This window comes from Microbacterium sp. M28, from assembly GCF_025836995.1.
Taxonomy (GTDB): Bacteria; Actinomycetota; Actinomycetes; order Actinomycetales; family Microbacteriaceae; genus Microbacterium.
Genome location: NZ_CP107546.1, coordinates 2946716 through 3003807, shown reverse-complemented (window position 1 = coordinate 3003807; position 57092 = coordinate 2946716). Strand labels below are relative to the sequence as shown.

At 68.7% G+C, this 57092-nt stretch carries 54 protein-coding genes (2 of these 54 running past the window's edge); 28 read left to right on the top strand and 26 right to left on the bottom strand.

Annotation, left to right across the window (positions count from 1 at the left end):
- The 9 genes from OED01_RS14510 to OED01_RS14470 form a co-directional block, all read right to left on the bottom strand.
- Positions 1–267: the 5' end (the start) of an ABC transporter permease gene (locus tag OED01_RS14510; RefSeq protein WP_264155990.1), read on the bottom strand. The gene continues 1284 nt to the left of window position 1, outside the view; only the first 267 of its 1551 coding nucleotides appear in the window; it begins with the start codon at positions 265–267; its stop codon lies off the left edge, out of view.
- A 104-nt stretch (positions 268–371) separates the two neighbouring features.
- Positions 372–1298, bottom strand: coding sequence for an ABC transporter ATP-binding protein (locus tag OED01_RS14505; RefSeq protein WP_264155989.1), 927 nt, complete (start codon positions 1296–1298; stop codon positions 372–374).
- Between the two features lie 128 nt (positions 1299–1426).
- Positions 1427–2728 carry a Na+/H+ antiporter NhaA gene (gene nhaA, locus OED01_RS14500; protein ID WP_264155988.1) on the bottom strand — a complete coding sequence of 434 codons (1302 nt, stop codon included), beginning with the start codon at positions 2726–2728 and terminating at the stop codon, positions 1427–1429.
- A 97-nt stretch (positions 2729–2825) separates the two neighbouring features.
- On the bottom strand, positions 2826–3521 hold the full coding sequence (locus OED01_RS14495; protein WP_264155987.1) for a potassium channel family protein: 696 nt from the start codon (positions 3519–3521) through the stop codon (positions 2826–2828).
- A gap of 31 nt (positions 3522–3552) precedes the next feature.
- Positions 3553–4920 carry a TrkH family potassium uptake protein gene (locus OED01_RS14490; protein ID WP_264155986.1) on the bottom strand — a complete coding sequence of 456 codons (1368 nt, stop codon included), beginning with the start codon at positions 4918–4920 and terminating at the stop codon, positions 3553–3555.
- 105 nt (positions 4921–5025) lie between these two features.
- The gene (locus OED01_RS14485) at positions 5026–5433 is read right to left on the bottom strand and encodes an arsenate reductase ArsC (RefSeq protein ID WP_264155985.1); all 408 of its coding nucleotides are present in this window, start codon (positions 5431–5433) and stop codon (positions 5026–5028) included.
- Between the two features lie 26 nt (positions 5434–5459).
- Positions 5460–6446 carry a metalloregulator ArsR/SmtB family transcription factor gene (locus OED01_RS14480; protein ID WP_264155984.1) on the bottom strand — a complete coding sequence of 329 codons (987 nt, stop codon included), beginning with the start codon at positions 6444–6446 and terminating at the stop codon, positions 5460–5462.
- Entirely contained in the window at positions 6443–7531 is a 1089-nt protein-coding gene (gene arsB / locus OED01_RS14475; protein WP_264155983.1) for an ACR3 family arsenite efflux transporter, read from the bottom strand. The genes OED01_RS14480 and arsB overlap by 4 nt, the downstream gene beginning before the upstream one ends.
- Before the next feature lie 67 nt (positions 7532–7598).
- Positions 7599–8909 carry a lysine N(6)-hydroxylase/L-ornithine N(5)-oxygenase family protein gene (locus OED01_RS14470; RefSeq protein ID WP_264155982.1) on the bottom strand — a complete coding sequence of 437 codons (1311 nt, stop codon included), beginning with the start codon at positions 8907–8909 and terminating at the stop codon, positions 7599–7601.
- An 83-nt stretch (positions 8910–8992) separates the two neighbouring features.
- On the opposite strand from OED01_RS14470, the gene OED01_RS14465 reads away from it, so the two are divergent.
- On the top strand, positions 8993–9331 hold the full coding sequence (locus OED01_RS14465; protein ID WP_264155981.1) for an ArsR/SmtB family transcription factor: 339 nt from the start codon (positions 8993–8995) through the stop codon (positions 9329–9331).
- Between the two features lie 9 nt (positions 9332–9340).
- On the opposite strand, the gene OED01_RS14460 is transcribed toward OED01_RS14465, so the two are convergent.
- The 4 genes from OED01_RS14460 to OED01_RS14445 form a co-directional block, all read right to left on the bottom strand.
- Positions 9341–10801, bottom strand: a complete 1461-nt coding sequence (locus OED01_RS14460) for an alanine/glycine:cation symporter family protein (protein ID WP_264155980.1) — start codon at positions 10799–10801, stop codon at positions 9341–9343.
- 67 nt (positions 10802–10868) lie between these two features.
- Entirely contained in the window at positions 10869–11873 is a 1005-nt protein-coding gene (locus OED01_RS14455) for a LacI family DNA-binding transcriptional regulator (RefSeq protein WP_264155979.1), read from the bottom strand.
- Positions 11874–11962: 89 nt separating this feature from the next.
- A complete protein-coding gene (locus tag OED01_RS14450; protein WP_264155978.1) occupies positions 11963–13624 on the bottom strand; it encodes a glycoside hydrolase family 13 protein in 1662 nt (553 codons plus the stop codon).
- Between the two features lie 56 nt (positions 13625–13680).
- Positions 13681–14613: a 2-hydroxyacid dehydrogenase gene (locus OED01_RS14445; RefSeq protein WP_264155977.1), complete on the bottom strand. Its 933-nt coding sequence runs from the start codon at positions 14611–14613 to the stop codon at positions 13681–13683.
- Positions 14614–14685: 72 nt separating this feature from the next.
- Here OED01_RS14445 and OED01_RS14440 point away from each other — a divergent pair, with 72 nt between their 5' ends.
- Positions 14686–15114: a DUF1761 domain-containing protein gene (locus OED01_RS14440; RefSeq protein WP_264155976.1), complete on the top strand. Its 429-nt coding sequence runs from the start codon at positions 14686–14688 to the stop codon at positions 15112–15114.
- A 56-nt stretch (positions 15115–15170) separates the two neighbouring features.
- On the opposite strand, the gene purQ is transcribed toward OED01_RS14440, so the two are convergent.
- The 4 genes from purQ to OED01_RS14420 form a co-directional block, all read right to left on the bottom strand.
- The gene (gene purQ / locus OED01_RS14435) at positions 15171–15872 is read right to left on the bottom strand and encodes a phosphoribosylformylglycinamidine synthase subunit PurQ (protein ID WP_264157981.1); all 702 of its coding nucleotides are present in this window, start codon (positions 15870–15872) and stop codon (positions 15171–15173) included.
- A 2-nt stretch (positions 15873–15874) separates the two neighbouring features.
- A complete protein-coding gene (purS, locus tag OED01_RS14430) occupies positions 15875–16123 on the bottom strand; it encodes a phosphoribosylformylglycinamidine synthase subunit PurS (RefSeq protein ID WP_264155975.1) in 249 nt (82 codons plus the stop codon).
- An 84-nt stretch (positions 16124–16207) separates the two neighbouring features.
- Positions 16208–17200: an aldo/keto reductase gene (locus OED01_RS14425; protein WP_264155974.1), complete on the bottom strand. Its 993-nt coding sequence runs from the start codon at positions 17198–17200 to the stop codon at positions 16208–16210.
- Positions 17201–17233: 33 nt separating this feature from the next.
- Positions 17234–17767 carry an adenine phosphoribosyltransferase gene (locus tag OED01_RS14420; RefSeq protein WP_264155973.1) on the bottom strand — a complete coding sequence of 178 codons (534 nt, stop codon included), beginning with the start codon at positions 17765–17767 and terminating at the stop codon, positions 17234–17236.
- A gap of 183 nt (positions 17768–17950) precedes the next feature.
- On the opposite strand from OED01_RS14420, the gene OED01_RS14415 reads away from it, so the two are divergent.
- The 8 genes from OED01_RS14415 to OED01_RS14380 all read left to right on the top strand — a co-directional run bounded on the left by OED01_RS14415 (position 17951) and on the right by OED01_RS14380 (position 26997).
- A complete protein-coding gene (locus OED01_RS14415) occupies positions 17951–19258 on the top strand; it encodes an ABC transporter substrate-binding protein (RefSeq protein WP_264155972.1) in 1308 nt (435 codons plus the stop codon).
- A 103-nt stretch (positions 19259–19361) separates the two neighbouring features.
- A complete protein-coding gene (locus OED01_RS14410; protein WP_264155971.1) occupies positions 19362–20405 on the top strand; it encodes a carbohydrate ABC transporter permease in 1044 nt (347 codons plus the stop codon).
- Positions 20402–21292 carry a carbohydrate ABC transporter permease gene (locus OED01_RS14405; protein ID WP_413231589.1) on the top strand — a complete coding sequence of 297 codons (891 nt, stop codon included), beginning with the start codon at positions 20402–20404 and terminating at the stop codon, positions 21290–21292. The genes OED01_RS14410 and OED01_RS14405 overlap by 4 nt, the downstream gene beginning before the upstream one ends.
- 5 nt (positions 21293–21297) lie before the next feature.
- Positions 21298–22731, top strand: a complete 1434-nt coding sequence (locus tag OED01_RS14400) for a GH1 family beta-glucosidase (RefSeq protein WP_264155970.1) — start codon at positions 21298–21300, stop codon at positions 22729–22731.
- Between the two features lie 54 nt (positions 22732–22785).
- Positions 22786–23784 (top strand): LacI family DNA-binding transcriptional regulator, encoded by a 999-nt coding sequence (locus OED01_RS14395; RefSeq protein ID WP_264155969.1) that lies wholly within the window; start codon positions 22786–22788, stop codon positions 23782–23784.
- Between the two features lie 291 nt (positions 23785–24075).
- Positions 24076–24666, top strand: a complete 591-nt coding sequence (locus OED01_RS14390; protein WP_264155968.1) for a TetR/AcrR family transcriptional regulator — start codon at positions 24076–24078, stop codon at positions 24664–24666.
- Positions 24663–25430 (top strand): LamB/YcsF family protein, encoded by a 768-nt coding sequence (locus tag OED01_RS14385; RefSeq protein ID WP_264155967.1) that lies wholly within the window; start codon positions 24663–24665, stop codon positions 25428–25430. Before OED01_RS14390 ends, OED01_RS14385 begins: the two co-directional genes overlap by 4 nt.
- Positions 25420–26997 (top strand): 5-oxoprolinase subunit B/C family protein, encoded by a 1578-nt coding sequence (locus OED01_RS14380; protein ID WP_264155966.1) that lies wholly within the window; start codon positions 25420–25422, stop codon positions 26995–26997. Before OED01_RS14385 ends, OED01_RS14380 begins: the two co-directional genes overlap by 11 nt.
- 138 nt (positions 26998–27135) lie before the next feature.
- On the opposite strand, the gene OED01_RS14375 is transcribed toward OED01_RS14380, so the two are convergent.
- From OED01_RS14375 to OED01_RS14360, 4 genes are all read right to left on the bottom strand, one after another.
- Positions 27136–28476, bottom strand: coding sequence for a uracil-xanthine permease family protein (locus OED01_RS14375; RefSeq protein WP_264155965.1), 1341 nt, complete (start codon positions 28474–28476; stop codon positions 27136–27138).
- A 99-nt stretch (positions 28477–28575) separates the two neighbouring features.
- A complete protein-coding gene (locus OED01_RS14370; RefSeq protein WP_264157979.1) occupies positions 28576–29427 on the bottom strand; it encodes a phosphoribosylaminoimidazolesuccinocarboxamide synthase in 852 nt (283 codons plus the stop codon).
- A 33-nt stretch (positions 29428–29460) separates the two neighbouring features.
- Entirely contained in the window at positions 29461–29832 is a 372-nt protein-coding gene (locus OED01_RS14365; protein WP_264155964.1) for a PH domain-containing protein, read from the bottom strand.
- 53 nt (positions 29833–29885) lie between these two features.
- A complete protein-coding gene (locus OED01_RS14360) occupies positions 29886–30749 on the bottom strand; it encodes an Ltp family lipoprotein (protein WP_264155963.1) in 864 nt (287 codons plus the stop codon).
- A gap of 172 nt (positions 30750–30921) precedes the next feature.
- On the opposite strand from OED01_RS14360, the gene OED01_RS14355 reads away from it, so the two are divergent.
- The 6 genes from OED01_RS14355 (at position 30922) to OED01_RS14330 (ending at position 38808) form a co-directional block, all read left to right on the top strand.
- Complete coding sequence (locus tag OED01_RS14355; RefSeq protein ID WP_264155962.1) at positions 30922–32160, top strand: sensor histidine kinase; 1239 nt, start codon at positions 30922–30924, stop codon at positions 32158–32160.
- A gap of 21 nt (positions 32161–32181) precedes the next feature.
- Positions 32182–32859 carry a response regulator gene (locus tag OED01_RS14350; protein ID WP_264155961.1) on the top strand — a complete coding sequence of 226 codons (678 nt, stop codon included), beginning with the start codon at positions 32182–32184 and terminating at the stop codon, positions 32857–32859.
- A gap of 124 nt (positions 32860–32983) precedes the next feature.
- Complete coding sequence (locus tag OED01_RS14345) at positions 32984–34402, top strand: DHA2 family efflux MFS transporter permease subunit (RefSeq protein ID WP_264157978.1); 1419 nt, start codon at positions 32984–32986, stop codon at positions 34400–34402.
- Between the two features lie 49 nt (positions 34403–34451).
- Complete coding sequence (locus OED01_RS14340) at positions 34452–34982, top strand: GNAT family N-acetyltransferase (protein WP_264155960.1); 531 nt, start codon at positions 34452–34454, stop codon at positions 34980–34982.
- 360 nt (positions 34983–35342) lie between these two features.
- A complete protein-coding gene (locus tag OED01_RS14335; protein WP_264155959.1) occupies positions 35343–37250 on the top strand; it encodes an alkyl/aryl-sulfatase in 1908 nt (635 codons plus the stop codon).
- A 229-nt stretch (positions 37251–37479) separates the two neighbouring features.
- On the top strand, positions 37480–38808 hold the full coding sequence (locus OED01_RS14330; protein ID WP_264155958.1) for a DUF1254 domain-containing protein: 1329 nt from the start codon (positions 37480–37482) through the stop codon (positions 38806–38808).
- Between the two features lie 352 nt (positions 38809–39160).
- Here OED01_RS14330 and OED01_RS14325 read toward each other — a convergent pair whose 3' ends face one another.
- Together OED01_RS14325 and OED01_RS14320 are read right to left on the bottom strand one after the other, a co-directional pair.
- Entirely contained in the window at positions 39161–40300 is a 1140-nt protein-coding gene (locus OED01_RS14325; protein WP_413231633.1) for a Gfo/Idh/MocA family protein, read from the bottom strand.
- Between the two features lie 79 nt (positions 40301–40379).
- Complete coding sequence (locus OED01_RS14320) at positions 40380–41423, bottom strand: substrate-binding domain-containing protein (protein WP_413231632.1); 1044 nt, start codon at positions 41421–41423, stop codon at positions 40380–40382.
- 303 nt (positions 41424–41726) lie between these two features.
- On the opposite strand from OED01_RS14320, the gene OED01_RS14315 reads away from it, so the two are divergent.
- From OED01_RS14315 to OED01_RS14305, 3 genes are all read left to right on the top strand, one after another.
- The gene (locus OED01_RS14315; protein WP_264157977.1) at positions 41727–43211 is read left to right on the top strand and encodes a sugar ABC transporter ATP-binding protein; all 1485 of its coding nucleotides are present in this window, start codon (positions 41727–41729) and stop codon (positions 43209–43211) included.
- 2 nt (positions 43212–43213) lie between these two features.
- Complete coding sequence (locus tag OED01_RS14310; RefSeq protein WP_413231631.1) at positions 43214–44266, top strand: ABC transporter permease; 1053 nt, start codon at positions 43214–43216, stop codon at positions 44264–44266.
- A gap of 95 nt (positions 44267–44361) precedes the next feature.
- Positions 44362–45540, top strand: a complete 1179-nt coding sequence (locus OED01_RS14305; protein WP_264155954.1) for an ROK family transcriptional regulator — start codon at positions 44362–44364, stop codon at positions 45538–45540.
- A gap of 18 nt (positions 45541–45558) precedes the next feature.
- On the opposite strand, the gene purD is transcribed toward OED01_RS14305, so the two are convergent.
- Together purD and OED01_RS14295 are read right to left on the bottom strand one after the other, a co-directional pair.
- Entirely contained in the window at positions 45559–46836 is a 1278-nt protein-coding gene (gene purD / locus OED01_RS14300; protein ID WP_264155953.1) for a phosphoribosylamine--glycine ligase, read from the bottom strand.
- 36 nt (positions 46837–46872) lie between these two features.
- The gene (locus OED01_RS14295; RefSeq protein WP_264155952.1) at positions 46873–47544 is read right to left on the bottom strand and encodes an NUDIX hydrolase; all 672 of its coding nucleotides are present in this window, start codon (positions 47542–47544) and stop codon (positions 46873–46875) included.
- Positions 47545–47650: 106 nt separating this feature from the next.
- On the opposite strand from OED01_RS14295, the gene OED01_RS14290 reads away from it, so the two are divergent.
- On the top strand, positions 47651–48019 hold the full coding sequence (locus tag OED01_RS14290; RefSeq protein WP_264155951.1) for a sterol carrier family protein: 369 nt from the start codon (positions 47651–47653) through the stop codon (positions 48017–48019).
- Positions 48020–48064: 45 nt separating this feature from the next.
- Positions 48065–48388, top strand: coding sequence for a potassium transporter Trk (locus OED01_RS14285; RefSeq protein ID WP_264155950.1), 324 nt, complete (start codon positions 48065–48067; stop codon positions 48386–48388).
- Position 48389: 1 nt separating this feature from the next.
- On the opposite strand, the gene OED01_RS14280 is transcribed toward OED01_RS14285, so the two are convergent.
- Positions 48390–48995, bottom strand: a complete 606-nt coding sequence (locus tag OED01_RS14280; RefSeq protein ID WP_264155949.1) for a zinc-binding alcohol dehydrogenase — start codon at positions 48993–48995, stop codon at positions 48390–48392.
- Between the two features lie 76 nt (positions 48996–49071).
- Between OED01_RS14280 and purM the strand changes: the two genes are divergently transcribed.
- The 7 genes from purM to OED01_RS14245 form a co-directional block, all read left to right on the top strand.
- Positions 49072–50187, top strand: a complete 1116-nt coding sequence (gene purM, locus OED01_RS14275) for a phosphoribosylformylglycinamidine cyclo-ligase (protein ID WP_264155948.1) — start codon at positions 49072–49074, stop codon at positions 50185–50187.
- 6 nt (positions 50188–50193) lie between these two features.
- Positions 50194–51666, top strand: coding sequence for an amidophosphoribosyltransferase (purF, locus tag OED01_RS14270; protein ID WP_264155947.1), 1473 nt, complete (start codon positions 50194–50196; stop codon positions 51664–51666).
- An 8-nt stretch (positions 51667–51674) separates the two neighbouring features.
- Entirely contained in the window at positions 51675–52967 is a 1293-nt protein-coding gene (locus OED01_RS14265) for an MFS transporter (protein ID WP_264155946.1), read from the top strand.
- Positions 52968–53037: 70 nt separating this feature from the next.
- On the top strand, positions 53038–53955 hold the full coding sequence (locus OED01_RS14260; RefSeq protein ID WP_264155945.1) for an aldo/keto reductase: 918 nt from the start codon (positions 53038–53040) through the stop codon (positions 53953–53955).
- A gap of 209 nt (positions 53956–54164) precedes the next feature.
- Positions 54165–55466 carry an ABC transporter substrate-binding protein gene (locus OED01_RS14255; RefSeq protein ID WP_264155944.1) on the top strand — a complete coding sequence of 434 codons (1302 nt, stop codon included), beginning with the start codon at positions 54165–54167 and terminating at the stop codon, positions 55464–55466.
- Between the two features lie 55 nt (positions 55467–55521).
- A complete protein-coding gene (locus OED01_RS14250; protein WP_264155943.1) occupies positions 55522–56463 on the top strand; it encodes a carbohydrate ABC transporter permease in 942 nt (313 codons plus the stop codon).
- Positions 56460–57092: the 5' portion of a carbohydrate ABC transporter permease gene (locus OED01_RS14245; protein ID WP_264155942.1), read on the top strand. 288 nt of this gene lie beyond the right edge of the window; the window shows 633 of its 921 coding nt (coding positions 1–633); its start codon is at positions 56460–56462; its stop codon lies off the right edge, out of view. Before OED01_RS14250 ends, OED01_RS14245 begins: the two co-directional genes overlap by 4 nt.

Sequence of the window (57092 nt, the reverse complement as noted above, 5' to 3'; positions counted from 1 at the left end):
GTTCTCCTCGTCGGCTCTCGTGTGGCGCACGACGTGCAGGATGCTCATGATCGCGAGCGCGAGGATGAGCCAGGTGACCCCCTCGTTCGCCATCGCCACGGGCGGCGTGTAGTCGTCCAGGCCGTAGCCCGGGCCGCCCATGACGATGCCGCTCGGGGCCGACATGACGGCGGCGCGGGCGGCCAGGGCGGCCTCGTCGAACACGGTCGTGAGCGCGAACGTGAAGTACACCGCGAACAGCGTCATGGAACCGGCCCACACGCTCATGCGGACGCGGTCTTGGCGGACAATGTGCCGGCACAGCTGCCAGAGGCCGGCGAGGGGAGGTTCCGAGACCCGGCGGAGTGAGCGCCGGGTCGCCACGGCGGTGGTCATCGCGACGCCTCGGCTGCTGTGGCGGCGATCTCGTCGCCGTAGTGCCGCAGGAACAGGTCCTCGAGTGACGGTGGCGTGGAGACGAGCGATGCGACTCCGAGCCGAGCGAGGAGGCCGAGGACATCGCCGGTCGCGGCATCGTCGAGATCGAACGACAGGCGGATGCCGCCGCCCTCCACGTTCTCGGCGCTGAGGTCGTGCACGCCGTCGACCGCCGCGAGTGATCCGTCGTCGTGGGCGACGATGGCGACGACGCGCGAGCGGGTGAGACGGCGCAGGCTGGTCAGCGAGCCCGATTCCACGGCGCGGCCGGCGCGGATGATCGTCACGGTGTCGCACACCTTCTCGACCTCGCTGAGGATGTGACTGCTCAACAGGATCGACGTGCCCTGCGCCTTCACCTCGCGCACGTGCTCGGTGAAGACCGCCTCCATGAGCGGGTCGAGTCCGCTCGTCGGTTCGTCGAGGATGAACAGCTCGGCGTCGCTGGCGAACGCGGCGACCAGCGCGACCTTCTGGCGGTTGCCCTTCGAGTAGGTGCGCGCCTTCTTGGTGGGGTCGAGTTCGAAGCGCTCGAGGAGCTCCTTCTTGCGCCGCGGATTCGCGGTGCCTCGGAGGCGGGACAGGTAGTCGATCGCCTCGCCTCCGGTGAGGTTCGGCCAGAGCGCGACATCGCCGGGCACGTACGCCAGCCGGCGGTGCAGCGTGACAGGCGCCCTCCACGGGTCGCCGCCGAAAAGGCGTGCGGTTCCGGCATCCGAGCGCAGCAGACCCAGCAGGACGCGGATCGTGGTGGACTTGCCTGCCCCGTTGGGGCCGAGGAAGCCACGGACTTCGCCCGGTGCGACGGTGAGGTCGAGGCCGTCGAGCGCCTTGACCGACCCGAACGACTTGTCGAGTCCCTGGACATCGATGGGATTCATGAGATGCACTCCTGATTCAACGGACGACGATGCGTCGCCGACCAGGCTTCCCGGCACTCCGTTGGTCAAGATACTCCCGCCGGGCGCGCGGCACCAGTACCGCTCGGCGCGGCGTGTGCACCGCGCGGTCAGCTCTCGGACGCCTCCGGCGCCGCGGTCTCCTCCGCCTTGCGGTACCGGCGGTTGCGCAGGCCGAGGACGATCGCGGCCAGCACGGCGGCGAGGACGGATGCCGAGAGCACCGCCACCTTGCCGTGGTCGTAGTGCGCACTGCCCTCGCCGAAGCTGAGCTCCACGACGAGCAGCGAGACCGTGAACCCGATTCCGGCGAGCACTCCCACGCCCGCGATGTCGATCCACCGCAGCGACGGATCGAGGTTGATGCGCCGGATGCGGGTGATGAGCCACGTGGCAGCGGTGATGCCGATGGGCTTGCCCAGGACGAGTCCGATCACGACCCCGATCAGCACAGGATCCGTGAGCGCCGACGCGAACCCTTCCGGCCCGCCGATCGCGACGCCGGCCGAGAAGAACGCGAACACGGGCACCGCGAAGCCGGCGGACAGCGGGCGGAAGCGGTGCTCGAAGATCTCAGCCAGTCCTGGTCCGGCGTCCTCGGTCCGGTCTGCCTTCTTGTGCAGGACAGGGATCGTGAAGCCGAGCAGGACGCCGGCGATCGTCGCATGGATGCCGGAGGCGTGCATCAGTGCCCACGCGACGAATCCGATGGGCAGCAGGATCAGCCAGGCGGCGGCCGGCTTCGCATGGAAGACGCGGCGAGAGACCTGGGCGATCACGCCGTAGACGGCGATCGTCACGAGCGCCAGCAGCAGGGGGACGAGATCGATCGACTCGGTGTAGAAGATCGCGATGATGCCGATCGCGATCAGGTCGTCGACCACGGCCAACGTCAGCAGGAAGATCCGAAGGGCGCTGGGCAGATGCGAGCCGATGATGGCGAGCACGGCCACGGCGAACGCGATGTCGGTCGCCGTCGGGATGGCCCAGCCGTGCGCTTCCGTGCTGGAGACGCCGACCACCGAGACATACAGGAGCGCGGGGACGGCCACGCCGCCGACGGCCGCGACGATCGGCACGATCGCCGTGCTGGGGGAGCGCAGGTCACCGGCGACGAACTCGCGCTTGAGTTCGAGGCCGACGAGGAAGAAGAAGATCGCGAGCAGGCCGTCGGCCGCCCATGCGCCGAGGGAGAGCTTCAGATGCCACGGCTCGTAGCCGACCTCGAAGTCGCGCATCGCGAAGTACGAATCCGCCCACGGCGAATTCGCCCAGATCAGGGCGAGCGCCGCGAACGCGACGAGCAGGATGCCGCCGACGGTCTCCTTGCGGAGGATCTCGGTGATGCGGATCGACTCCGCGCGGGATGCCGTGGGGAAGATGTTGCGGAGATGGGAGGGAGTGCGCGACATGGGCGCCTTTCGGGTCGAGGACGGGGCCGTCGACCAGACTTCCCGACTCTCCGCCACCCATTCTAGCCGAGCGCGCTGTCCCAGCCGAGGGCCGGCGTCAGCGCAGCTGTGCGAAGCGTTCGACCTCTCGCGTCGGACCGACGACCAGGACGACATCGCCGTCGCCGAGGACGGTGTCTGCTTGGGCGTTGCGCCACTCGCCGTCGACGCCGCGATACGCGGCGATCGTCACGTTGTGCGTGCGGCGCACGGCCCCCTCGGTGAGCGTGATGCCGTGCAGGAACTGCGGTGCGATGGTCTTGACGACGGCATAGCCCTTGTCGATCTCGAGGTAATCGGCTGCGGCGCCGCGGACGAGGTGTGCGACGCGGCGTCCCATGTCCTTCTCCGGGTAGACGACCTTGTGCACGCCGAGCTGCTCGAGAACCGCGCCGTGCTGCTCGTCGACGGCCTTCGCCCAGATGACGGGGACGTTCAGCTGCAGCAGCAGGGATGCCGTGAGGATCGATGCCGTGATGTCGCTGCCGATCGCCACGACGACCCGGTCGAAGTCACCGATCGCGAGCTGCTGAAGCACGTCCATCCGCGTCGAGTCCGCGCGCACGACCTGCGTCAGCGCGCCGTTGAGCGCCTGGACGACCGCCTCGTCCGCGTCGACGCCGAGCACATCCGTGCCGGAGTCCATCAGCTCGAGAGCGAGCGAGGTGCCGAATCTGCCGAGCCCGATCACGGCGACCGAGTCGGCCTCCGCGATCCTGCGGGCGTCCTGTCCGAAGGAGAGGAATCTGGTCATGTGGGGTCCTTTCGCATTCCGTTCGTCGGCGTCAGCCGATCGCCGGACGTTCCTTGGGGAGTTCGTATCCGGTCGTGCGCTCTCGCAGGGCGAGCGCGGAGCCGAGGGTCAGTGGGCCCAGGCGACCGAGGAACATGAGCAGCACGAGGATGAGCTGCGCAGCCTCGGGGAGGCCGGCGGTGATGCCGGTCGACATCCCGACCGTGCCGAACGCGGAGACGACCTCGAACAGGACCTGATCGAGATCGAGGTCGGTGATGGCGAGGATCGCGATGACCGCGGCCATGACGGCGCCGAGCGCGACGATGACGACGGTGATCGCCTCGCGGTGCACCGCGCGGGACAGACGCTTGCCGAACACGTTCACGGCCGTGCCGCCGCGCAGCTCGGTGAGCATGATGAAGAACAGTACGGCGAACGTCGTGACCTTGATGCCGCCTGCGGTGCCGGCAGGGCCTCCACCGATGAACATCAGCACGTCGGTGCCGAGCCAGGTCTCGTCGTGCATCTGGGCGATGTCGACGGAGTTGAACCCCGCGGTGCGGGCCTGCACGGCGTGGAAGAAGCCGGCGAGGATCCGGGATGCCGGGTCCAGCCCGCCGAGGGTTCCGGGGTTGTCCCACTCGATGACCACCACGTATGCCGTGCCGAGCACGAGCAGCGTGGCGGTCGCCCACAGCACGATGCGGGTGTTCATCGTCCAGTGCAGCGGGCGGCGCAGCTCCTTGCGCAGCTGACGCAGCACAGGGAAGCCGAGTCCGCCGAGGATGATCGCCGCGCAGATGGGCAGGCAGATCCACGGATCCGACACGAAGCCCATCAGGCTGTCGGTGTACAGCGCGAACCCGGCGTTGTTGAACGACGACACGGAGTGGAAGACGGCGTGCCAGATCGCCTTCCCGAGGTCGTAGTCGTAGGCGGTGACGAAGCGGACGAACAGCAGGACGGCGACGGAGGCTTCGATCACGAGCGTGGTCAGCAGGATGCCGGTGGCGACGCGTTTCACATCACCGCTGCTGGTCGTCTTCGTCTCGGTGCCGGCGATCACGCGCGACCGCACCGACAGCTTCCGAGCCAGGGCCAGGCCGAGCAGCGAAGCGAACAGCATGATGCCGAGACCCCCGAGCTGGATCAGCAGCAGGATCACGACCTTGCCGAACCCGCTCCAGTGCGTCGCGGTATCCACGGTGATCAACCCGGTCACGCAGACCGCGGAGGTCGACGTGAACAGCGCGTCGACGAAGCCGGTCCAGCTGCTCTTCGCCGAGGAGATCGGCAGCATCAGCAGCAGGGTGCCGATCAGGATCGTCGCTCCGAACCCGGTCGCGATCGCCTGCGCCGGAGCGAGGTGTCGCGACCTCCGCTGGGGCGGGCGCTGAGGGGTGACGGAATGAACCACAAGAGGGCACACTACGCGTGCGTCGACACGCGCAACGCGATCCTAACGGGATCCATGCGGGCGGATCCTCACGGCTCCCTCACGCCATCGAAACGGCGACCAGGGTCAGATGAGCTCGGCGACCAGTGCTTCGATGCGTCCGCGGATCTCGTCGCGGATCGGACGAACGGCGTCGATGCCCTGACCGGCCGGGTCATCGAGCTTCCAGTCCTCGTAGCGCTTGCCGGGGAAGAACGGGCACGCGTCGCCGCATCCCATCGTGATCACGACGTCCGACGCCTGCACGGCCTCGGTCGTGAGGACCTTGGGCGTCTCGGCGGTGATGTCGATGCCGAGCTCGGCCATCGCCTCGACCGCGATGGGGTTGATCCGGTCGGCGGGCACGGATCCGGCCGAGCGCACCTCGATGCGATCGCCGGCGATGTCGCGGAGGAAGCCCGCGGCCATCTGCGAGCGTCCGGCGTTGTGCACGCAGACGAACAGGACGGAGGGCTTGGTGGTCGTGTCGGTCATTGTTTCTCCTGGTCGAAGGGGATGGGTCAATCTGTGAGGTCGTCGACGAGTGTGCGCACCCGGTCGGCGATGTCGTCGCGGATCGCTGCGACGCCTTCTGCGGAGGCAAGCGCCGGATCGCCGACAGCCCAGTCGTCGTACCGGACGCCGGGGATGATCGGGCAGACGTCGCCGCATCCCATGGTGATCACCACGTCCGCTGCGCGGACGGCATCGTCGGTGAGGGGTTTGGGGAAGCGCTCCGCGGCGCTCTCGCCCTCGATCTCCGCGAGGATCGAGCGCACGTGCGGGTGGATGACGTCCGCAGGGCTGGACCCTGCGGAACGCGCGACCACCTTTCCGCCGGCCATCTGATTCACCAGCGCAGCGGCGAGCTGCGATCGCCCCGCGTTCGCGACGCAGACGAACAGCACCTGTGGCACCGATGCGTCGCGGTCGCGGGTGAGGTCGTCCAGACGTTGACGGGCGAAGCGCTCGGTCAGCGGGACGAGTGCGGAATGCACTCGGGCCGTGCGAGCGAGTGACGTGTACGACTCGCGCACGATGGTGAGGACGGCGTTCGGATCGAGGTCCGGGACCTCGGCGGAGAGTTCCTCCGCAAGATGCGTGATCCGTGCGTCGAAATCGGGACGGCCGGAATCCTCGGAGGTAGCGCTCCACGGCGCCACGGTCGCGGGAGCGAACGAATCCAGAAGAGCGGTGACCGCACCTCGGCGGTTCGGGTTGATCCGGTACCAGACCCAGGTCCCTCGGCGCTCTGACGTCAGCACCTCGACGTCCTTGAGCACCTTGAGATGATGCGAGACGGTCGGCTGCGAGACCGCGGCGAGTTCGGCGAGATCGCACACGCACGACTCGCCTCGGGGATCGGAGGCGATGGCCGACAGCATCCGCAGACGTAACGGATCCGAGAGAGCCTTCAGTGCGGAGGCGACGGACGCCGCGGCATCCGCACCGATGGCGTGGGTGGCGACCGGGCTGCATGTTTCCTCGACGGTCAGCGCGGCGTTCATCTCGGCATCCTCTCTGTGGCGTACGGATCGGTGTGGAACCAGCGCTTCGCCGTCCAGAGCGAGACGTAGACGAGCCCGACGAGCACGGGCACCTCGATGAGCGGGCCGACGACGCCGGCCAGCGCCTCGCCGGATGTCGCGCCGAACGTGCCGATCGCGACGGCGATCGCGAGCTCGAAGTTGTTACCCGCGGCAGTGAACGCCAGTGTGGTGGAACGCGCGTAGCCGATCCCGAGCGCCTTGCCGGTCAGCAGCCCGGCGAACCACATGATCGCGAAGTAAGCCAGCAACGGCATGGCGATGCGGGCGACATCCCACGGGTGCTGTGCGATCTGGTCGCCTTGCAGTGCGAACAGCAGCACGATCGTGAACAGCAGGCCGTACAGCGCCCACGGGCCGACGCGGGGGAGGAAGCTCTCCTCGTACCATTCGCGGCCCTTGCTGCGCTCGCCGAGGTAGCGCGAGGCGAAACCCGCGACCAGCGGGATGCCGAGGAAGATCAGCACGTTCAGCGCGATCTGCCAGACCGAGATCTCGAGCCCCTGCGTATCAAGTCCGAGCCAGCCGGGAAGGACCGTGAGGTAGAACCAGCCGAGCAGCGAGAACGCGATCACCTGGAAGACGGAGTTGATCGCGACGAGCACCGCTGCGGCCTCCCGGTCGCCGCACGCGAGATCGTTCCAGATGACGACCATGGCGATGCAGCGGGCGAGCCCGACGATGATGAGCCCGGTGCGGTACTCGGGGAGGTCCGGCAGGAACGTCCACGCGAGCGTGAACATCAGCGCGGGCCCGACGAGCCAGTTCAGCACCAGCGAGGAGATCAGGAGCTTCTTGTCGCCGGTGACGGCGGCGACCTTGTCGTAGCGGACCTTCGCGAGCACCGGATACATCATCACGAGCAGCCCGATCGCGATCGGGATCGAGATCCCACCGACCTCGAGGGCGGCGAGCAGACCGGAGAGCCCAGGGACGAAACGGGCCAGCAGGAGGCCGGCGACCATCGCCAGGCCGATCCAGAGCGGCAGCCAACGGTCCAGCGTCGAGAGGCGCCGAGTGGTGGCTGCGGGGGCGGTGGTGGTCACTCGAGCCTCCTGTATTGATCGTTGTCTATATTGACAGAAATCAATACAGTGGGCAACCGAGCGGCGATCAGGACAGGATGCCCAGCAGCGGTCGCCCATCGGTCTGCAGCGAGACCGTGGCGGGTGCGGCACAGCATCCGCCGTCGTCGCCGAAGTCGCCCGAACCGCCGCAGACGCCGGTCTCCGGCAGGGCGAGCTCATTGCGTGCCGCCGCTTCGAGGTCGCCCGCGAGGTGGGCGGCCACACTGCGCACCTGCTCGTAACCGGTGAGGGCGAGGAACGTGGGAGCGCGGCCGTAGCTCTTTGAGCCCACGATGAACACGCCTGGTTCGGGCTGGGTCAGCTGGGCTGCACCGGTGGCCGCGACTGTCCCACAGGAGTGGATGTTGGGATCGATCTCGGCGGCGATTCCGGCGACGGCCTCCAGCGCGGGGTCGAGAGCGATCCGCAGTTCCCGCAGCATCTGCGTGTCGGGGCGGAATCCGGTGAGCGCGAACACCTGCGACACCTCTGCGACGTCCCGCCCGTCCTCGGCGACGATCGTCAGATCGTCGCGGTCCGCACGGAACTCCGCAACGCGGAATCCCGTCACCAGGTTCCCCAAACCCTCGTCGATCATCTTGCGGGCGCGGGATCCGAGTGCCGCACGCTCCGGAAGCTCATCAGCGGCCCCACCGCCGAAGACGTTCATCGCGCTGCCGCGACGCAGCAGCCACGTGACCTGCGTGTCCGGCGACCGCCTGGCCAGTTCGCCCAGCCGAAGCGCGGTGTGGGCCGCGGAGTGTCCGGCGCCGACGACGACCACGTGCGAACCGGCGAGCTCGGACACGTCGTCGGGGATGCGGTACGAGATCCGCTCGGATGCCGCGGCCTCGCCGAGTGCGGGGATGCCATCTGCGCCGGCGGGATTCGGGAGGCTCCACGTGCCGCTCGCGTCGATCACGGCGCGGGCGCTCAATCGGCTCTCGCTGCCCTCGGCGTCACGGATGTGCAACACGAACGGCTGGCTCCGGCGACCGCCGTCGACGACCTTGTCGCGGCCCTGGCGCGAAATGCCGGTCACGGTCGCGCCGTAGGTGATGCGATCGCCGAGAGCCTCCGCGAGCGGGGCGAGGTACTCGTTCACCCACTCCGCGCCGGTCGGATAGCCCGACGTTGGTGCGCTCCAGCCCATCGGCTCGAGCAGGCGCCGTGCCGCGGCATCCGTCAGCTCCGGCCATGCCGAGAACAGGCGGACATGACCCCACTCGGAGACAGCGGCGCCCGGTCCGTCGCCGCGTTCGACGACGACGACGGGCAGCCCGCGTTCGGTCAGGTGCGCTGCGGCGGCGAGACCCTGCGGGCCTGCTCCGATGATGGCGACGGGCAGCTCGGTCATCACAACTCCTCGCATTGAGAATCTTCAATATGGAGACTGTCGCGCACCTATCGAAGTATGTCAATACGTGAAAGACTGGAGATATGACCCTCCCCGCGACGATCGACGCCGGCACCTGCTGCATCCCGCGCGTCGCTGATGCGCTGTCGGCCGACGAGGCCGAGGACGTCGCCCGCGTCTTCAAGGCGCTGGGCGACCCGACCCGCGTGCGTCTGCTGTCGCTGATCGCGACGAGCGCAGGCGGCGAGGCCTGCATCTGCGACCTGATCGAACCGGTCGGACTGACGCAGGGAACCGTCTCGCACCATATGAAGCTGCTCGCGGACGCCGGGCTCGTCACGCGCGAACAGCGCGGGCGCTGGGCCTACTTCCGCATCGTCGCGCCCGCGCTGGAGGCCGCGGCCGACGCGCTGCGCGCCTGATCGACGCCGTCAGCGCCGCTTCGCGGGCAGATCGATCGGCCCGGTCACCGACAGCTCGTCCTCCCAGCACTGGATGCCGGTCAGCTCCGGCATCCTGGCGCGGGTGAAGACCGGATCCAGACCCGCCTTGCGCTGCTGCGAATAGTCGCGCAGCAGCTTGAACGCCACCCCGGAGAGCAGTGCGATGGCGACGAGGTTCACGAGCGCCATGAGGCCCATGATCCCGTCGGCCGTGTTCCAGATCAGGTCGGCGGAGGCGATCGAGCCGACGAAGATCACGACGACGACGAGCGAGCGGTACGTGGTCAGCGCGACCCGGCTCGTGGTGATGAACTCGATGTTCGACTCGCCGTAGTAGTAGTTGCCGAGGATCGAGCTGAACGCGAGAAGGAAGATGATCACGCTCAACAGGACGTTCGACCAGGAGCCCAGGTTGCTCACGATCGCCCCCTGCGTCAGTTCGATGCCCTTGCCGGCGCCCGCGAGATCGGGCGTGGAGACGAGGATGATGAAGGCCGTGATCGAGCACACCAGGAACGTGTCGAAGTAGACGCCGAGCGTCTGCACCAGACCCTGCTTGACCGGGTGCGTCACCGCCGCCGTCGCGCCGGCGTTCGGGGCTGATCCGAGTCCGGCCTCGTTCGAGAACATGCCGCGCTTGACGCCGGTCATGATGATCGTGCCGAGCGTCGCCCCGAGGATCTCGTTGAAGCCGAACGCCTGCGTGTAGATCGAGGCGAACACCTCCGGCAGGCGTTCGATGTTCATGCCCACGATGACGAGCCCCACGAGCAGGTACAGCAGCGCCATCGCCGGGACGACGGCCTGCGTGACGCTCGCGATGCGGCGGACGCCGCCGAAGACGACGAGGGCGGTCAGTACGGCGAGTGCGATGCCGACGACCCAGGGGATCCAGCCGATCTCGCCGCCGAAGCTCGACGAGACGGTCGCGCTGATGGTGTTGGCCTGCAGCGAGCTGAACGCGAACGGGAAGCAGACGATGAGGATCACGGCGAACAGGATGCCCATCCAGCGCGCCTTCAGGCCGTGCTGCATGTAGTACGCCGGTCCGCCGCGGAAGCCGTCCTTGTCGCGCACCTTGTACGCCTGGCCGAGCGTCGACTCGATGAAGCTGGATGCGCCGCCGACGAACGCCATCGTCCACATCCAGAAGATCGCCCCAGGGCCGCCGATCGCGATCGCGGTGCCGACACCGGCGATGTTACCGACGCCGACGCGGGACGCCGCGGAGATCGTGAACGCCTGGAAAGCCGAGACCGATTGCGGCTCGCCGTCCGCATCGCGCGGTGTGCGGTCGGTCAGCGTCCGGAACATCTCGGGGATCATCCGGAACTGCACGACGCCGGAGCGCAGCGTGAAGTAGATCCCGAGGACCACCAGCACCGGAAGCACGATCCAGGTCCAGAGGGTGTCGCCCGCGGAGAGCACGAAGTCGTTCAGAGCGTCCATCGGGCCAGTATGGCGGTCTCACGGGTCCCAGTGCCAGCGGCGGGCCGGGATGCCGATATCCCGCTGATCAGATCCGGGCGGTCGTTCCGCGCACGATCAGTTCGTACGGCAGTGCTCCGTGGGAGGCGGCGGGCGCGGCATCCTCGAGCTTCGCGAGCACCGCAGCCGCGGCGAGTTCGCCCTGCCCGATCGGGAACTGGTCGACGGTCGACAGACGGAAGAACTCTCCGAGTTCGTGGCCGTCGATGCCGACGATCGACAGATCCTCCGGGACGCGGAAGCCCAGGTCGCGCGCGGCGAGGATCGCCCCGATCGCCATCTCGTCGGATGCCGCGAACACCGCGGTCGGTCGAGGGCCTGGGCGTCCGAGCAGCTGCTTCGCCGCGCGGTAGCCGCCCTCGACGGTGAAGTCGGCCGGCTCCAGATACGCGGGGTTCAGCGGGATGCCGGCATCCGCCAGTGCCTTCTCGAATCCCTGACGACGCTGGGTGGGGATGTGGAAGTCGAGGTCGAACTCGGGGTTCGCGCCGATGTGCGCGATGTCGCGGTGTCCGAGGCTCAGCAGGTGCCGCGTGGCGAGCTCGGCCACCGCGACATCATCGACCGTGAGGGTGTCGAGCCGCGGGTTGGGGCCGCCGATCGCGATGACGGGCAGGCCGAGACTGAGCAGCTGGCTCGTCTCGTCCTCGTCGAGCTCGATCGAGACGGCGATGATCGCGTCGACCCGCTGACGGCGCAGAGCGGTCGCGAACACCTCGCGGCGCACGTCGCGGTCAGCGGTGATGTTGTAGAGCGTGATGTCGTAGCCCTGCCGCATGAGCGCGCTGGAGACACCGGACAGCACCGTGCTGAAGAACCAGCGGTCGAGGAACGGCACGACCACGCCGACGTTGCGCGTGCGCCCCGAGGCCAGCGACGACGCGCGCGAGGACACCACGTAGCCGAGCTTGTTCGCGGCAGACAGCACGCGCTCGCGGGATGCCGCCGACACGTGTCCGCGGCCGCTCAGCGCGCGCGAGACCGTGGCCGTGGAGACTCCGGCCAGCTTCGCGACCTCGTCGATGCTCGTCATCGTGCATTCCTCTCAGGCGAGAAACCATCTCCCGCGCGAGAAACCATCTCGGAAGTGGTTTCTCGCGCGGTGAGTGGTTTCTCGATGCGTCAGGACAGCGTGTACCAGGCGGCGGTGTCGGCCGGGAGGCTCGTGCCCTCGAACGGCTGGCTCTGCACCAGGAACGTCGCGCCGGCAGGCAGCTCGACGGGCTCTGCGCCGAGGTTCGCCACGACGTGGATGTCACCGCGGCGGAAGGCCACGGCATCCGCTCCGAGATCCTCCCAGACCAGGGATCCGGAACCGAGGTCGTGCTCCCGGCGCAGACGAAGCAGCTGCTTGTACAGCGCGAGCGTCGACGTCGGATCCTTCTCCTCGGCGTCGCGGGCGTACGCCGTCCACTCACCGGGCTGCGGCAGCCAGGAGGCGCCCGTGTCGTTGAAGCCGAACGCGGGGGCGTCGGCCTCCCACGGCAGCGGAACGCGGCATCCGTCGCGGCCGTAGCGCTTGCCCTCGGTGCGGAACCAGGTGGGATCCTGACGGAACTCGTCGGGGATCTCGGTGGCCTCGGGCAGGCCGAGTTCTTCGCCCTGGTACAGGTACGACGAGCCGGGCAGCGACAGCATGAGCGTGGTCGCCGCGCGTCCACGGGCGAGGCCGATCGCGGTGTCCGGCTTGTTCGGCGTCAGCGGGCCGATGCCTTCGCCCTGCGGGTTCTCCGCCGTGAGGGCGAGGCGGGTCGCGTGGCGGACGACGTCGTGGTTCGAGAGCACCCAGGTGCTGGGGGCGCCGACCTTGCCGAACTCCTCGAGCGACTCGCGGATGACGGAGCCGAGTCGCTTCGCGTCCCACGGCGTCATCAGGTAAGGGAAGTTGAACGTCTGGTGCATCTCGTCCGGGCGCACCCAGAGCGCCGTCTTCTTCAGCGTCGGCAGCCAGGCCTCGCCGCACAGGGCGCGGTCGCCGTCGTACTCCGCGAGGACCTGGTGCCAGTCGCGGTAGATGTCGTGGACCTCGTCCTGACCCCAGTACGGCACGTTCTCCTCGCCGCCGCCCATGGAGTCGGCGTCGGGGACCGGAGCGTAGTCCGGGAGTCCGGCCTGCTTGGCCATGCCGTGCGCGACGTCGACGCGGAAGCCGTCGACGCCGCGGTCGAGCCAGAAGCGCAGGATCGAGCGGAACTCCTCCTTGACCTCCTCGTTCGTCCAGTCGAAGTCCGGCTGGGTCGGGTCGAAGATGTGCAGGTACCACTGGCCGGGCGTGCCGTCCGGCTCGGTGATGCGCTCCCACATGCCGCCGCCGAAGACGCTCTCCCAGTTGTTCGGGGGCAGCTCGCCGTTCTCGCCGCGGCCGTCGCGGAAGACGTAGCGGGCGCGCTCGGGGCTCCCCGGCGCCGCCTTCAGTGCCTGTTGGAACCAGACGTGCTGGTCGGACGAGTGGTTCGGGACCAGGTCGACGATGACCCGGATGCCGCGGGCGTGCGCCTCGGCGAGCATCGTGTCGAAGTCGGCGAGGGTGCCGAAGATCGGGTCGACGTCGCGGTAGTCGGCGACGTCGTAGCCGGCATCCTTCTGCGGAGAGGTCATGAACGGGCTCAGCCAGATGGCGTCGATGCCGAGTTCCTTGAGGGACTCGAGGCGGCTCGTGATGCCGGGGAGGTCGCCGATGCCGTCACCGGAGGCATCCGCGAAGGATCGCGGGTAGATCTGGTAGATCACGGCGCTGCGCCACCACTCGGCACCGGGTGCGGCGGACTGTTCAAGCTGAGTCATGCGACGAGCCTACTGCAAGCGCTTACAGTTCCGCGAGCATCGGCGTCGAACGGTGTTCAGGCCTCGCGCACGAGGTTGATCGGCGCTTCTCCGGTCAGCATCCGCTCGATCTGCGTGCGGATGACGCGCGCGATGCGAGGGTGCATGGCGTCGGACGATCCGCCGACGTGCGGGGCGATCAGGACGCCGGGGAGGCTCCACAGCGGATGTCCGTCGGGCAGAGGCTCGGGGTCGACGACGTCGAGAGCCGCGCGGATGCGGCCGCGCCGCACATGGTCCACCAGCGCGTCGGTGTCGACGAGGGCGCCGCGTCCGACGTTCACAATGAGCGCACCATCGGGCAGCGCGGCCAGTGCGGCGTCATCGATGAGGTGCCGGGTCTCGGGAGTGTAGGGGAGGCCCAGGATCACGATCTCGGCCTGCGGCAGCAGCGCGGGCAGCTCGTCGATCGCGTGCACGTCGACGGTGCCGAGGCGGTCGTGCTCGATCGTCCGTGCGCTGCGTGCGACGACGGTGAGGTCGACCTCGAAGCCGACGAGACGGTCGGCCACGGCCTGACCGACGCCGCCGAAGCCGACCAGCAGGACGCGGCGGTCGGCGAGGCCGGGCGACCACAGCCGCTCCCATGCGCCGCGGTCCTGGGAGCGGACGAACTCCGGGATGTGCCGCTGTGCGGCCAGCGTGAGCGCGAGGGCCTGCTCGCCGGTCGCCGTCTCGTGCACGGTCGCCGCGTTCGCGAAGCGGATGCCGGCCGGGATCTTGTCGATGATGCCCTCGTAGCCGATCATCTGCCCCTGGAGCAGGTCGACGTCCACGCCGTCCAGAGCAGTGAGCACCTCGCCGGCGTTCATGTACGGAGGCACGACGATGTCGAAGCGATCGCGCGGGGCGTCCGACTGCATGTCCCAGACGTGCACCTCCACCCCCGCCGGGACGGGCGCGATGTCTTCGGCGATGCGGGCGGTGGGAACGGCGACGACGAGACTCACGCGTTCGAGCCTATCCCCGCGGCCGTCGCGCGGAGTAGCGTCGGAGTCACACTTCGAGATGAGGATGCCGCGATGATTCCCGAGATCAACTACTGGGCCGTGCTGCTGGCGACGGTGTCGAGCATGATCGTCGGTGCGATCTGGTACGCGCCGAACGTGTTCGGGCGACGCTGGGCGAAGCTCGCGGACGTCGACCTGGAGAACCCGTCACGCGGTGCGCTGTGGCCGATGGTCACGACCGTGCTCGTGAGCTTCGGCACCGCCTGGGTGCTGGCCGGCGCCGCCGCGATCGCCTGGCACTTCTACCAGGGCTCGTTCTTCTCGGCGACGTTCGTGACCGCGATCATGCTGTGGGGCGGGTTCACCGGTGCGCGGTTCATCACGCACGACGCGTTCGAGGGCCGTCCGACTCGCCTCACGACGCTGAACATCGCGCACGAACTGGTCACGGTCGCCGTGATGGCGCTCATCATCGGCGTCTGGCCACCGGCGCTCGGCTGAGACCGCAGCCGACCCTCGCCGTCCCTCGTCCTGGCTCGACGAACAGTCGGGGCTCCCTACGCGGCGACGCGGGCGACCGCGGCGATCGCGCTCGTGAAGAAGTCCAGTCCGTCGATGCCGCTGCGCATGGCTGCTGCCGTGTCGGGTCCAAAGCCGGGCTCGGTGGCGTGCTCGGGGTGCGGCATGAGGCCGACGACGTTCCCGGCCTCGTTCGTGACGCCGGCGATGTCGCGCAGCGAACCGTTCGGGTTCACGCCCGCGTAGCGGAACGCGACGAGCCCTTCGCCCTCGAGACGGTCCAGCGTCTCCTCGGAGGCGATGTAGCCGCCCTCGCCGTTCTTCAGCGGGATCACGATCTCCTGCCCCGTGCGGAACGCGTTGGTCCAGGCGGTGTCGGAGTTCTCGACCGTCAGCTTCTGGTCGCGGCGGACGAAGTGCTGGTGGTCGTTGCGGATCAGGCCGCCGGGCAGCAGGTGCGCCTCGACGAGCATCTGGAAGCCGTTGCAGATGCCGAGCACGGGGAGGCCCTTCGCCGCGGCATGCTTGACCTCGGTCATGATCGGCGACAGCGCCGCGATCGCGCCCGAGCGCAGGTAGTCGCCGTAGCTGAACCCGCCGGGCAGGACGAGGGCGTCCACGCCCTCGAGGTCGTGCGAGCCGTGCCACAGCGCGACCGGCTCCGCGCCGGCGAGACGCACGGCGCGCTGCGCGTCGCGGTCGTCCAGCGAACCGGGGAACGTGACGACCCCGATCCGGATGCTCATTCGACGACCTCGATGCCGACGACGTCCTCGATCACCGCGTTGGAGAGCACGTCCTCGGCCACGCGCTTGGCCTCGGCGAGCAGTTCGTCCGTGACCTCGCCCTCGACCGTGAGCTCGAAGCGCTTGCCGATGCGGACATCGCTGAAGCCCTCGACTCCGATGCGGGCGAATGCTCCGGAGACGGCCTTCCCCTGCGGGTCGAGCAGTTCGGACTTGGGCATGACGTCGACGACGATGGTGGGCATTCGAGGCTCCGGAAGTCGCGGGAAGGCGGGCACGGCCAGTCTACTGGCCTTCCCGGGCTCCGATCGGCCCTCGCGCGTCAGCGGTCACCACTGCGGGTGGATCGCGGCCCGGAGCATCCGGTCGTACACGTCGCGCACGGCGGAGTCGAAGTGCTCGAGGAACTCCGCATCGTCGAGAAGTGCGGCGGCCCCGGCATTGCCCTCGGCCTGCGAGGGGCGGCGTGCACCGGGGATGACGCTGGTGACGCCGGCGCGGCTCGCGACCCAGGCGAGGGATGCCGCAGCGAGCGGAACACCCTCCGGCAACGAGGCGGCGAGCTCGCCTGCCGCACGCAGGCCGACCTCGTAGTCGATGCCCGAGAACGTCTCGCCGCGATCGAACGCCTCGCCGTGCCGGTTGTAGGAGCGGCGGTCATCGGCCGCGAAGCTCGTCGCGCTGGAGTACGTGCCGCTCAGCAGCCCGGAGGCGAGCGGCACTCGGGCGAAGATCGCGACGCCGGCTTCGGCGGCGGCTGGGAGAACCTCGTCCAGCGGCTTCAGGCGGAACGGATTGAGGATGATCTGCACGTTCGTCACGTTCGGGCGTGCGATCGCCGCGAGAGCCTGTTCGCAGGTCTCGACCGAGACGCCGTAGGCCGAGATCGCGCCTTCGTCGATCAGCCGGTCGAGGTCGTCGTAGGTCCGGTCGGAGGCGATGACCGCACTCGGCGGGCAGTGCAGCTGCACGAGGTCGAGCGTGTCGACGCCGAGATTGCGGCGGCTGCGTGCGGTCCATTCCCGGAAGTTCTCGAGGGTGTAGTTGCTCGCTGCCTGCTCGGCGCGCCGGCCCATCTTCGTGGCCACCGTGATCCCATGATCCTGGCGCTCGCCGAGATAGCGCCCGATGATCGACTCGCTGCGTCCGTCGCCGTACACGTCAGCGGTGTCGAAGAGTGTGACGCCGTGCGCGACCGATGTGTCGAGCACGGCACGCGCATCGCCCTCGTCCACGGCGCCCCAGTCGGCGCCGAGCTGCCAGGTTCCGAGGCCGATGGCGGAGACATCACGGCCGGTGCGTCCGATGGTGCGCTGCTGCATGCTCCCACGGTACCTGTGCGACGGGCAGTCGGGTCAGGAGTGGAACACCGTGTGCAGCTCGCCGATCGCCTCGCGACCGCCGAGGCCGTCGATCTCGAAGAGCACCGAGATGCCGGCGACATGACTGCCCAGTCGCTCGACGAGCTGGCGGCCCGCCGCGAGCGTCCCACCGGTGGCGAGCACGTCGTCGATCAGCAGCACGCGGGATCCGACGGGAAGATCGTCGTGCATCTCGATCGTGGCGGTGCCGTACTCGAGCGCGTAGTCGATGGATGCGGCGGGGCGCGGGAGCTTGCCCGCCTTGCGGATCGGGATGAGCCCCGTGCCTGCGGCGATCGCCGCAGCACCGGCGAGGAGGAATCCGCGCGCCTCGATGCCCGCGACGACGTCGAACTGCCCGGCGAACGGCTCGAGGATCGCGTCGGTCGTCGCACGCAGCGCCTCGGCATCCGCCAGCAGCGGGGTGATGTCGCGGAAGACGATGCCTGGCTCGGGGTAGTCCGGGATGCTGCGGATCAGCGACTCGGCGCGGGCGAGGGCGGGGGAAAGAGCGGGGGAGGAGGGCACCGCCCAAGGGTATCCTCCGTCGCTGTGGGAGGGCAGCGGAGACCTCCGGGGACCGCGGCGGCGAACGGGCTTGACATCCGTGGGAGCGCTCCCATAGTCTGACTGCTCAGATCGTGGGAGCGCTCCCACGGCATCCCGAAGCACCACACCACTGCAACAGATTCCGCACAAAGGAGTGACACCGTGAACGCACGCGCCACGCGCAGGATGCTGGTCACCGCATCCGTCGCCTCCGTCGCAGCACTGGCTCTCGCCGGCTGCTCCGGAAGCAATGAACCCGCCGAGGGGAGCTCGGACGAGAAGGTCACGCTGACCATCACCACCTTCGGCACCTTCGGCTACGAGGACCTGTACAAGGAGTACGAGGACCTGCACCCGAACGTGACCATCGAGGCGACCAACATCGACACCGGCGGCAACGCCCGCACCGACGCCTTCACCAAGATCGCCGCCGGCTCCGGCCTCAGCGACATCGTCGCGATCGAGGAAGGGTGGCTCGGCGCCGTCATGGAGGTCTCCGACACGTTCGTCGACCTGAAGGACTACGGCATCGAGGAACGCAAGGGCGACTGGGTCGACTGGAAGTACGAGCAGGCGACGGATGCCGAGGGCCGCGTGATCGGCTACGGCACCGACATCGGGCCCAGCGGCATCTGCTACAACGGCGCCGCATTCGAGGCCGCCGGCCTCCCGAGCGACCGCGAGTCGGTCGCCGAGCTTCTCAACGGCGACTGGGAGAACTACTTCGCGGTCGGCCAGGAGTACACCGACAAGACCGGCAAGGCCTGGTACGACCACTCCGGCTTCGTCTGGAACTCCATGGTCAACCAGCTCGACGAGGGTTACTACACCGCCGACGGTGAACTGAACGTCGAGGGCAACGACCTGCTCAAGGAGCGCTTCGAGCTGCTCGGCGCGGCCACCGAGGGCGGCCAGTCCGCCGCGCAGGCCGCATGGGACTGGAACGGCGGCAAGTCGTTCGTCGACGGCACCTTCGCGACCTTCGTCTGCCCCGGCTGGATGCTGGGCGTCGTCCAGGGTCAGGTCGAGGCCGGCGGCGGCGACGCATCCACCGGCTGGGACTTCGCCGACGTCTTCCCCGGCGGAGCGGCGAACTGGGGTGGCGCCTGGCTGTCCATCCCGGAGAGCTCGGAGCACAAGGAGGCGGCCGCAGAGCTCGCCGACTGGCTGACGCAGCCCGAGCAGCAGGTCAAGCAGTCCACCGCCGCGGGCAACTTCCCGTCGACGCTCGAAGCGCAGGAGACCCTCGCGGCCGACGCGACGCCGAACGAGTTCTTCAACTCCGCTCCGACCGGAGCCATCCTCGCCGAGCGTGCGAAGGGCGTCGTCGCCCAGTTCAAGGGTCCGGATGACTCGGTCATCCAGGAGAACGTCTTCGGCCCTGCGCTGAGCGCGCTCGACCGCGGCGAGACCGACACGCAGGGCGCCTGGGATGAGGCGCTGTCGCTGCTGAACGAACTGGTCGACTGACCGATTCCCCTCACTCCGGTCGCAGTTCCTGCCGCCTCGGCTCCGCCCGAACGACAGGGACTGCGACCGGAACCACGTCCGCTCGCCCCAGACGGGAAAGACCATGACCCTCACCGCTCCGCCGGAGGAGCGCGTCGCCGAGGCATCCGCTCGGTCCGCCGCACCTCGCCGCCCCTGGCGCCACCGCGTCTCGCGGTTCGACCAGAACGCGTCGCCGTACCTGTACGTCTCACCGTTCTTCCTGCTGTTCGGTCTGATCGGCCTGTTCCCGCTGATCTACACCGTGTACGTCGCCGTGCACGAGTGGGACCTGCTCAAGGGCGAGGGTCCGTTCGTCGGCCTGGACAACTTCACCGAGATCCTCGGCGACGCGATGTTCTGGAACTCGATCTTCAACACCCTGAGCATCTTCCTGCTCTCCGCGATCCCGCAGCTGTGCATCGCGCTCGTGGTCGCCTACCTGCTCGACCGAGGTCTGCGGGCCCCCACGTTCTGGCGGATGAGCATCCTCATCCCGTTCGTCGTCACCCCTGTCGCCGTCGCCATCATCTTCTCCAGTGTGTTCAACGAGGCGGACGGGCTCGCGAACAACCTGCTGAACCTCATCGGCATCGCCGACCAGCAGTGGAAGCACGACACCTTCCTGTCGCACCTCGCGATCGCCATCATGGTGAACTTCCGCTGGACCGGTTACAACGCCCTCATCCTGCTCGCGGCCATGCAGGCCGTGCCGCGCGACCTGTACGAGTCGGCTGCACTCGACGGTGCGGGCGCCGCCCGCCGGTTCTTCTCCATCACGATCCCCACCATCCGGCCGACGTTGATCTTCGTCATCATCACGGCGACGATCGGTGGGCTGCAGATCTTCGCGGAGCCCCGCCTGTTCGACGTCTCCACCGCCGGCGGCATCGGCGGCAGCGACCGGCAGTTCCAGACCACCGTGCTGTTCCTGTGGGAGTTGGCGTTCTTCCGCCGCGACCTCGGCGAGGCATCCGCCGTGGCCATCCTGCTGTTCGTGCTGATCGTCGGCATCGGCGTGATCAACTTCCTCGTCTCGCGCGGAATCGCGTCCGGCGATGCGCCCAAGCGCAATCGCGCCGCTCGCCGCGCTGCACGCACGACCCTCACCAAGGAGGACGCCCGATGACCGCCACGCAGGCCATGAGCGTGCCGGAGCGCATCGGCCGCCGCCGGGGAACGAGCACGGGCACCGCCGGCATCGGAAGCCGCCCCGGGTTCCTCACCTACGGGCTGCTCGCGGCCTTCATCATCGGCAGCGTCTACCCGCTGTGGTGGTCGGTGGTCGTCGCATCCGGAGACAACTCCACTCGTGGCGAGACTCTGCCGATGATCCCTGGGGGCAACTTCTTCGCGAACGCCGCGAAGGTGTTCGACGCCATCCCGTTCTGGCTGGCGCTGGGCAACTCCGTGATCATCTCGACGATCATCACGATCTCGGTCGTCACCTTCTCGACCCTCGCCGGCTACGCGTTCGCCAAGCTGCGCTTCAAGGGTCGAGACGGGCTGATGGTGTTCGTCATCGCAACCATGGCGATCCCGACCCAGCTGGGCATCATCCCGCTGTTCATGCTGATGCGCGAGCTCGGATGGACGGGCTCGATCGGTGCGGTCATCGTGCCGACCCTGGTCACGGCGTTCGGCGTCTTCTTCATGCGGCAGTACCTCGTCGACGTCATCCCGGACGAGCTCATCGAGGCCGCCCGCATGGACGGCGCGAACCAGTTCCGCACCTTCCTCACGGTCGGACTTCCCGCCGCCCGTCCGGCCATGGCGATCCTCGGTCTGTTCACGTTCATGACGGCATGGACCGACTACCTGTGGCCGCTGATCGTGCTCTCGCCCGCCAACCCGACCCTCCAGACCGCGCTCAGCCAGCTGCAGTCCGGATACTACGTCGACTACTCGATCGTGCTCGCCGGCGCGGTGCTCGCGACCCTGCCCCTGCTCATCCTCTTCGTGGTGGCGGGCAAGCAGCTGGTCAGTGGCATCATGGCGGGCGCGGTGAAAGGATGACCCCTATGACATCTCGGCCGTTCCCGGACGATTTCCTCTTCGGCGCGGCGACGGCGGCGTATCAGATCGAAGGCGCCGCCTTCGAGGAGGGGCGGACGGCCTCGATCTGGGATGCCTTCGCCCGCGTGCCGGGAGCCGTGATGGGCGGCGAGAACGGCGATGTGGCGTGCGATCACTACCACCGCTATCCCGAGGACGTCGCGCTCATGAAGCGCCTCGGTCTGCAGACGTACCGGTTCTCCACCTCCTGGTCGCGCGTGCGGCCGGACGGCGGCGCCGTCAACCTGCAGGGCGTGGACTTCTACGAGCGGCTCGTCGACGAACTCCTCGGCGCCGACATCCTGCCCTGGCTCACGCTCTACCACTGGGACATGCCGCAGGCGCTGCAGGATGCCGGTGGCTGGACGAACCGCGACACGGTCGACCGCTTCCTCGAGTACGCAGGCACGATGCACGACGCCCTCGGCGACCGGGTGAACGTGTGGACCACGCTGAACGAGCCGTGGTGCTCGTCGTTCCTCTCCTATACGGGCGGTGAGCACGCCCCGGGGCACACCAGCATCGCCGAGGGCCTGCTCGCATCGCACCACCTGCTGCTCGCGCACGGCGCGACGGTGAAGGAGCTGCGCGCCCGCGACGCATCCCTCAACCTCGGGATCACCCTGAACCACACCGTCGCCGACCCGGTGGATCCGCAGAACCCGGCCGACGTCGATGCCGCTCGGCGCATCGACGGGCAGTTCAACCGCTGGTTCCTCGACCCGATCTACCGCGGCGAGTACCCCGCGGACATCGTCGAGGACATCCGGGCCGTGGATGCCGAAGCGGTCGCCCGCTTCGAGGCGGCCGTGCAGTCGGGCGATCTCGAGACGATCTCGGAGCGCATCGACACGCAGGGCGTGAACTACTACCACGGCGACTACGTATCCGGCACGGCCCCGGCGGTTCCGCCCGTGTCCGGCGGTCCGCGCACCGAGCGGAAGGGTCGAAGCCCCTACCCGTCGGATGCCGGCATCCACTCGGTCGAGCGGGGCCTTCCCCGCACGGCGCAGAACTGGGAGGTGCAGCCGGAGGGGCTGACCCGCCTGCTGCAGCGCGTGTGGACGGAGTACGCGCAGCCCGCAGGCGTCGTGCTCTACATGACCGAGAACGGTGCGGCCTACGACGACGAGCCGGTCGTCGAGGACGGCGAGACGCGCGTGCACGATGGGGATCGTGCCGAGTTCCTCCGCCTGCACCTGGGGGCCGTGCTGGATGCGGCGGAGGCGGGCGTCGACGTCCGCGGCTACTTCTACTGGTCGTTGTTCGACAACTACGAGTGGGCGTGGGGCTACGACAAGCGGTTCGGGATCGTCCGGGTCGACTACGAGACGCAGGAGCGCAGCCTCAAGGACTCCGGTCTGGAGTACGCCAGGATCATCGCCGCTCGGTCCCTGTGAGTCGCCGGCATCCGGCGCGACGGGTGAGAATGGGCGGATGGAAGAGAGCGTGCGATGACGGCCTCACGGGCGACGATCGAAGAAGTGGCCGCCGCGGCCGGGGTCTCCCGGTCGACGGTGTCGCGCGTCGTGAACGGGTCGACCGCGGTGAGCCCCGAGGCACTCGAGGCGGTCGAGCGGGCGATCGCCGAACTGAGCTACGTGCCCAATCGAGCGGCCCGCTCGCTCGCGTCCCGGCAGACGCACGCGATCGCGCTCATCGTCCCCGAGGACACGACGCGCTTCTTCGGCGATCCGTTCTTCGCGGCGATCGTGGCCGGCATCACCGGTGCGCTCGGCGGATCGGACTACCTGCTCAACCTGCTCATCGCCAGCGACGACCCCGGCGACAAGATGACGAGCTTCGTGCGCAACGGCGGTGTGGACGGCGCGCTGATCGTCTCGCACCACTCCAGTGACGCGTACATCGACCGGATCGCGGATGCCGTGCCGGTGGTCTACGGCGGACGGGCGTTCCACCTGCGCGACAGCGACTACGTCGTGGACGTCGACAACGTCGCCAGTGCGCGCCTGGCGACGCAGCGCCTCATCGACATCGGCCGCACCAGCATCGCGACGATCACCGGCCCGCGGACGATGCTCGCGGCCGACGACCGTCTGCAGGGCTATCGTGCCGCCCTGGCCGACGCGGGGCTGTCGCCGTTCGCGGAGGCGGAAGGCGACTACGGCGAGTCCGGGGGTGCGGAGGCCGCGCGGCGGATCCTCGCCGCGGGGACGCCCGACGCGATCTTCGCCGGTAGCGACCTGATGGCCCGCGGAGCGATGGGCGTGCTGCGCGCCGCCGGACTGCGGGTGCCCGACGACGTCGCGGTCGTCGGCTTCGACGACTCGTCCGTGGCGCTGACCACGGATCCGCCGCTGACGACGATCCGACAGCCGATGTACAAGCAGGGCGAGACCATGGCCGCTGTGCTGCTGGCGCACCTGGCTGGTGGCTCTCCCGAGCGGACCACGATCCTGCCCACCGAGCTGATCGTGCGCGGCTCGGCCTGACGGCGATCCGCATCGGGCCCGGGCGTCTTCGAACCCGAGGATGCTCGATCTCGGCCCCCCGACGGAGATCGAGCATCCTCATCATGAGGTCGTGGATGGGATGTCAGCGCCTCACCGGTAGCCCTCCGGCGCGTGCCGCGTGCTGCGCTTCGCGGCTCCCCGACGAGCCCATCTTCATCCTCGTGCGCGCGGTTCGCCCTCCCCGGCTCCGTGCGCATGACTGAACACTCATTCAGTGAGTACGATAGCGGGAAGCCGGGGGAAAAGGGAAATGGACCGGAAGGATGCCTGATGGCGCGCTCCGAGGAGCAGAATCGCCTGGCCCGTGAACGGGCGAGAGAGAGCATCCTGAGTTCGGCGATCGAGCTGTTCGCCGAACGCGGTGTGCACGGCGCGACGATCGCGGAGATCACGAACCGTGCCGGTGTCGCTCAGGGACTGGTCAACTACCACTTCGGAGGCAAGGACCAGCTGGTCGGTGAGATCGTCGACCGTTGGTTCCGCCTGCTGACCGGGTTCCCCGGTTCGCGCAGCGGCAGCGCCGACGACCGGCTGCGCGGCATCATCGATGGTTCACTGAACGCGGCATCCGCCAACCTGCTGCTGCACCGCGCGGTTTCGACGATGCAGCAGGACCCCGCGCAGATGCGCTTCTTCGCGGAGGCCGCCGAACGCAACGCGGATGCCGTCGCAGCCGCCGAGCAGGCCGTGCGCGCCATCTTCGCCGAGCGGGGAGCCGAGGACCCCGCACTCGAGGAGTTCATGCTGCGCACGACGCTCGAGGGCCTGGTGCTCAAGTTCGCCGCGGTCGGCGACGCGTTCCCCGTCGACGGGGCGCGCCGCTGGGTGCTCGGCCTGTACGACCTGGAGGTCGACGGGTGATCACGATCGACCTCAACTCCGATCTCGGCGAGAACGTGCCCGAGCGCATCGTCAGCGACGACGCCCGAATGCTCGAGATCGTCACGAGCGCGAACGTGTCGTGCGGATTCCACGCGGGCACTCCCGAGGGCATCCGCGGCACCCTCGCCGCGGCCTCACGGGCGGGCGTCGTCATCGGCGCCCACCCGGGATACCGGGACCCCGAGAACTTCGGACGCACACCGCTCGCGCCGGACTCCGCGACGCTGCAGGCGCACATCGAGTACCAACTGGGCGCGCTCGGCGGTCTCGCGTCAGCGGTCGGCGGCGGCGTCTCGTACGTCAAGCCGCACGGTGCGCTGTACAACACCATCGCCAACGACGAACGGCAGGCCGCCGATGTCGTGGCGGCCGTCAAGGCGATCGATCCGAGCCTGGTGCTGCTGGGCCTGGCCGGGAGTGTCGTTCTGACGATCGCCGAGCGTGCGGGGCTCGCAGTGGCGGCGGAGGCCTTCGCCGATCGTGCCTACCTGCCCGACGGGCGGCTCGTGCCGCGGACGCAGCAGGGCGCCGTCCTGCACGAACCGGCGACGATCGCGCAGCGGATGGTGCGGCTCGCCGCGGAGGGCGTCATCCGAGCCGTCGACGGCACGGATGTCGCGGTGGCCGCCCAGTCGATCTGCGTGCACGGCGACAGCCCAGGGGCGGTCGCGATCGCCGCCGAGACGAAGCGGATGCTGATGGCGGCCGGTATCGGCATCGCGCCGTTCGCCGGTGCCCGATGACGGCCGGGTGGACGTGATGCGCGTCCTCACGGCATCCGATCGTGCCGTACTCGTGGAGGCGGCCGACCTCGCCGAGGCGATGCGTCTGAACCAGGTGTGGGAGCACGTGCCAGGGGTGATCGAGCGCGTCCCCGGTGCCCGGACGGTGCTGGTGCGCTTCGATCCGCTCCGGACCTCGGCTGACGAACTCGCCGCGAGGCTCGAGGCGACCAGGGGGCAGGACGGGCCGACGGCGCCGGTGCGCGACGTCGTCGTGCCGGTGCACTACGACGGGGACGACCTCGCGGCCGTCGCCGAGCAGCTCGGAGTGTCGACGGAGCAGCTCATCGCACGGCATCTCGCGGCGGACTGGCGGGTCGCGTTCTCGGGGTTCGCGCCCGGCTTCGGCTACGCGGTCGGCGACGACCCGCTGTTCGACGTCGCCCGAAGAGGAAGCCCCCGCACCCGCGTCCCGGCGGGATCTGTGGGTCTCGCCGGTCCGTTCACGGGCGTCTATCCGCGCCGGACTCCTGGCGGCTGGCAGCTGATCGGCCGCACGGAAGCCGTGATGTGGGACATCGATCGCGACCCACCGGCCCTGCTGTCGCCGGGGACGAGGGTGCGGTTCGAACGCGCGACGCGGGCGCGGCTGTCGGCAGCAGTCCAGGATGCCGGGCGGCGCGTCGCGCCGGCGGTCGATCCTCTGCGGGCGACGACGCTTCTCGAGGTCGTCCACACCGTGCTACCGCTGCTCGTGCAGGATGCCGGGCGGGCCGGGCATGCGGCACTCGGCGTCTCGCCGTCCGGCGCGGCGGACCGCACGGCCATGCGCGATGCGAACCGTGTCGTCGGCAATGCGCCGACGACCGCCGTGCTGGAATGCGTCGGTTCGGCGACGCTGCGTTTCCGGGGCTCAGGGGTAGCCGCCGTGACCGGGGCCACTGGAGAGCTCGAACTCACGACAGGCTCCGGTGACATGCGTCCGATCAGGCACGGCGCGCCGTTCGCGACGGCAGACGGCGACGAGCTGCGGATCGGGCATCCCGAGCGCGGCATCCGGTTCGTCATCGGGGTGCGGGGAGGGGTGGCCGCGGCATCCGCTCTGGGCAGCCGGGCATCGGACACCCTGGCCGGGCTGGGGCCGGCGCCGCTCGGCGAAGGGGATGCCGTGGCGATCGGTCGGGAAGCCGTGGCGGCCGTCGATGATCTCGTCGTGCCGCGGACGCTGCCCGCGTCTGGTGAGGTCGTCGAGCTCGAGATCACGCTCGGCCCACGGGACGACTGGTTCACCCGGACGGCGCTCCGCGTGCTCACGGAGCAGGAGTGGCTGGTCACGCCGCGGTCCGACCGGGTGGGGCTGCGGCTTCAGGGGGAGCGTGCGCTGGAGCGGGCGATGGCGGGAGAGCTGCCGAGCGAAGGCGCGGTGACGGGGGCGCTTCAGGTGCCGCCCGACGGGCAACCGGTGCTCTTCCTGCCCGATCATCCGCTGACGGGCGGCTACCCGATCGTCGGCGCGCTCACCGACCGTTGCCTGGACCTCGCCGGACAGCTGCCGCCCGGCGCCCGCATCCGCTTCCGCATCGCCTGACGACGGCGCATCCCGCGGTGCGTGCGGCGCGCCGTCGCACCATCCGGAGGAGAACGCACGAACGGGAGGAGCCGCACGGCGATTCCGGTCCTCCGGATCGCGCGTTCTCCTCCCGTTCGGATGCCGGGATGCCTGGACCTACTCGGGGTCGCCGCCGAGTGGACCCACGGCGGGGATGGGGCCGCCGTCGTCCGCGCCGGTCCTGCGCCAGCGGGCGATCGCGTTGCCGAGGTGGTAGATCAGCAGCGCCGCGACGGTGCCGATCACGATCGCGCCGAGCTGGAAGTTGCCCCAGCCCATCGCGAAGCCGGCGATCGCGATGACGAACGAGACCGCGACGGTGTACTGGTTGACCGGGCGGGAGAAGTCCACGCGGTTGTCGACCCAGATCTTGATTCCGATCACGCCGATGAGGCCGTACAGCGCGGTCGTCACACCGCCGAGGACGCCGGCGGGGATGGTGTTGAAGATCACGCCGACCTTGGGGGAGAAGGCCAGCAGGATCGCCACGATTCCGGCGACCCAGTAGGCGGCGGTCGAATAGACGCGGGTCGCCGCCATGACGCCGATGTTCTCGCCGTAGGTGGTGGTGCCGGAGCCGCCGAAGCCGCCGGCGATCGTCGTGGCGAGGCCGTCGGCCACCAGCGCGCGGCCGGTGTGCTTGTTGATCGACGGGTCCTCGGTCATGGTCGCGACGCCGCGGACGTGTCCGACGTTCTCCGCGATCAGCACGAGGACGACTGGGAGGAACATCGGCACCAGGGCCCAGGCCGCGGGGTCGGTGATGGCGGCGAGGTGGAAGTCCGGAAGGCCCACCCACGCGGCATCCCCGACCGCGGAGAAGTCGACCTGCCCCGTGAAGGCGGCCACGATGTAGCCGACGATCACGCCGAGGAAGATCGAGATGCGGCCCAGGAACCCGCGGAACAGCACGCTGAACAGGATCACCGCGATGAGCGTCACAGAGGCGAGCTCCGGCTGGAGCTTGAAGTTGTTCCACGCCGCCGGGGCGAGGTTGAACCCGATCAGCGCGACGATCGAGCCCGCGACGACCGGAGGCATGAGCTTGTCGATCCAGCCGGTGCCGACCGCCTGCACGAGGAACCCGATGCCCGCGAGCAGGATGCCGGCCGCGACGACGCCGACCAGGGCCTGCGTGATCTGTTCGGGGGTCTCCAGGGCCTTGCCCGCGTTGAGCGCCGTGATCGGCGCGATGAACGCGAACGACGATCCCAGATAGCTGGGCAGGCGGTTGCGGGTCAGCAGCAGGAACAGCAGCGTGCCGATGCCCGAGAACAGCAGGGTCGTCGACACCGGGAAGCCGGTGAGGATCGGCACGAGGAACGTGGCGCCGAACATCGCGATGACGTGCTGAGCACCGATCGCGATGGTGGCGGGCCAGCTCAGGCGCTCTTCGGGTTTGACGACCTGGCCTGGCGCGACGGTACGGCCGTCGCCGTGGATCTTCCACACGGGCATGGGGCTCCTCAGGGATCGGATGGCTGCGAGGGATGCTGGGGCAACACTACCGATTCCTGGGCGTTCCCTGAGTGGCGGCCGGCGTGCGGGACGCTCCGATCAGGAGGTCAGGCGTTCGATGAGCTCGCGGTAGCGGTCGGCGGTGCGCTGGACGATCTCGTCCGGTAGAGCGGGCGGCTCGCCCTGCTTGTCCCAGTTCGAGGCGAGCCAGTCGCGGACGATCTGCTTGTCGAAGCTCGCCATCCGCGCGGACGGCGTCGTGCCGGTACGCCACGCCTCGGCATCCCAGTACCGCGACGAGTCGCTCGTCAGGACCTCGTCGGCGAGACGAAGGGTGCCGTCGGCATCCGTCCCGAACTCGAACTTGGTGTCGGCGAGGATCAGCCCCTTCGCCTCGGCGATCTCCGCGGCACGGGCGTAGAGGCGCAGCGACGTGTCGCGCAGTTCGGCCGCGCGCTCCTCGCCGACGAGTTCGACGACGCGCTCGAACGTGATGTTCTCGTCGTGCTCGCCCATCGGGGCCTTGTACGCGGGCGTGAACAGCGGCTCAGGCAGGCGGTCGCCGTTCTCGAGCCCGGCCGGGAGCGGGATGCCGCAGACCGTGCCGTTCTCCTGGTACTCGAGCCACCCCGTGCCGGTGATGTAACCGCGGACGACGCACTCGATCGGCTGCATCTCGAGCGACTGCGCGAGCATCGCGCGGTCGGCCACGGAAGCGGGGATCTCACCATCGGCGATGTGGTTCGGAACGTCGCTCAGCTGCTCGAACCACCAGCGGGTCAGGCGAGTCAGCAGCGCGCCCTTCTGCGGGATGCCGGGGGAGAGCACGTAGTCGAACGCGCTGACGCGATCGCTGGCGACGACGAGGATACGCGGGTCGGCGGCATCCTCCGACGCGTACAGGTCACGGACCTTGCCCGAGTAGATGTGCCGCCAGCCGGGGATCCTCATCGCTTCGCTCACCAGGCCATCATCCCAGACCGCTCAGTGGCTGTTGAGCACGGCCCAAGCGATCAGGCTGTCGATGCGCCGCACGTCTGCGCCCTTGGCGAGCTTGATCTTGATGTGGCCGGCCTTGGTCCACAGCTCGACCTCGGAGTTCCAGTCCAGGACTCCGGCGTTCTCGGACGACCACATCAGGATCGCGCTGTACGGCAGCGAGTAGATCTCCACCTTCTTCCCGGTCATGCCCTGGGCGTCGCGGACGATGAGCCGCTTCGTCGTGAAGGTCGCCGAGTCGCGGAACGTCTTGAACGAGGCCACCGCCTGCTCGCCCTGCGTGAGCAGGTCCTGCACATCCGCGGGGACGGCGATCTCCTGCTGCAGCGTCCAGCTGAGGATTGCTCCGGATTCCATGTCTTTCCTTTCTCGGGAGCTGAGGATGGCCCGGCTGTGCCCGGGCCATCGGCTCAGTCGTTCAGGTGTGCGATCGCGTAGTCGGCTTCGGCGGGGGTGAACTTCTCGCCGTACTCGCTCGTGAGCTGGTCATGGATCGCATCCGGTGACATCGCGGCCAGCTCCTGGTAGTCCTTCGCCTTGGCGAGCGCATTCGCGTTCCAGTCGGCCGTCATGGTGTCGACCGCGTACTGAGCGGCCTCGGGGGAGAACTTCTCGCCGTACTCGCTCGTCAACTGATCGTAGATGCCGGCCTTGCTCATGTGCATGATGTCGGAGTACTGCTCGGCCTTCGTCAGCGCGGAAGAGTATTCGGCCGGGACGGCAGGCGCTGCCGGCTCGACGGGGGCCGGCTCTTCGGTGGCCTCGGCGGGTGCGGTCTCGGCGGGCTCGTCGGCGGGCTCGGCGTCGGGCTCGGCGGCCGGGGCCACCGCAGCCGGCCGCTCCGGCGCGGCATCGTCCTTCGCGGCGTTCGCGCCGATGATGTTGCTCAGCAGTCCGATCAGGACGAGGGCGCCGGTGACGATCCAGGCCACCTTGCGGTGCTGCTGGTAGCCGCTCAGCGCCTGTCCGCGAGCGTCTCGCACGGCCCCTGTCAGCACGAGGATCAGATCCACCAGCCACCAGATTCCGAGCCCGCCGAGTGTCACGAGCTTCAGGATGCCGGTGCCGATCTTGCCGAGGTAGAAGCGATCGGCACCCAGGTACCCGATCAGCAGGGAGAGCAACCAGGTCGCCAGGAACGACTTGTCGCCCACGAGCGTCGGCGGCGCGGAAGCGGATGGCGCCGAGTATCCCGTCGGCGCGCCGGGGAGGGGCGCCGTCGGCACCGCCGAGGGCGGCGGAGGCGGTGTCTGGTCGCTGTTGTCGAAGGTCATGCTGGTGTCCTCTGATCCGGGGAGCGCACGGCGCGTTCCGTCGATTCATCGTGGCGATCGCCCCGGTGCCGGGGCATCGGGCGATCGGGTGAATCCGCCTCTGCCGTTCGGCGGACCGTGATCGGACGAACGGCGGGCGCGCACTGTCCGTCCCCGGCTCTACGCTCGAGGAGTGACATCGACCAGGGCGCCGCAGGTGGCGGTGAAGCGCCATCGGACCGCCGCACGCGCACGCGGCATCGCGATGGTGGTCGTCGGCGCCGTGATCGATCTGTGCGCCGTGATCAACGTCCCCGGTGCCGCGGACTTTCCCGCATCGGCGGGTGATGAGATCCGCGTCACCTCATTCGGGACGATCATGGTGCTGCTCGGCATCGCCTGCTGGCTGACCGTGCTGTGGCGAGATCGACACCCGATGCTGGTCCTCGCGGCCGGGGGATTTCTCGCGATCATCGGCGTCTCGTACCTGCTCCTCCTCGTCGGGACCGTCGCCGCTGTGCGCCTGCATCCCCGGAGGACGCGCCTCATCGGCATCCTGGTGTCGGCGACCGTCGTTCTGTTCGCCGTGCGAGAAGCTCTGACGCACTGGGGCGGCGCGTGGGGGTGGTACTTCGGTTCGCAGAGCACCGAGCAGGACGTTCCGGGTGCGATCGTGACTCCGCTGGTGGTCGCCGTGCTCTCGCTCGCCGCCACCGCCGGCGTCGTCTTCGGCTCGCGCATCAAGCGCGGGGCGGACGAGAGCAGGCGGCGCGCGGACATGCAGCAGCAACGCGCGGAGGAGCTGAGCGATCAGCTCGTGCGTCAGGCCGAGCGCGACCGGATCGCCCGTGACATGCATGATTCCCTCGCGCACCGACTGTCGATCGTGTCGCTGCATGCCGGAGCTCTCGCAGCCACCGCCCGGGACGGCGAGGCGGGGGAGATCGCGCGCACCGTGCACGAGCAGACGCATGCGGCGCTGCAGGACATGCGCGGCATGATCGGCGATCTGCGCAGCGGACCGGGTGAGTCCTCGCCTTCCACCATGCGCGCGATCGGACCCCTGCTGGCCGACGTGCGTCGCAGCGGAGTCCCCGTCACGGCGTACGTCGTGATCGAGGCGCCCGAGCGGGTGAGCGCGCAGTTCGACAGTGCGGTGCACCGGATCGTCCAGGAGGCGCTGACGAACGCGATCAAGCACGCCAGAGGCGCGGTGATCGATGTCTTCGTGCAGGTCGAGCCTCACGACGGCGCCCGCATCCGGGTCGTGAATCCGCTGCTTCCCGTCGCGCCGGCAACAGTGCCGGGCGGCGGCAACGGCCTCGTCGGCATCCGGGAGCGGACGGAGATGCTCGGCGGCACGGCCTGGATCGGCCCGCACGGGTCGGAGTTCATCGTCGACGTGACCCTGCCGTGGCAGGAGAGGGTCTGAGGTCGTCGCTAGGCTCGGTCCGTGATCCCAGATGCTTCTGTCGTGCGTGTGCTCGTCGTCGACGACGAGCAGCTGATCCGCAGCGGGTTCCGGTTCGTCCTCGCCGCCGACCCCGCGATCGAGGTCGTCGGAGAGGCATCCGACGGAGCGGCGGCCATCGACCTCGTGCGCGCGCACCGTCCCGACCTGGTGCTGATGGACGTGCGGATGCCGGGAATGGGAGGCGTCGAGGCCACGGCCGCGATCGTCGCACAGTCGAACGCGCGTGTGCTCGCGATGACCAGTGTCGACTCGGAGGAGCAGCTGGTGCGGATGCTGGCCGCCGGAGCGAGCGGATATCTCCTGAAGGACGATCCGCCCGAGCGCATCCTCGATGCCGTCCGCCGAACCGCAGCCGGCGATGCCGTGCTGTCTTCGCGCAGTGCGGAGCAGCTCATCCGACGCGCCGTCGAGACCGAGAACGGGTCCGGACGTCAGCACGCGATCGACCTCGTCGGTGCGCTGACGGCTCGCGAGCGCGACGTGGCGCGGGGCGTGGCGAGCGGCGCGACGAATCAGGAGATCGGGGCGCATCTGCACATCTCGCCCGGAACGGTCAAGACGCACCTCGAGCAGGTCTTCGTGAAGCTCGGCGTCCGCCGGCGGGGGCAGATCGGCACCATTCTCGAGCGCGCCGGCCTCGGCGGCACGGACGCCTGACGCGCCGCACCTGTACGTCGGCCCCCGGGTGTACCGTGGCCGGGTGACCCCAGACTCGACCCCGACGACCGGTACGTCTGCCGTCGACCGGAAGCCCCGCAGCCCGTGGCCGGCGCTGTGGGCGATGGTCATCGGGTTCTTCATGCTCCTGGTCGACACCACGATCGTGTCCGTCGCGAACCCGGCCATCAAGGCCGCGCTGGACCCCGAGACGAACAACCTCGATCGCGTGGTGTGGGTCACGAGCGCCTACCTTCTCGCGTACGCCGTCCCGCTGCTGGTCACCGGACGCCTTGGGGACCGTTTCGGGCCCAAGAACATCTACCTGATCGGGCTGGCGGTGTTCACCGCGGCATCCCTGTGGTGCGGCCTGTCGACGACGCTCGAGGAGCTGATCGCGGCGCGGGCCGTGCAGGGTCTCGGCGCGGCGTTCATGACGCCGCAGACCATGGCGGTCATCACCCGAACCTTCCCGCCCGACCGCCGCGGCGCGGCGATGGGGCTGTGGGGCGGAGCCTCCGGCGTCGCCATGCTGGTCGGTCCGCTCGCCGGCGGCTTCCTCGTCGACGGGTTCGGCTGGGAGGCGATCTTCTTCATCAACATCCCCGTGGGCATCGCCGGGTTCGTTCTCGCCTGCATCTACGTGCCCAGGCTCGAGACGCACCCGCACCGCTTCGACGTTCCCGGTGTGTTCCTCAGCGCGATCGCGCTGTTCCTCATCGTGTTCGGGCTGCAGGAGGGGGAGGCCTACGACTGGGGCTTCATCTGGGGGCCGATCTCGGTGTGGGGTCTGATCGTGACGGGCGTCGTCGTGCTCGCGGTCTTCATCTGGTACCAGGCGCGCACCAGGAACGAACCGCTCGTGCCGCTGGGACTGTTCCGCGACCGCAACTTCTCCTGGGCGAACATCACGATCGTCACAGTGGGGTTCACCGTGACGGCGCAGTCGCTGCCGCTGATGTTCTTCCTCCAGCTCGCCCGCGGCCTCACCCCCACTGAGGCGGCGCTGCTGATGATCCCGATGGCGCTCATGGCCGGCTTCCTGTCGCCGATCGCCGGCCGGATCCTCGATCGCATCGACCCGCGGTTCATGCTGGTGCCAGGGCTGCTGCTCGTGTCGACGGCGCTGTTCCTGTTCGCGATGATGATGGACACCGCCACCGATGTCCTGTGGCTGCTGATCCCCTCCACGATCCTGGGCATCGGAAACGCCGGGATGTGGGGGCCGCTCGCCACCACCGCGACGCGCAACCTGCCGCCGCGGCAGGCGGGCGCCGGGGCCGGTATCTACAACACGATGCGCACGATCGGCTCCGTGCTGGGCTCGGCGGCGATCGCCGCGTTCATGCAGAGCCGGATCGAGGCCAACCTGCCCGGCGCGGCGGAAGCGCCCGGCGGCTTCGGCGGCGGCGCGCTTCCGGATGCCGTGGCGACCCCGTTCGCGGTCGCGATGGCGCAGACGATGCTGCTGCCGGCGGCGTTCATCCTGCTCGGCGTCGTGGCGGTGCTGTTCCTGCGCGGTCGCCCCAAGGCCGACGCCTGAGACCGCCGGCGCATTTGCCTGTGCGCGCCCGATCTGGTGTGCTGTGGCGATGACGATCGAACTCGCCCGCCCGACGACCGACCTCTTCGACTCCTGGGCGGCCGCGGTCGCCGAGTTCGACGGCGGTCACATCGATGGCGGCGGCTATGAGCAGGGCTTCGTCCCCGACCGCGCGGCATGCGAGGCGTTCGTCGAGAAGGCGCGGCTGTACGCGCAGCCGGGAGCAGAGCTTCCCGATGGCCACGTGCCGTGCGACTTCTTCTGGATCGTCGAGGCCGATCAGGTCGTCGGCTTCATCGCATTCCGCCGCGAGCTCAACGACTGGCTGCGTCGGTTCGGCGGTCACATCGGCTACTCGGTGATCCCGTCGCGCCGCCGCGAGGGCATCGTCAAGGCGGCTCTGCGCCAGGTCCTGGCCCTCGCGCGGGCCGACGGTTTCGAGCGCGTCATGCTCACCTGCGACGACGACAACCCGGCCTCGTACCGCACGATCGAAGGTGCCGGTGGCGAACTGGAAGACATCATCGACGCGGCGGACGCCGGTCACCCGCAGCTCCGCCGCTACTGGATCGAGCTGTAGCCAGGCCGTCCGATCTCACCAACGTCGTCAGTTGAAAGACGCGCACGTGATGCATCACCGAGACTGCCCGTTGTCTCACAAAACTTGTCGGCAGTCGCGTCTCGCTTTTAGGCTGCCTAAACGTCGGACCGGCAGTTTCGGCGCTACGTGTTCCGGCAGGGGGTTTCGGCAGGTGCGCGATCGGCGCGTCGTGCGCGCGGGCGACGTCGTTCGATCATCTGTCGGAAACGATCGTTATCGGTAGGCGTCCCGCACAACAGGCGTGGGCCCACGACGACGCCTACGCGCGTCTAGCGCTCGGTGAGCCTGTGGGCTAGCTTTTCCCTACGAGCTGGTACCAGCGATGACCGAGGGGAATCAATGATGTCGGAGACCGATGAGCTGGCACCCAAACCTGCGACGGAGCACACCAGGCGGGCGAATGCCGAGTTTCTCTTGGGTCTTCCGATGGGCGACCGTCGAGATTTCGACGACGCGGCTCGAGGCTTCGTCGCCACGCTTGAGGACCCGGTGATTCGCCGTGCTGATGGGCACCCGATCCATGACCTCACTGATCACGACTTCCTCAAAGAGTCGGAGGATGCGCCCGACACGGTGAACCCGAGCTTGTGGCGGCACGCCCGTGTGAACAATCACCATGGCTTGTTCGAAGTTGTCGATGGCGTCTATCAGGTGCGCGGGTTCGATCTCGCGAACATGACGATCGTCGAAGGCGACGTTGGCATCATCGTCATCGACCCGCTGAGCGGCACGGAGACTGCCCAGGCGGGCTTGGACCTTTACCGTGCGCACCGTGGCGGTCGTCCCGTGAAGGCGCTCATCTACACGCACAGCCACGCCGATCACTACGGCGGATCCCGCGCGATTGTCGCCGGCCAGTCAGACGTAGCGGTGATCGCTCCGGAAGGATTCCTCTACGAGGCCGCCGCGGAGAACGTGTTCGCCGGCACCGCCGACATCCGTCGCGGGTTCTACATGTACGGGCCAGCCCTGCGCCCGGGCCCCCAGGGTCAGGTGGATGCCGGACTTGCCAACGCACTTCCTGCGGGCGGCAGTTCGACGCTGGTCCCGCCGACGGATCTGATCACGAAGACTGGCGAGACGCGCATCATCGACGGCGTCGAGATGGTCTTCCAGATGGCGCCGGGCACCGAAGCTCCTGCGGAATTCCTCATTCACTTTCCCCGTCTACGGCTGCTTGCTGCGGCCGAGGACGTCAATCACCTCATGCACAACCTGCTCACGCTCCGCGGCGCACAGGTCCGCGATGCGGCGACGTGGTGGAAGACGCTCAACCGAACGATTCAGCTGTTCGCCGACGACACGGACGTCATCATCACCCAGCACGGATGGCCCAGGTGGGGTTCTGATGACATCCGTGAGTACCTGCAAGACCAGCGGGATCTGTACAAGTTCATCCACGACGAAGCGCTGCGCCTCACGAACCTCGGCTACACGATGACGGAGATCGGCGAGCAACTCACCCTCCCGCCCGGGTTGGACGAGCAGTGGTACAGCCACGGCTACTACGGCACCCTCAACCACAATGCCAAAGCGGTCTACCAGCGCTATCTCGGATGGTACGACTCCCACCCGGCGAACCTGCACAAACTCCCCCCCGTCGAGGGTGGGCAGCGGTACGTGGAGTACATGGGCGGCGCGGATGCTGTTGTGCAAAAGGCGCGCGCCTCCTACGAGGACGGCGACTACCGGTGGGTGGCCGAGGTTCTGACGCACGTCGTGTTCTCAGATCCCACGCACCGTCCGGCCGCACTCCTGCAAGCGGATGCGCTCGAGCAGCTCGGCTACCAGGCAGAGAACGCCACCTGGCGCAATGAGTACCTCATGGCCGCCTTCGAGTTGCGACACGGCGTCACCGACCTGGGGCGCATCGACCTCGCCACCCCGGACGTCTTCGCCGCCATGACCCCCGAGATGCTCTTTGACTTCGCCGGCATCAAGCTCAATGGGCCCGCCGTTGCACAGACCTCCGCGACGATCGGATGGACCGTGAGCGACGAACCGGACGCACAGTTCCTCCTCGAACTGCGCAACGGGGTGCTCATCTACACCTCCGGAGTCCCGCTCGACACCGCAGATGTTCGGGCGACGTCGACGAAATCGGATCTCGCCGACGCGCTGTTCAGCGGCCGCCCATTCGGTGACGCCAACACGGGAGTCACCATCGAAGGCGACCGCGCCGTCCTGGAGCACCTCTTCGACGCGCTCGACGACTTCCCGCTCTGGTTCAACATCGTGCAGCCCTGACACCCAGTGATCCGCCGGAATCGCCTGCCGAAAGCCTGCTACGGCGCACGTTTCTGGAAACCACTCCAGGGCTGTATGAACTAGATAGCCGAAAACGATCGTTTCCAGCAGGCCAGGCGCGCACCTCTCTGACATCGGTGGTTGCGGGCTGCGCCATTCGGAACTGTGGCCTCTGGGGCGCGGTTCACCCTAGGCTTAGAGGTACCGGGGAGCCAGGGGGAAAAACTTAATGTCGCAATTCGATCTCAGCAAGGTTGCCGTCGACGCGTACCTGTACGCGTACCCGCTCGTGACGATGGAGTACACGCGGCGCCAGATGACGAACGTCCCAGACGCGAATACTGCGTTGTTGCGGGCACCGGCGAACCAGTTCGCACACGCCCGGGAATACCCCGCAGCAGAATCCAAGGACGTCGTGCGTTTCAACTTCGACACGCTCTACTCGTTCGCGTGGCTCGATCTCCGAGACGGACCTGTGATTCTCCACACGCCCGATGCGCCTGACCGGTACTACCTCACGCCCATGCTCGACATGTGGACGGACATCTTCGCCGTTCCTGGCAGCCGAAACACCCTCGGTAAAGCCCGCGACTTCCTCATCGCGCCACCCGCGTGGAGCGGCGAAGTCCCCAGCGGACTCGACCTGATAGTCGCACCGACGCCGCACGTCTGGGTCATGGGTCGCACACAGAGCAACGGCCCCGACGATTTCGCGGAAGTCCACCGCATCCAGGACCAGTACCGCATCACCCGTATGGACGCGTACGGCCAAGAATCAGGCACGCCTTCTGCTGCACCCGTTGACCCGAGCGTGGATGATGTGACACCACCACTGGACCAGGTGAACGCGCTCAGCAGCGTCGAGTTCTTCACACTCTTTGCCGAGTTGCTGAAAGAGAACCCGCCGCACGCTAACGACTACCCGATCCTGCATCGGATGCGCGCCATCGGGATCGTGCCAGGCGAGGACTTCAACCCTGCGGTGCTGGACGATGCTGCTACTGCCGCCGTCTCGGCAGCTCGAGACACGGCCCTGCAGGATCTCGTGAAAGCAATGACCGAAGCCAGCATCGGCATCGTACGAAACGGGTGGAACTGGGAGCAGTCGTTCGGAACATACGGCACCTCGTATCGCGTGCGCGCTCTTGTCGCAATGGCCGGGCTCGGAGCAAACCTCCCCGAGGACGCGATCTACCCCAACGCCTTCGTCGACGCCGACGGTCAACCGTTCACCGGGGAGCACAACTACGTGCTCCACTTCGACGCCGGCCAACAGCCGGGCGTGGATGCCTTCTGGTCCCTCACGATGTACGACGGCGAAGGCTTCCAGGTCCCGAACCGACTCAACCGCTTCGTGATTCGCGACCGAGACCCACTGATCGTCAACGCTGACGGTTCACTCGACATCTACATTCAACACGCATCTCCAGGGGCCGAGTGCGAAGCGAACTGGCTACCCGCACCACAGGGAGCGTTCGCCCCGATGCTCCGGCTCTACTCGCCCACCACCGAAACCCTTGCCGGAGACTTCACCCCGCCGAAGATCATCAAGAGATAGGCCAGCCGAACTACCGTACGGCGCCGGGTCAACGCCGGTTCACGAGCCGACCGAAAACCCCCGCCGTATCGGGATTCCGGTGAACGTTAACGGACCCCGTTCCGGGACTCCAGACCGGATCACGCCGAAAACGATCGTTTTCGGTGGAGGTGGCTGGCCCGGCGCGGAACGCGATCGACACCCTTACGAATCCACCTGGTCCGCCACACTCGTGAGATTCCGACACTTCTCGTGAGATCGGACGCACGCATCCCGCGTCGGAGAACTCCCCAGCGTCGGACGGAAGCACCTGGTCGCGTCCGACATGCGGGATCTCTCCGACGCAGGGGGATGCGGGATGCTCGCCCGCGGCTCAGACCTCGGTCCACACCGCGCCGGTCGAGGCGCTGCGCTCGACGGCATCCAGCACCCGTTGCACGAGCAGCCCGTCCGCGAACGACGGGTGCGGATCGCGACCCTCGGCGACCGCCTCCACGAAGTCCTTCGCCTGGTGGGAGAAGCCGTGCTCGTATCCCAGCATGTGCCCGGCGGGCCACCATCCCTCGAGGTACGGATGCTCGGGTTCGGTGACGAGGATGCGGGTGAAGCCCTGTTCGACCGCCGGACGCGTGGCGTCGTAGAACTCGAGGGCGTTCAGATCTTCGAGGTTCCAGTGCAGCGCGCCGGCGTCCCCGGAGATCTCGATGTCGAGCGCGTTCTTGCGCCCTGTGGCGAAACGCGTCGCCTCGAAGCTCGCCAGTGTTCCCGATTCGAGGCGACCGACGAACAGTGCGAGGTCGTCGACCGTGACCCTGCCCCGCTCCGTGCCGGCGGTGCCGCCGAGCCCGATCGCCTCGCCGAGCACGGGGCGCTCCGACACGATCGTCTCCAGAGCGGCCGACACGTGCGTCAGCGCCTGACCGGTGACGAACTGCGTCATGTCGACGATGTGAGCGCCGATGTCGCCGAGAGCACCTGATCCGGCGCGGTCCTTGTCGAGGCGCCAGGTCATCGGCGATTCGGGGTCCGCGAGCCAGTCCTGACGGTAGCTCGCCCGCACCTGTCGCACGGTGCCGATGCGCCCTGCCGCGATCATGTCGCGCATGAGGGTGACGGCGGGCACGCGGCGGTAGGTGAAGCCCACCATGGCGCGGATGCCTTGGGCGGCGGCATCCTGCGCGGCCTGCCGCATCGCCTCCGCCTCATCGACTGAGTTCGCCAGCGGCTTCTCGCACAGCACATGCTTGCCGGCGGCGAGAGCGGCGATCGCGATCTCGGCGTGCGAGTCCCCCGGGGTGACGATGTCGACCACATCGATGTCGTCGCGCGCGATGACGGCGCGCCAATCCGTGGCGGCCTCGCCCCAGCCCCACTTCCGAGCCGATGCGGCCGTCTTGTCGGCATCCCGCCCGACGAGCACCGCCATGCGCGGCCTCAGCGGGAGGTCGAACGCCGTCGGCGCCTGACGCCAGCCGACGGAATGCGCGGCTCCCATGAATCCGTGGCCGATCATCGCCACGCGCAGCTCAGTGGTCATCTTTCCTCCGGGGACAGCGCGGGGCGAGCGCCGAAGCGCTCGCCCCGCAAGTGGATCAGGACTCGAACGCGAGATCGATGAACTCGTCGACGTTGTCCTTGGTGACGACGGGTGCATCCAGCACGATCCGGTACGGGACGCTCGGGGTGACCAGGTCGCTCATGGTCTTGCCCTGTGCGACCAGCCGCGCCAGTGCGATGCCGTCCGCGGCCTGCGTGGACGGGTAGATGACGGTCGCCTTGACGACGCTGTCATCCGCCTTGATGCGGTCCATCATGTTGACGCTGCCCGCGCCGCCGACCATGAAGAACTCGTCGCGGCCCGCGGACTCGATCGCCGCCAGGACGCCGACGCCCTGGTCGTCGTCGTGGTTCCAGATCGCGTCGATCTTCGGGTTGGCCGACAGCAGCTGCGACGTGGCGCTCTCTCCACCGGCGACGGTGAAGTCCGCCGCGACGCGCGGGCCGACCTCGAGGCCGCAGCCTTCCAGCGCGTCCTTGAAGCCCTGCGAACGGTCCTGCGTCAGCGGCAGGGAGTCGATGCCGGCGATCTCGGCGACGATGGCATCGCTCTGCCCGTCGAGCTGCTCGCAGATGTACGTCCCGGCGCTGACGCCCATGCCGTAATTGTCGCCCAGGATCGTGGCGCGCGACGCGAACGTGCTCGAGAACTCCCTGTCGACGTTGATGACGGGGATGCCGGCATCCATCGCCTTCTGGGCGACCTGGGTCAGGGCCGCACCGTCGGTCGGCAGCAGCACGATCGCGTCGACGCCCTCGTTGATGAACTGCTCCACCGCCGCGATCTGCTGGTTGGCGTCGTTGGTGCCCTCGGCCTGACGCAGCTCGACGTCGTCGAAGCCTTCTGCAGTGGCGATCGCACCCGAGTTGATCGCGCCCAGCCAGCCGTGATCGGCCTCGGGGCCCGACCAGCCGATGACGACCGTGTCACCGGACGCGGTGTTCTCCTCGCTCGTGGTGCCCTGGTTCCCGGTCTCCTCTTCGCCTTCGGTCCCGTCGCTGGTACATCCGGCCAGCAGCGAGACGGCGAACAGGGCCGCCGCTCCGACCATCAGCGGGCGGAGCCCGCGCTTGCGCATGCCGTGCATGTCTTTCCTCCTTGAAATGTGATGCAGATGCGTGCGGTGCGAGCGCGGTCGATGACGTTCCCCGTCAGCGCGCACCGGGCGCTGACGGCCAAGCTAGCAGAACATGCCCTCGATTGACCAGCTTTTGCCGAACAAGTATCAAAAGTGTTTGGTCGCTGGAAAACCCGAGTGAACCCTGGATTCCGCGCTGCGGATTCTCGGTGCGGAGCGCGAACACGACCCTTGGCTGCACTCGCCTGGTCATGTTATGTTCATCCCGTGATCAAAGATGACCATGCTTCGGCATTACTCGAGATGCGCGGTGTCGAGAAGAGCTTCTCCGGCGTGCACGCCCTGCGCGGCGTGCAGCTGGAAGTGCTGCCCGGCGAGGTGCACTGCCTGCTCGGACAGAACGGTGCGGGCAAGTCGACGCTGATCAAGACGCTCGCCGGCGTGCACCGGCCGGACGCGGGGGAGATCCGCTGGATGGGCGAGTCCGTCGAGATCGACCACCCGCAGACCGCGATCTCGCTCGGCATCTCGACGATGTACCAGGAGCTCGACGTCGTCGACGGGCTCACCGTCGCCGAGAACGTCTTCCTCGGGCACGAGTTCGACCGGTTCGGCTTCACGCGCCGCCGTCAGCTCACCCAGCAGACGCGCGCGCTGCTGCACCGTCTCGGACACGGCTCGATGTCGCCGCATGCCGAGGTCGGCTCGCTGAGCGCCGCGGAGAAGCAGATCGTCAGCATGGCCCGTGCGCTGTCGCACGACACGAAGCTCATCATCATGGACGAGCCGAGCGCTGTCCTGGACTCCGAAGAGGTGCGCAATCTGTTCGCGGTCGTGCGAGAGGTCACGTCGCAGGGCATCGCCGTGGTGTACATCACTCACCGCCTCGAGGAGATCCGCGAGATCGGCGACCGCATCACGGTCCTGAAGGACGGATCGACCGTCGCGAGCAACCTGCCCGTGGCGGAGACCACCACGGCGGAGTTGATCAAGCACATGACCGGACGGTCGGTGCAGAACGTCTTCCCGCCGGCGGAGCCCATCGCCCCTGACGCGCCGGTGCTGCTCGAGGTCGAAGGGCTGGGCCTGACCGGAGTGTTCGAGGACGTGTCGTTCTCGGTGCGCGCCGGCGAGATCGTCGGCCTCGCAGGTCTGGTCGGATCCGGGCGCAGCGAGATCATCGAGACGATCTACGGCGCCAGGAAGGCGTCGCGCGGAACCGTCCGCGTCGCCGGGAAGAACCTCCCGCGCGGATCCGTCGCCGCATCGGTGTCCGCCGGCGTCGGGCTCAGCCCCGAGGAGCGCAAGTCGCAGGGACTCGTCCTCGGCGAGCCGATCTTCAAGAACGTGACGCTCTCCTCGTTCGCGCGTTTCGCGAAGGGACCATGGCTGGACGAGCGCAGCGAGCGTCGCGTCACGCGGGAGCAGATCGCCGCCCTCGAGTTGCGACCGGCCGACCCCGATCGGCCGGCGGCGACGCTCTCCGGCGGAAACCAGCAGAAGATCCTGCTCGCTCGCTGGCTCGTGCGCGGCAGCTCGGTGCTGCTGCTGGACGAGCCCACCAGAGGTGTCGACATCGGCGCGCGCTCGGAGATCTATGCGCTCATCCGTCGGCTGGCGGCATCCGGCCACGCCATCGTCATCATCTCGAGTGAGATCGACGAGGTCCTCGGCCTCTCGGATTCGGTTCTCGTCGTCGGCGACGGTCGCGTCCTCAGCACAGTCCCCGCATCGGAGATCGACGAGCACGGTGTGCTCGACCTCGTCATGAAAGGAGTCGCCGCGTGAGCGTGCAGACCCCCACATCGCCGGAACAGAACCCGGCTGAAACCGTCTCGCCGTTGCGTCGGCTGCTGTCCGGATCGGTCGGGCGCAACCTCGGCCTGGTGCTCGCGCTGGTCGTGCTCATCATCGTCGGAGCGGTGACCTCGTCGAACTTCCTGAACTTCGACAACGCGCTCGTCATCCTGCGCCAGGCATCGATCACGGGCGTGATCAGCATCGGCATGACCTTCGTGATCATCGCGGGCGGCATCGACCTCTCGGTCGGTGCGGTGCTCGCGCTCGCGTCCGTGGTGGGGTCGCTGAAGGCGATCCAGGACATCGCGGGGTCGAGCCACTGGACCGTGACCGTGCTGGTGGCTCTGCTCGTCGGATTCGGCGCCGGGCTCATCAACGGGGTGGTGATCGCCTACGGCAAGGTCGCGGCCTTCATGGCGACGCTCGCGATGATGGTCGGTGCCCGAGGGCTCGCAGAGATCCTCGCGAACAACCGCACCCTCGTCCTGAGCGACCGCGACTTCCTTCGCGCCATGAACGTCGACCTGCTCGGCGTCGACATCCTCATCTGGATCTTCGCGCTCGTCGCCGTCGCCGGGTGGTTCCTGCTCAACCGCACGACGTTCGGGCGTCGAACGGTCGCGATCGGTGGCAACGCCGAAGCCGCCCGACTGGCCGGCATCAAGGTGAAGCAGCACACGATGTGGCTGTACGCGCTGGTCGGCACGACCGCGGGCATCGCGGCCGTCATGCTCATGGGCCGCACCACGGCAGGCACGTCGACGCATGGCAACCTGTACGAACTCGATGCCATCGCCGCCGTCGTGGTGGGCGGCACGCTGCTCGTCGGCGGTCGGGGCACCATCACCGGCACCGTGTTCGGTGTGCTCATCTTCGCGACACTGTCGAACGTGTTCGTCCAGAACAACCTCACCTCCTCCGCGCAGGCCGTCGCGAAGGGTGTGATCATCGTGATCGCCGTGCTGCTGCAGCAGCGTTTCGCCGTCGGTCGAGTGCCCCGACGGCGGCTGCGGCCGGCGGGCCATGAGGTGCCTTCCGCATAGGATCGACAGACGCGGAAGCGCCGGAACGATGGCCTCGAAGGCGTGGATGCGGTGCCGTCAGGGCGGCGCGCCGTTCACGAGAAGTGCAGGTGAGAATGGCAAGCAATCCCCACACCGCCGGCGTCGGCGACCTGTTCCAGCTGCTTCGGGACGGTGAACCGCGGACCAGGGCCGAACTGGCCAAGACGTCTGGTCTGGCCCGATCCACGGTCGCCGCGCGTGTCGACGAGCTCATGCGCAAGGGGCTGATCGCTCCGGTCGCGGACGCCGCATCGACCGGCGGCCGCCCGCCGTCCCAGTTCGCGCTGAACCCGACCGCGAAGGTCGTGATCGCCGCCGACATCGGGGCCTCGCACACGACGGTCGCGGTGACGGACCTGGCGGGAACCGTGCTCGCCGAACGCACCGGCAGGCTTGCGGTGTCGCTCGGCCCTGAGTCCGTGCTGTCCTGGTTCGCCGAGGCCGCGCACGAACTCATCGCCGAGGCCGGTCTCACGCATGACCGCGTCGCGGCCGTCGGGGTCGGGGTGCCGGGGCCCGTCGAGCACGCCACCGGACGCCCGGCGAAGCCGCCGATCATGCCGGGGTGGGACGATTTCGACGTCCCGGGCTGGGTGCAGCAGCACCTGCAGGTGCCCGTGCTCGTCGACAACGACGTCAATCTCTCCGCGCTCGGCGAGCGCGCGGCCGCCTGGCCGTCGACCGACCACATGATCTTCGTGAAGGTCGCGACCGGCATCGGCGCCGGCATCATCTCCGACGGTCGCCTGCTCCGTGGAGCGCAGGGCATCGCGGGCGACTTCGGCCACGTCCGGGTGTCACGCGGTGCGGACGTGCCCTGCCACTGCGGGAACACCGGATGCCTCGAGGCGCTGGCATCGGGCCCTGCGATCGCGCGCTCGCTGAACGACCGAGGCGTCCGCGCGGCCGACGGCGACGATGTCGTCGAACTGGTCAAGGCCGGCAACCTCGAGGCCATCCAGGCCGTTCGTCAGGCCGGCCGGGATCTCGGCGAGGTGCTCACCGCGTCCGTCAGTCTGCTCAACCCCTCGGTGATCGCCATCGGCGGCGCGATGGCGCGCGTGGGCGAGCACCTGATCGCGGGAGTCCGCGAGGTGGTCTATCGGCACTCGATGCCGCTGGCGACCGAGCACCTCGCGATCGTCCAGTCCGTCACCGCAGGCGAGGCCGCCGTGCGCGGTGCGAGCCTGCTCGCGGTCGAATACGCGCTGAGCCCGGAGATCCTGCCGCGCAGTTTCAGCCTCGCCGAGTGACGTGGCCCCGCGGGGTGGTCACTCCGCGACGCGTGCCGCGATGTCGGTGCGGAAGTGCGAGCCCTCGAGCGTGATCCGGCCGATCGCGTCGTAGGCCTGCGCACGTGCGGTGGCGAAATCGGAGGCCGTCGCGACGACGTTCAGCACGCGACCGCCGGTTGCGAGCAGATCGCCGCCGGGGGCGTCGGGGCCTGCGGTGGCGGCGTGCACGATCCGCACGCCGTCGACCGCCGCCGCGTCGGACAGCCCCTCGATCGGCCGACCGGTCTGCGGCGCCTCGGGGTATCCCTCGCTCGCGAGCACGACGGTGATCGCGACTTCGTCGGAGAATTCGGGCTGCGGCTGGTCCTCGAGGGTTCCGGATGCCGCGGCGAACAGCAGCTCGGACAGCGGCGTCACCAGACGCGGCAGCACGACCTGGGTCTCAGGGTCGCCGAACCGGGCGTTGAATTCGATGACGCGCACACCGGACTCGGTGAGGATGAGGCCCGCGTACAGCAGACCGATGAACGGCGTGCCCTCGGCATCCAGCTGCCGGATGACGGGCAAAGCGACCTGCTCGGTGACGAGCGAGACGAACTCCGCCTCGCTGCCGTAGTCGTCGGCGAGCCAGGGGAGAGGTGTGTACGCGCCCATGCCGCCGGTGTTGGGGCCCTCGTCACCGTCGTAGGCGCGCTTGAAGTCCTGCGCGGGGCTGAGTGCCCGAACGGTGTCGCCGTCGCTGAGGAAGAAGAGCGAGACCTCGGGACCGGAGAGGAACTCCTCGATCAGCACCGCGCCCTCGGCGAGGTAGTGCGAGGCGTGTGCGAGGGCCTCGGCGCGGTCCGGCGTCACGAGGACGCCCTTGCCGGCGGCCAGGCCGTCGGCCTTCACTACGTGCGGGGCCCCGAGCTCGTCGAACGCGGCTTCCACCTCGGCGACGGTCGCCGCGCGCACGGCGCGACCCGTGGGGACACCTGCGGCGTCCATGACGCGTTTGGCGAAGGCCTTGGAGCCCTCGAGTTGCGCCGCGGCCTTCCCGGGACCGAACACCGGGATGCCGCGCTCGCGCAGCACATCGGCGACACCGGCGACCAGCGGCGCTTCCGGACCGACGACGACGAGATCGATCGCATGGGTGTTGGCGAACGACGTCACGGCTGCGCCGTCGAGCGGGTCGACGGAGACGAGCGTCGCATCGGCCGCGATGCCGGCGTTGCCAGGCGCGGCGAAGATCTCATGCTCCGCGCTCTCCGCTCGAAGGGCGAGGATGATCGCGTGCTCACGGGCACCGGAACCGAGGACGAGGATCTTCACTCCTCCAGCCTACCGAGCCGGGCCGGTCGCGTTCCGTCAGATCTCGACCGGGCGTTCGTCGCCGCGATCCCAGGGGACATTCCACCCGCAGGCCTCGAAGAGCCCGTCCAGCACCATGGCCGTGAAGCCCCAGACGATCGTGCCATCGACGTCGAAGGCCGGTCCGCTGAATCGCATGCTGCCGCGTTCGAGCACTGACGTGAAGCGCGTCCGCGGGTCCAGCAGCTGCGCCACCGGCACGCGGAAGACCTCGACCGTCTCGGCGTGGTCGACCGCGGCGACATCGGAGGGACGGCGCCACCAGCCCAGCACAGGTGTGACACGGTGATTGCTCGCGGCCAGCGGGATCTCGGGCAGCGTGGCCAGCACCTCGACGCCGGACGGGTCGAGCCCGGTCTCCTCCTCCGCTTCGCGCAGAGCCGTCGCCGCGGCATCCGCATCGCCGTCCTCCCGCCCGCCGCCGGGGAACGACACCTGGCCGGGGTGGGAGGAGAGCGTCGATGCCCGACGCTGCAGCAGGACATCGAGGTCGCGGGCGACCACGGCATCGTCGGTCGGCGAGGGGATGCTGTCGAGCACGCCGAACAGGATCAGCACGGCCGCCTCGCGAGCGGCCTCCGGATCGGCCAGCTGCGGGAACGGGCCGCCCCAGTCGTGCGCAGCGGTCGCCTGCAGCAGCTCCTCGCGCGCGCCGGCCGGATCGGTCATGCCCCGAGCCTACGACTGCCCGCCCCGGCTTCGAATCGCTTTGTTCGCTCGAAATCGCCCGATCTCGAGCAAACAAAGCGATTCGAACGGCTCGTAGAGTGGATCCATGGCGCGCAGGATCGACACGGGGGCCGGGCGCGAAGCGCTCGCCGCGGTCCGCGCCGCGCAGGATGCCGGCGAGAAGCCAGCGCGCACCGACCTCGCCACGGCCGTGCGCTATCTGCTGCAGCTGCTCGACGAGAAGGCGCCGGGCAACAGCGTCGAGGTGCGGGTGCCGCCCTTCGGCGCCGTTCAGGTCGTTCAGGGCCCGCGGCACACCCGCGGCACGCCGCCCAACGTCGTCGAGATGGATGCCGCGACGTGGATCGCCGTCGCGACGGGAGCAGAGCCGTGGACGGATGCCGCGGCATCCGGACGCGTGAGCGCGTCCGGCATCCGCGCCGACCTTTCCGATCTGCTGCCGCTGCGCCCGTAGGCCTGCACGGGCGCGCGCACAGCCGCACGGTGGGACAATGGATGCATGGCTCCCACCGATTCCCACGAGACCGTCGAGGCGACCGTCCGCCGCGTGCCGCGGTTCGGCGTGTTCATGGGCCTGGGTGTCGTCCTCGGCATCATCGCCGCAGCGATCGTGACCGCGACCGGCAGCTACGAGGAGTCGGCGGCGCTCGGCATCGTCTACCCGCCCGCCCAGGTGTTCGGCTTCGCGCTGCTGTGGACGGTCCCGATCGGGCTCGCTCTCGGCGGCGTGGTCGCGCTGATCCTGGAGCGCAGCGCGCGGCGGCATGACCGCGTCGTCCGCGTCGACCACGAGACGGTCACCGACGCGAGCGGCGACGCCTGACTCAGGCGAGTTCGGCGATCACCGGACGGATCGCGGTGTCGAAGGCGACGACGTCCCTGCGCAGGCCGTCCGTCACCGCCACTGTCAGCGCACCGATCCACCAGATCCCCCGCTGGGAGAACGGCAGCACCTGCACGTTGAGCTCGAACGAGTGCGCGCGGCGACCGATCTCGCGCTCGAACTCGGCGATCGCCGACGCGTAGGCACGGTAGGCGTCCCCGCCCGCCGAGTGGCGCATCGTGTCCGAGTACCGTCGGTGCGCGGCACGGGCGTATGTCAGTGACGATTGCGCGAACGGGGCGATCGCAGTGCGCAGTTCCTCCGCCCCGGCCTGCGGTAGGGCGACGAGGGTGTCGAACCCCTCGATGAGTTCGAGCGGCACGGACGCCGGGTGCGCGCGCGGCTCGACGGTCATGTCCCAGTAGTCCCGCCACTGCTTCTCGAGCTCGGGCGTGGCATCCACGGCATCCGGCGCACGCACGGTCAGATCGCGCAGGACGGGGAGGTCCTCCGGTGTCCGCACGCCGAGCTCCTGGCGCAGGGCGAGCGCGACGAGCACAGGGACGCTCGCATCCTCGCGAATGAGCCATTGCGGCTTGTCGGACATAGCCCCATCGTAGGAGGACTCCGAGGCCGGGGCATCCGCGGATCTGCGGGCGCGTCGACGGCGGTAGTCTTGAGGTGTGGCTGCCTCTCCCACCAATCCCTATGCCGAAGCCGGCGTCGACACCGTTGCCGGTGATCTGGCCGTCGAGCTGATGAAGTCCTCCGTGCGCGCGACGCACGGACCCGAAGTGCTCGGCGGTGTCGGCGGGTTCGCCGGCCTCTTCGACGCATCAGCGCTGCTGGGCTACCGCAAGCCGCTGCTCGCGACGAGCACCGACGGCGTCGGCACGAAGGTCGCGATCGCGCAGGCCATCGACAAGCACGACACCATCGGCCAGGACCTCGTCGGCATGGTCGTCGACGACATCGTCGTGGTGGGCGCGAAGCCGCTCTTCATGACCGACTACATCGCCTGCGGCAAGGTCGTCCCCGAGCGCATCGCCGACATCGTGCGCGGCATCGCCGAGGGCGCCGCCGCCACCGGCACCGCGCTCGTCGGCGGCGAGACCGCCGAGCACCCCGGTCTGCTCGGCCACCGCGACTACGACGTCGCGGGTGCCGCTACCGGCGTCGTCGAGGCGGATGCCGTGCTCGGCGCCGAGCGCGTCCAGGACGGCGACGTCGTCCTCGCGCTCGCCTCCAGCGGTCTGCACTCCAACGGCTACTCGCTCGTGCGCCACATCGTCACGGGCGCCGGCATCGGCTATGGCGACAACGCCGCCGATTTCGGTCAGACCTGGGGCGAGGTCCTCCTCGAGCCGACCCGTCTCTACACGCTGCCGCTGCTGCGCCTGATCGAAGCGCTCGGCGGCGGAGTCCATGCGCTCAGCCACGTCACCGGCGGCGGCATCGCCGCCAATCTCGCCCGCGTCCTGCCGCAGGGCAGCTGGGCGGAGGTCGACCGCTCGACCTGGTCGCCGAGCCCCGTGTTCCGCGTGCTCAGCGATATCGCGGGTTCGACGCTGGAATCCGCCGAGGGGACGTGGAACCTCGGCATCGGCTTCCTCGCCGTCGTGGATGCCGCGAAGAAGGACGCCGCGATCAGCGCCCTCGCAGGCGAAGGCATCCCGGCCTGGCAGGTCGCGACGATCGCCACCGGCGGGCGACCGACCGGTCATTTCGAAGAGGGCGCCAAGGGCGTCGACGGCGGAGCTGTGCGCCTGGTCGGCGCGTACGCGGACGGAGCGAAGTAACACCCCATGTGCGGCATTGTCGGAATCGTGGGGAACGCCCCGGTCAATCAGGACATCTACGACGCTCTGCTGCTGTTGCAGCATCGGGGCCAGGACGCGACGGGCATCGCCACGGCCGAGGCCAACGGCGTCATGCACATGGCGAAGGCGTCCGGCATGGTCCGGGAGGCGTTCCGCACACGCGACATGCGGTCCCTCCTCGGCAACGTCGGACTCGGCCACGTCCGGTACGCCACCAAGGGCACCGCGTCGAGCGAGGAGGAGGCCCAGCCGTTCTACGTGAACGCGCCGTACGGCATCATCCTCATCCACAACGGCAACCTCACCAACACGCGTGAGCTCACCGCCGAGATGGCGCACCGCTACCGCCGCCACCTGAACTCCTCGAGCGACACCGAGCTGCTGCTGAACGTGCTCGCCGGCGAGCTGCAGGAGACCACGTCGCTGGTCGACCTCGACCCTGACCGCATCTTCGAGGCGGTCACCCGGACGCACGAGCGCATCGAAGGCGCCTACGCGGTGATCGCCGTCATCGCCGGGTACGGACTGCTGGCATTCCGCGATCGCTTCGGCATCCGTCCCCTCATCCTCGGCAGGCGTCCCTCGACGGTTCCCGGTCGCGAGGGACGCGACGAGTGGGTCGTCGCGAGCGAGTCGCTCGTGCTCGAGAACGGCGACTACGAGGTCGTGCGCGACGTCGAGCCGGGCGAGGCCGTGTTCATCACGACCGACGGCGAGCTCTTCACCCGTCAGTGCGCACCGGTGACGCAGCTGGCCCCGTGCGCGTTCGAGTACGTCTACCTCGCACGCCCCGACTCGATCATGAACGGCATCTCGGTCTACGAGTCGCGCCTCCGGATGGGCGACCGGCTGGCAGACACGATCGCCAAGCACGTCCCGCTGAGCGAGATCGACGTCGTCATGCCGATCCCCGACTCGTCCCGTCCCGCCGCGATGGAGGTCGCACGCAAGCTCGGCATCGAGTACCGCGAGGGCTTCTACAAGAACCGCTACGTCGGACGAACGTTCATCATGCCCGGCCAGGCCGTTCGGAAGAAGAGCGTCCGACAGAAGCTGAATGCCATGTCGACGGAGTTCCAGGGCAAGAACGTCCTGCTCATCGACGACTCGATCGTCCGGGGCACCACCAGCAAGCAGATCATCCAGATGGCCCGGGATGCCGGTGCGCTGTCGGTCACCTTCGCCTCGGCGGCGCCGCCCATCCGGCATCCGCACGTCTACGGCATCAACATGCCGTCCCGTCACGAACTGGTCGCCTACGGTCGTACGATTCCCGAGATCGCCGAGGCGCTGGGCTGCGACCACCTGGTCTATCAGGAGGTCGAAGACCTCAAGGCGGCGATCACCGATGGGTCCGCGATCACCGACCTCGACCTCAGCCCGTTCGACGGGAACTACGTCACCGGAAGCGTCTCGGACGAGTACCTCGCCTGGGTGGAAAGCACGCAGACGTCGTGACGACGGGCGTGAGTGCACGTCCGCTCTGGCGCGGACGAGCGCTCGCCGTCGTCGGAATCCTGCTGTGCGCGTTCTCCCTGCGTTCGGCGGTCGCCTCGCTGTCGCCGCTGATCGATCAGATCTCGGCGGAGTTCCCGCTGTCGCCGACGGTGCTGGGACTGATCGGCACCGCACCGCCGGTGTGCTTCGCGATCTTCGGCCTGGCGACGCCCCAGCTCGAGCGCCGTCTCGGGCTCGAACGGGTGACGGTCGTCGCGCTCGCCGCGATCGCCATCGGCCTCGTGCTGCGCGGATTCTCGGTGGACGCCGTCACGCTCCTGCTGACGACGGCGCTCATCTTCGCCGGCGTCGGGATGGGCAACATCCTGCTTCCGCCGCTCGTGAAGAAGCACTTCCCCGACCGCCTCGGCCTGATGATGACGCTGTACACGACGGCGATGTCGCTGTCGACGTTCCTGCCGCCGCTGGTCGCCGTGCCCGTGGCGGATGCCGCCAGCTGGCGCGTCTCGCTGGGGGTGTGGGGCGTGTTCGCGATCGCCGGGGTGATCCCGTGGATCATCATGCTCGTCCGCGAGAAGGGCGCGATGCCGATCGTCCGCCCCGCGGCGGTCGAGGCGGCAGGACCCGGCGAGGTCGAACCCGTGGTGCTGTCCACCGGCCCGATCGCTGTGGCACCGACCAGTTCGCGCACGTTCGCGCGACTCGTCCGGCTCCCGTTGGCGTGGGCGCTGGCGATCGTGTTCGGCACCTCGTCGACAATGGCGTACGTGTCGTTCGCCTGGCTGCCGGCGATCGTCACCGACCTCGCCGGCGTCTCCGCCGCGACCGCCGGACTCCTGCTGTCGCTGTTCGCCTTCATGGGTCTGCCCGCATCCCTGCTGGTGCCGGTCCTGGTCGTGCGATTCCAGGCGACACGGCCGCTGTTCCTCGTCGCGGCCCTCAGCGGCATCGTCGGCGTCGCCGGTCTGCTGTTCTGGGCCGATGCGGTGACGGTGTGGTTGTGGATCACGCTGTTCGGCGTGGTCGGCGCGATGTTCCCGCTGGCGCTCGTGCTCATCAGCATCCGTGCCCGCACACCGGAGAGCGCTGTGGCGCTGTCGAGCTTCGTGCAGAGCGCCGGCTACATCATGGCGGCCGCCTTCCCATTCACGATCGGTCTCCTGCATGACGCGACGGATGCCTGGACGGTGCCGCTGCTGGTGATCGCCGCGGTCCTGGTGGTGTCGATCCCGTTCGGGATCGTCGCTGGTCGCCGCCGCACCGTGGAGGATGAGTGGGAGCAGCGGCACGGGCGCTGGTGAGCCCGGTGGTTTCCCGCAGGTGCGCGGGTTGGTAGGTTCGAGTCCGACCCCGCGACACGAAACGGATGCCATGTCTCTCACCGTCACCCCGCTCACCCTCGGCACGTCCGGCCTCGGCCGCGGAACCGAACCGGGTTCGCCCGAGGAGCAGCAGGCGGTCGACACCGCGGTCGATCTGCTCACCAGCCGCCACGGATTCGTCGACACGTCGAACAACTACGCGGGTGGTCGGTCCGAGGCTGTTCTCGGCCTCGCCATCGCCCGCCTCGGCGCCCAGGCGGGGGAGCGCGTGATCTCCAAGGTCGACTGCGACCCGGACACGGGCGTGTTCGATCGCGACCGCGTACTGCGCTCCTTCGACGAGACGACGGCGCGTCTGGGCGTGGATCGCCTGCCGCTGCTGCACCTGCACGATCCGTACACCGTCACGTTCGAGGAGGTGATGGGTCCGCAGGGAGCCGTCGCAGGACTGATCGAGCTGCGCGACTCAGGACGCGTGGACGCGATCGGAGTCGCCGCCGCACCGGTGCCGCTGATGGCGCGCTACGTCGCGACCGGTGCCTTCGACGCCGTGCTGATCCACAACCGCTTCACGCTCGTCGATCAGTCGGCGGCACCCGTCTTCGCGGACGCGCAGGAGCGGGGGATGACGGTCTTCAACGCCGCCCCCTTCGGATCCGGGCTCCTGGTGACCGGAGCGCGTGAAGGCGCGCTGTACGACTACAGCCCGGCCCCGGCGGACCTGCTCGCCTGGGTCGAGGGCCTGGAGCGCGTGTGCGCCGCACACGCGGTGCCGCTGGCGGCCGTGGCGCTGCAGTACTCGCTGCGTTCGCCTCTCGTGGATTCGACCGTCGTCGGCGTCGCGAAGCCCGGCCGCCGTGCGCAGTCCGACCAGCTCATCGACACGCCTGTCCCCGATGCGCTCTGGGCGGATGTGGACGCGCTCGGGGCAGCCCCGTCGCCGGTCGACGACAGTCGCTACGCCTGAGTCGCGGCTCGGTCGACGATCACCGCAACCGCGGGAGGCGACACCTCCCGCGGTTTCTTTCGCGCCTTCCGACCCCTCCGATCGACCCGTGGAGCACGCGAATTGACTATTTGTTCCGCAGCGGTACATAATGGCGGAGCCGTCTTGAGCGCATCACCGCGAGTGTGATCCCGCGCGCTTCGGCGATCACATCGAGGGAGATTCAGAGAATGCAACGCAGCAAGCTGGTCGCAATCACGGCATCCGTCGCCGTCGCCGCTCTCGCCCTGACGGGCTGTGCAGGGGCAAGCGGAACCGACGACAGCGCGGACGGCCCCATCACGCTCGAGTACTGGGCGTGGGGCACGACGCAGAAGCCGCTCGTCGATGCCTGGAACGAGGCGCACCCGGACATCCAGGTCAAGCACACCGACGCCGGCGGAGGCGGAGACTCCTCGGCCAAGCTGGTCACCGCTCAGCGCGCGAACAACGCGCCCGACGTCGCCCTGGTCGAGTACAACACTCTGCCGGCCATGATCGTCGCCGGTGTCGCGGCCGACATCAGCGAGTACACCGGCGATCTCGAGAAGGAGTACGCCCCTGGTGTGTGGAGCCAGGCGACCTTCGACGGGACCAGCTACGGCGTCCCGCAGGATGCGGGCCCTCAGGCGCTGACCTACAACCAGGCGCGCTTCGCGGAGCTCGGCATCGAGGTCCCGACGACATGGGCGGAGTTCGCCACCGCGGCGGAGCAGGTGCGCGCGGCCGACCCGGACGCCTACATCACGACTTTCGCACCCGCCGAGTTCGGCGGCTTCGCCGGATTCGCGCAGCAGGCCGGCGCGGAGTGGTGGACGGTCGATGGCGATCAGTGGACCGTCGACTTCGACGACGAGGCCTCGGTTGCCGTCGCCGACTACTGGCAGGACCTCATCGATCGGGACCTCGTGCTCGCCGAGCCGTTGCTCACCCCCGAGTGGAACGCGCGACTGAACGAGGGCAACGTCCTCTCATGGCCCGCCGGTCTCTGGGCCGCCGGCGTCATCAACGGCGTCGCTTCGGACATGGCCGGCCAGTGGGCGATGGCACCGCTGCCGCAGTGGACCGAGGGCGACAGTGCCGTCGCGTTCCAGGGCGGGTCGGCGGCCGTCGTCACGACCTCTTCGGAGCACGCCGAGGCCGCAGCGGAGTTCGCCGCCTGGATCGGCACGTCCGAGGAGGCGGCGCAGATCCAGATCGAGGAGGGTCAGTACCCGGCCTCGCTCACCGGGCAGAAGCTCACGCTGGATGCCGAGGCGCCTGCCCTGATGCCGCAGCAGGACGACTACTGGGAGATCGCAGCTCAGATCGCCGAGGACACCATCCCGGAGATCAGCTGGGGTCCCAACGTGAACGTCGCCTCCAGCGCGTTCCAGGACGCGATGTCGGCCGCCGTGACGAACGGGACGCCGTTGTCCGAGGCGCTGACCGAGACGGAAAAGGTCGTCGTCGAGGACATGAAGACGTCCGGATTCGACGTCACCGCGGAGTGATCGTGCGGGTGCCGGCGGCCATGCCGCCGGCACCCCACCCCTGAAGGAGCCCGAAATGAGTGTTGCCGCAGACGTCCGAACCCCTGCGCGGCGGAAGACCCATCGATCGAGATGGGTCGTACCCTATGTCTTCCTGCTTCCGGCAGGTGTCCTCTTCCTCGCCTTCCTGGCGATCCCGATCGGATACGCGATCATCCTCAGCTTCCGAGGCATGCGCGTCAGCGGTGAGGGTCCGTTCGGGGTCCGAGCCGAGACCTGGGTCGGATTCGAGAATTACATCCGGACCTTCACGGATCCCGAGTTCCTCGCCGGATTCGGGCGCCTCGCGATCTACGGCCTCATCGCGGTCCCGTTGACCCTGGGCCTTGCACTGCTGTTCGCACTGCTGCTGGATCTGCCCCGGGTGCGCGCGGCGAAGTTCTCGCGCATCGCGATCTTCCTCCCGTATGCGGTTCCCGGCGTCATCGCGTCGCTGCTGTGGGGCTTCCTCTATCTGCCCTCCACCAGCCCGCTGAACTGGATCCTCAACCAGTTCGGGCTGCCGGACGTCGTCGTGCTCTCCGGCGCCAGCCTGTACCCGTCCGTCGCGAACATCGCGATCTGGGGTGCGATCGGCTTCAACATGATCATCATCTACACCTCGCTGCGTGGCATCCCGACCGAGGTCTACGAAGCCGCACGCATCGACGGCGCCTCGGAGTGGAACATCGCCTGGCGCATCAAGGTGCCACTGGTCGCACCCGCTCTCGTACTGACCGGCCTCTTCTCCCTGATCGGGACGCTCCAGGTCTACGGCGAGCCGACCACGCTGCGCCCCATGACCAACGAGATCTCCCAGACCTGGGTGCCGCTCATGAAGATCTACCGTGACGCGTTCACGCGGGACGACCTGTCGCTCGCCGCGGCATCGTCGGTCGTCCTCGCGCTCGGCACGCTCGTCATCTCCGTCATCCTGCTGCGTGTGACGCAGCGCCGAGCATTCGGATGGAACGAATGAACACCACAACGGCACCGCCCGCCACCGCGTCCCGCCCGGCCACCGGCGCGCGCATCGCGCCAGACTCCCGACTCGGACGTCGGGGTGCCAAGCAGCGCCCCGTCATCGCCAGCGCCGTCCTGATCCTCGGCGCGATCTACTGCCTGGTCCCTGTTCTGTGGGTCGTGATCGCATCGACGAAGTCCAACACCGAGCTGTTCACGACGTTCACGTTCATCCCGGGGACGAGCCTGCTGGACAACCTCGGCGACCTGTTCGCCTACGGCGGCGGGCAGTTCGGGATGTGGGCGTACAACAGCGCCATCTACGCCATCGGCGGTGCCGTGCTCTCCACGCTGGTCTCGACCATGGCGGGCTACGCGCTGGCGAAGTACGACTTCCCCGGTCGCCAGATCTGGTTCTACGCGATCCTCGCCGGGGTGCTGCTTCCGGGTATCACGCTCGCGATCCCGCAGTACCTGCTCATGTCCCAGATGGGCCTCGCAGGCACCTACTGGTCGGTGCTGCTCCCGTCGCTGATCTCCCCGTTCGGCATCTTCCTCGCCCGGGTCTACGCGTCGTCGGCCGTTCCGTCCGAGACCATCGAGGCCGCGCGGATCGACGGCGCCAACGATTACCGCATCTTCACC

Bases quoted from the DNA above. Each gene is read 5' to 3' on its own strand.
- OED01_RS14330 (WP_264155958.1), top strand. From the start codon at position 37,480: ATGTCGCAATTCGATCTCAGCAAGGTTGCCGTCGACGCGTACCTGTAC.
- OED01_RS14460 (WP_264155980.1), bottom strand. From the start codon at position 10,801: ATGGACGCTCTGAACGACTTCGTGCTCTCCGCGGGCGACACCCTCTGG.
- OED01_RS14255 (WP_264155944.1), top strand. From the start codon at position 54,165: ATGCAACGCAGCAAGCTGGTCGCAATCACGGCATCCGTCGCCGTCGCC.
- OED01_RS14470 (WP_264155982.1), bottom strand. From the start codon at position 8,909: ATGACCGAGCTGCCCGTCGCCATCATCGGAGCAGGCCCGCAGGGTCTC.
- OED01_RS14400 (WP_264155970.1), top strand. From the start codon at position 21,298: ATGACATCTCGGCCGTTCCCGGACGATTTCCTCTTCGGCGCGGCGACG.
- OED01_RS14410 (WP_264155971.1), top strand. From the start codon at position 19,362: ATGACCCTCACCGCTCCGCCGGAGGAGCGCGTCGCCGAGGCATCCGCT.
- OED01_RS14360 (WP_264155963.1), bottom strand. From the start codon at position 30,749: ATGACCTTCGACAACAGCGACCAGACACCGCCTCCGCCGCCCTCGGCG.
- OED01_RS14370 (WP_264157979.1), bottom strand. From the start codon at position 29,427: ATGAGGATCCCCGGCTGGCGGCACATCTACTCGGGCAAGGTCCGTGAC.
- OED01_RS14315 (WP_264157977.1), top strand. From the start codon at position 41,727: ATGCGCGGTGTCGAGAAGAGCTTCTCCGGCGTGCACGCCCTGCGCGGC.
- OED01_RS14290 (WP_264155951.1), top strand. From the start codon at position 47,651: ATGGCGCGCAGGATCGACACGGGGGCCGGGCGCGAAGCGCTCGCCGCG.
- OED01_RS14345 (WP_264157978.1), top strand. From the start codon at position 32,984: ATGGTCATCGGGTTCTTCATGCTCCTGGTCGACACCACGATCGTGTCC.
- OED01_RS14375 (WP_264155965.1), bottom strand. From the start codon at position 28,476: ATGCCCGTGTGGAAGATCCACGGCGACGGCCGTACCGTCGCGCCAGGC.
- OED01_RS14480 (WP_264155984.1), bottom strand. From the start codon at position 6,446: ATGAACGCCGCGCTGACCGTCGAGGAAACATGCAGCCCGGTCGCCACC.
- purS (WP_264155975.1), bottom strand. From the start codon at position 16,123: ATGCCCACCATCGTCGTCGACGTCATGCCCAAGTCCGAACTGCTCGAC.
- OED01_RS14340 (WP_264155960.1), top strand. From the start codon at position 34,452: ATGACGATCGAACTCGCCCGCCCGACGACCGACCTCTTCGACTCCTGG.
- OED01_RS14390 (WP_264155968.1), top strand. From the start codon at position 24,076: ATGGCGCGCTCCGAGGAGCAGAATCGCCTGGCCCGTGAACGGGCGAGA.
- OED01_RS14260 (WP_264155945.1), top strand. From the start codon at position 53,038: ATGTCTCTCACCGTCACCCCGCTCACCCTCGGCACGTCCGGCCTCGGC.
- OED01_RS14325 (WP_413231633.1), bottom strand. From the start codon at position 40,300: ATGATCGGCCACGGATTCATGGGAGCCGCGCATTCCGTCGGCTGGCGT.
- OED01_RS14450 (WP_264155978.1), bottom strand. From the start codon at position 13,624: ATGACTCAGCTTGAACAGTCCGCCGCACCCGGTGCCGAGTGGTGGCGC.
- OED01_RS14250 (WP_264155943.1), top strand. From the start codon at position 55,522: ATGAGTGTTGCCGCAGACGTCCGAACCCCTGCGCGGCGGAAGACCCAT.
- OED01_RS14425 (WP_264155974.1), bottom strand. From the start codon at position 17,200: ATGCAGCAGCGCACCATCGGACGCACCGGCCGTGATGTCTCCGCCATC.
- OED01_RS14465 (WP_264155981.1), top strand. From the start codon at position 8,993: ATGACCCTCCCCGCGACGATCGACGCCGGCACCTGCTGCATCCCGCGC.
- OED01_RS14295 (WP_264155952.1), bottom strand. From the start codon at position 47,544: ATGACCGATCCGGCCGGCGCGCGCGAGGAGCTGCTGCAGGCGACCGCT.
- OED01_RS14495 (WP_264155987.1), bottom strand. From the start codon at position 3,521: ATGACCAGATTCCTCTCCTTCGGACAGGACGCCCGCAGGATCGCGGAG.
- OED01_RS14440 (WP_264155976.1), top strand. From the start codon at position 14,686: ATGATTCCCGAGATCAACTACTGGGCCGTGCTGCTGGCGACGGTGTCG.
- OED01_RS14485 (WP_264155985.1), bottom strand. From the start codon at position 5,433: ATGACCGACACGACCACCAAGCCCTCCGTCCTGTTCGTCTGCGTGCAC.
- OED01_RS14285 (WP_264155950.1), top strand. From the start codon at position 48,065: ATGGCTCCCACCGATTCCCACGAGACCGTCGAGGCGACCGTCCGCCGC.
- OED01_RS14305 (WP_264155954.1), top strand. From the start codon at position 44,362: ATGGCAAGCAATCCCCACACCGCCGGCGTCGGCGACCTGTTCCAGCTG.
- OED01_RS14320 (WP_413231632.1), bottom strand. From the start codon at position 41,423: ATGCGCAAGCGCGGGCTCCGCCCGCTGATGGTCGGAGCGGCGGCCCTG.
- OED01_RS14505 (WP_264155989.1), bottom strand. From the start codon at position 1,298: ATGAATCCCATCGATGTCCAGGGACTCGACAAGTCGTTCGGGTCGGTC.
- OED01_RS14395 (WP_264155969.1), top strand. From the start codon at position 22,786: ATGACGGCCTCACGGGCGACGATCGAAGAAGTGGCCGCCGCGGCCGGG.
- nhaA (WP_264155988.1), bottom strand. From the start codon at position 2,728: ATGTCGCGCACTCCCTCCCATCTCCGCAACATCTTCCCCACGGCATCC.
- OED01_RS14405 (WP_413231589.1), top strand. From the start codon at position 20,402: ATGACCGCCACGCAGGCCATGAGCGTGCCGGAGCGCATCGGCCGCCGC.
- OED01_RS14365 (WP_264155964.1), bottom strand. From the start codon at position 29,832: ATGGAATCCGGAGCAATCCTCAGCTGGACGCTGCAGCAGGAGATCGCC.
- OED01_RS14335 (WP_264155959.1), top strand. From the start codon at position 35,343: ATGATGTCGGAGACCGATGAGCTGGCACCCAAACCTGCGACGGAGCAC.
- purF (WP_264155947.1), top strand. From the start codon at position 50,194: ATGTGCGGCATTGTCGGAATCGTGGGGAACGCCCCGGTCAATCAGGAC.
- OED01_RS14280 (WP_264155949.1), bottom strand. From the start codon at position 48,995: ATGTCCGACAAGCCGCAATGGCTCATTCGCGAGGATGCGAGCGTCCCT.
- OED01_RS14455 (WP_264155979.1), bottom strand. From the start codon at position 11,873: ATGACGAGCATCGACGAGGTCGCGAAGCTGGCCGGAGTCTCCACGGCC.